Annotated in this window: 40 protein-coding genes and 1 tRNA gene (2 of these 41 cut by a window edge); 22 read left to right on the top strand and 19 right to left on the bottom strand. The window is 56.3% G+C overall.

Annotated elements, in window-relative coordinates:
* The 5 genes in view from rfbA to rfbB are tightly spaced (at most 6 nt apart) and all read left to right on the top strand, a layout consistent with a single transcriptional unit that may run on beyond the window.
* Window positions 1–352 carry the final stretch of a glucose-1-phosphate thymidylyltransferase RfbA gene (gene rfbA / locus KG007_RS07340; protein ID WP_213347901.1) on the top strand. Its footprint begins 533 nt before the window's first position, so the window shows 352 of its 885 coding nt (coding positions 534–885); the start codon falls outside the window, past its left edge; the stop codon is at window positions 350–352.
* Entirely contained in the window at window positions 349–912 is a 564-nt protein-coding gene (gene rfbC / locus KG007_RS07345) for a dTDP-4-dehydrorhamnose 3,5-epimerase (protein WP_213347902.1), read from the top strand. The genes rfbA and rfbC overlap by 4 nt, the downstream gene beginning before the upstream one ends.
* Window positions 909–1769 carry a dTDP-4-dehydrorhamnose reductase gene (gene rfbD, locus KG007_RS07350; RefSeq protein ID WP_213347903.1) on the top strand — a complete coding sequence of 287 codons (861 nt, stop codon included), beginning with the start codon at window positions 909–911 and terminating at the stop codon, window positions 1767–1769. The genes rfbC and rfbD overlap by 4 nt, the downstream gene beginning before the upstream one ends.
* Window positions 1766–2623, top strand: coding sequence for a glycosyltransferase family 32 protein (locus KG007_RS07355; protein ID WP_213347904.1), 858 nt, complete (start codon window positions 1766–1768; stop codon window positions 2621–2623). The genes rfbD and KG007_RS07355 overlap by 4 nt, the downstream gene beginning before the upstream one ends.
* A 6-nt stretch (window positions 2624–2629) precedes the next feature.
* Entirely contained in the window at window positions 2630–3688 is a 1059-nt protein-coding gene (gene rfbB, locus KG007_RS07360) for a dTDP-glucose 4,6-dehydratase (RefSeq protein ID WP_213347905.1), read from the top strand.
* A 75-nt stretch (window positions 3689–3763) separates the two neighbouring features.
* On the opposite strand, the gene ybaK is transcribed toward rfbB, so the two are convergent.
* Window positions 3764–4255 carry a Cys-tRNA(Pro) deacylase gene (gene ybaK / locus KG007_RS07365; protein ID WP_213347906.1) on the bottom strand — a complete coding sequence of 164 codons (492 nt, stop codon included), beginning with the start codon at window positions 4253–4255 and terminating at the stop codon, window positions 3764–3766.
* A gap of 82 nt (window positions 4256–4337) precedes the next feature.
* Here ybaK and KG007_RS07370 point away from each other — a divergent pair, with 82 nt between their 5' ends.
* The 3 genes from KG007_RS07370 (at window position 4338) to KG007_RS07380 (ending at window position 8020) form a co-directional block, all read left to right on the top strand.
* Window positions 4338–6827 (top strand): DUF5686 and carboxypeptidase-like regulatory domain-containing protein, encoded by a 2490-nt coding sequence (locus tag KG007_RS07370; protein WP_213347907.1) that lies wholly within the window; start codon window positions 4338–4340, stop codon window positions 6825–6827.
* Between the two features lie 62 nt (window positions 6828–6889).
* The gene (locus KG007_RS07375; protein ID WP_213347908.1) at window positions 6890–7549 is read left to right on the top strand and encodes an HAD family hydrolase; all 660 of its coding nucleotides are present in this window, start codon (window positions 6890–6892) and stop codon (window positions 7547–7549) included.
* Between the two features lie 105 nt (window positions 7550–7654).
* Window positions 7655–8020 carry a DMT family protein gene (locus KG007_RS07380; protein ID WP_195460612.1) on the top strand — a complete coding sequence of 122 codons (366 nt, stop codon included), beginning with the start codon at window positions 7655–7657 and terminating at the stop codon, window positions 8018–8020.
* Here KG007_RS07380 and KG007_RS07385 read toward each other — a convergent pair.
* From KG007_RS07385 to KG007_RS07430, 10 genes are all read right to left on the bottom strand, one after another.
* The gene (locus KG007_RS07385) at window positions 7928–8647 is read right to left on the bottom strand and encodes a CatB-related O-acetyltransferase (protein WP_213347909.1); all 720 of its coding nucleotides are present in this window, start codon (window positions 8645–8647) and stop codon (window positions 7928–7930) included. The genes KG007_RS07380 and KG007_RS07385 overlap by 93 nt on opposite strands.
* A 257-nt stretch (window positions 8648–8904) precedes the next feature.
* Entirely contained in the window at window positions 8905–9423 is a 519-nt protein-coding gene (locus tag KG007_RS07390) for a hypothetical protein (protein WP_213347910.1), read from the bottom strand.
* A 6-nt stretch (window positions 9424–9429) separates the two neighbouring features.
* Complete coding sequence (locus tag KG007_RS07395; RefSeq protein WP_213347911.1) at window positions 9430–13965, bottom strand: DUF6443 domain-containing protein; 4536 nt, start codon at window positions 13963–13965, stop codon at window positions 9430–9432.
* Window positions 13919–16885 (bottom strand): hypothetical protein, encoded by a 2967-nt coding sequence (locus KG007_RS07400; protein WP_213347912.1) that lies wholly within the window; start codon window positions 16883–16885, stop codon window positions 13919–13921. The genes KG007_RS07395 and KG007_RS07400 overlap by 47 nt, the downstream gene beginning before the upstream one ends.
* Before the next feature lie 480 nt (window positions 16886–17365).
* A complete protein-coding gene (locus tag KG007_RS07405; protein WP_249413277.1) occupies window positions 17366–19663 on the bottom strand; it encodes an ATP-binding protein in 2298 nt (765 codons plus the stop codon).
* A gap of 179 nt (window positions 19664–19842) precedes the next feature.
* On the bottom strand, window positions 19843–20760 hold the full coding sequence (locus KG007_RS07410; protein WP_213347914.1) for a transporter: 918 nt from the start codon (window positions 20758–20760) through the stop codon (window positions 19843–19845).
* Window positions 20761–21210: a GatB/YqeY domain-containing protein gene (locus KG007_RS07415; protein WP_213347915.1), complete on the bottom strand. Its 450-nt coding sequence runs from the start codon at window positions 21208–21210 to the stop codon at window positions 20761–20763.
* Window positions 21211–21244: 34 nt separating this feature from the next.
* Window positions 21245–21892, bottom strand: a complete 648-nt coding sequence (locus KG007_RS07420) for a GNAT family N-acetyltransferase (protein WP_213347916.1) — start codon at window positions 21890–21892, stop codon at window positions 21245–21247.
* Window positions 21893–21897: 5 nt separating this feature from the next.
* A complete protein-coding gene (locus KG007_RS07425; protein WP_213347917.1) occupies window positions 21898–24885 on the bottom strand; it encodes a golvesin C-terminal-like domain-containing protein in 2988 nt (995 codons plus the stop codon).
* A complete protein-coding gene (locus KG007_RS07430) occupies window positions 24875–26326 on the bottom strand; it encodes a sodium:solute symporter (protein ID WP_213347919.1) in 1452 nt (483 codons plus the stop codon). Before KG007_RS07430 ends, KG007_RS07425 begins: the two co-directional genes overlap by 11 nt.
* A 170-nt stretch (window positions 26327–26496) precedes the next feature.
* On the opposite strand from KG007_RS07430, the gene mscL reads away from it, so the two are divergent.
* Complete coding sequence (mscL, locus tag KG007_RS07435; protein WP_213347921.1) at window positions 26497–26979, top strand: large-conductance mechanosensitive channel protein MscL; 483 nt, start codon at window positions 26497–26499, stop codon at window positions 26977–26979.
* A gap of 55 nt (window positions 26980–27034) precedes the next feature.
* Here mscL and KG007_RS07440 read toward each other — a convergent pair whose 3' ends face one another.
* Complete coding sequence (locus KG007_RS07440; protein ID WP_213347923.1) at window positions 27035–27709, bottom strand: potassium channel family protein; 675 nt, start codon at window positions 27707–27709, stop codon at window positions 27035–27037.
* A 132-nt stretch (window positions 27710–27841) separates the two neighbouring features.
* On the opposite strand from KG007_RS07440, the gene KG007_RS07445 reads away from it, so the two are divergent.
* From KG007_RS07445 to def, 4 genes are all read left to right on the top strand, one after another.
* A tRNA-Met gene (locus tag KG007_RS07445) sits at window positions 27842–27918 on the top strand.
* Between the two features lie 434 nt (window positions 27919–28352).
* Entirely contained in the window at window positions 28353–28853 is a 501-nt protein-coding gene (locus KG007_RS07450) for a hypothetical protein (RefSeq protein ID WP_213347925.1), read from the top strand.
* Between the two features lie 231 nt (window positions 28854–29084).
* The gene (locus KG007_RS07455; protein WP_213347927.1) at window positions 29085–29372 is read left to right on the top strand and encodes a hypothetical protein; all 288 of its coding nucleotides are present in this window, start codon (window positions 29085–29087) and stop codon (window positions 29370–29372) included.
* A gap of 269 nt (window positions 29373–29641) precedes the next feature.
* On the top strand, window positions 29642–30211 hold the full coding sequence (def, locus tag KG007_RS07460; RefSeq protein WP_213347929.1) for a peptide deformylase: 570 nt from the start codon (window positions 29642–29644) through the stop codon (window positions 30209–30211).
* Window positions 30212–30305: 94 nt separating this feature from the next.
* On the opposite strand, the gene KG007_RS07465 is transcribed toward def, so the two are convergent.
* From KG007_RS07465 to KG007_RS07475, 3 genes are all read right to left on the bottom strand, one after another.
* Window positions 30306–32042, bottom strand: coding sequence for a thiamine pyrophosphate-dependent enzyme (locus KG007_RS07465; protein WP_213347931.1), 1737 nt, complete (start codon window positions 32040–32042; stop codon window positions 30306–30308).
* Window positions 32043–32180: 138 nt separating this feature from the next.
* Window positions 32181–34037, bottom strand: coding sequence for a biotin/lipoyl-containing protein (locus KG007_RS07470; RefSeq protein ID WP_213347933.1), 1857 nt, complete (start codon window positions 34035–34037; stop codon window positions 32181–32183).
* Between the two features lie 159 nt (window positions 34038–34196).
* Window positions 34197–35249 carry an AI-2E family transporter gene (locus tag KG007_RS07475; protein ID WP_195460656.1) on the bottom strand — a complete coding sequence of 351 codons (1053 nt, stop codon included), beginning with the start codon at window positions 35247–35249 and terminating at the stop codon, window positions 34197–34199.
* A 370-nt stretch (window positions 35250–35619) separates the two neighbouring features.
* Here KG007_RS07475 and KG007_RS07480 point away from each other — a divergent pair, with 370 nt between their 5' ends.
* Window positions 35620–38787: a TonB-dependent receptor gene (locus KG007_RS07480; protein WP_213347935.1), complete on the top strand. Its 3168-nt coding sequence runs from the start codon at window positions 35620–35622 to the stop codon at window positions 38785–38787.
* 74 nt (window positions 38788–38861) lie between these two features.
* Here the strand turns inward: KG007_RS07480 and KG007_RS07485 are convergent, their stop codons facing one another.
* Window positions 38862–39449 carry an HAD family hydrolase gene (locus tag KG007_RS07485; RefSeq protein ID WP_213347937.1) on the bottom strand — a complete coding sequence of 196 codons (588 nt, stop codon included), beginning with the start codon at window positions 39447–39449 and terminating at the stop codon, window positions 38862–38864.
* Window positions 39450–39635: 186 nt separating this feature from the next.
* Between KG007_RS07485 and KG007_RS07490 the strand changes: the two genes are divergently transcribed.
* A complete protein-coding gene (locus tag KG007_RS07490; protein ID WP_195460662.1) occupies window positions 39636–40679 on the top strand; it encodes a DUF2776 family protein in 1044 nt (347 codons plus the stop codon).
* 224 nt (window positions 40680–40903) lie between these two features.
* Here the strand turns inward: KG007_RS07490 and KG007_RS07495 are convergent, their stop codons facing one another.
* The 3 genes from KG007_RS07495 to KG007_RS07505 all read right to left on the bottom strand — a co-directional run bounded on the left by KG007_RS07495 (window position 40904) and on the right by KG007_RS07505 (window position 45867).
* Window positions 40904–43120 (bottom strand): sodium-translocating pyrophosphatase, encoded by a 2217-nt coding sequence (locus KG007_RS07495; RefSeq protein WP_213347939.1) that lies wholly within the window; start codon window positions 43118–43120, stop codon window positions 40904–40906.
* A 141-nt stretch (window positions 43121–43261) separates the two neighbouring features.
* Window positions 43262–44176: an endonuclease/exonuclease/phosphatase family protein gene (locus tag KG007_RS07500; protein ID WP_195460665.1), complete on the bottom strand. Its 915-nt coding sequence runs from the start codon at window positions 44174–44176 to the stop codon at window positions 43262–43264.
* Window positions 44173–45867: a DUF6377 domain-containing protein gene (locus tag KG007_RS07505; RefSeq protein WP_213347941.1), complete on the bottom strand. Its 1695-nt coding sequence runs from the start codon at window positions 45865–45867 to the stop codon at window positions 44173–44175. Before KG007_RS07505 ends, KG007_RS07500 begins: the two co-directional genes overlap by 4 nt.
* 310 nt (window positions 45868–46177) lie before the next feature.
* Here KG007_RS07505 and KG007_RS07510 point away from each other — a divergent pair, with 310 nt between their 5' ends.
* The 7 genes in view from KG007_RS07510 to KG007_RS07540 are tightly spaced (at most 60 nt apart) and all read left to right on the top strand, a layout consistent with a single transcriptional unit that may run on beyond the window.
* A complete protein-coding gene (locus tag KG007_RS07510) occupies window positions 46178–47272 on the top strand; it encodes a hypothetical protein (RefSeq protein ID WP_213347943.1) in 1095 nt (364 codons plus the stop codon).
* A 34-nt stretch (window positions 47273–47306) separates the two neighbouring features.
* A complete protein-coding gene (locus tag KG007_RS07515) occupies window positions 47307–49415 on the top strand; it encodes a DUF5689 domain-containing protein (RefSeq protein WP_213347945.1) in 2109 nt (702 codons plus the stop codon).
* A 13-nt stretch (window positions 49416–49428) separates the two neighbouring features.
* Window positions 49429–50361 carry an endonuclease/exonuclease/phosphatase family protein gene (locus tag KG007_RS07520; protein ID WP_213347947.1) on the top strand — a complete coding sequence of 311 codons (933 nt, stop codon included), beginning with the start codon at window positions 49429–49431 and terminating at the stop codon, window positions 50359–50361.
* Between the two features lie 32 nt (window positions 50362–50393).
* Window positions 50394–53498 carry a SusC/RagA family TonB-linked outer membrane protein gene (locus tag KG007_RS07525; RefSeq protein ID WP_195460675.1) on the top strand — a complete coding sequence of 1035 codons (3105 nt, stop codon included), beginning with the start codon at window positions 50394–50396 and terminating at the stop codon, window positions 53496–53498.
* Window positions 53499–53511: 13 nt separating this feature from the next.
* On the top strand, window positions 53512–55029 hold the full coding sequence (locus tag KG007_RS07530) for a RagB/SusD family nutrient uptake outer membrane protein (RefSeq protein ID WP_195460677.1): 1518 nt from the start codon (window positions 53512–53514) through the stop codon (window positions 55027–55029).
* Window positions 55030–55058: 29 nt separating this feature from the next.
* Window positions 55059–57482 (top strand): BACON domain-containing protein, encoded by a 2424-nt coding sequence (locus KG007_RS07535; RefSeq protein ID WP_213347949.1) that lies wholly within the window; start codon window positions 55059–55061, stop codon window positions 57480–57482.
* Window positions 57483–57542: 60 nt separating this feature from the next.
* Window positions 57543–57671 carry the 5' portion of a BACON domain-containing protein gene (locus KG007_RS07540; RefSeq protein ID WP_213347951.1) on the top strand. It continues 2091 nt past the right edge of the window, so 129 of the gene's 2220 nt are visible here — the first part of the coding sequence; it begins with the start codon at window positions 57543–57545; the stop codon falls past the right edge of the window.

Consider the following 57671-nt stretch of genomic DNA (forward strand, 5'->3'; position numbering starts at 1 on the left):
CTATCCGAACAAGGTCGTGGGGATCGCCAGGTCGATCGAACCGTCGGCAAGGGGCGAACTGGAGATAACCACGGTAAACCAGGAGTTTCTCCGGGCCGGGGAGTTGAAGGTGCAGACCCTCCAGCGGGGTTTCGCGTGGCTCGACACAGGCACGCACGACTCGCTGGCCGAGGCCTCGATCTTCGTGGAAGTGATCGAAAAACGGCAGGGGCTGAAAATCGCCTGCCTCGAAGGCATCGCCTACCGCAACGGCTGGATCACGGAGGAGAAGATGCGTACGCTGGCCGAGCCGATGCTCAAAAACCAGTACGGCCGGTATCTGTTGAAAGTAATCGAAGAATCGAAACGATGAGAGTGACGAAAACGGCGATCCCCGGCGTGGTGATCTTCGAACCGCAGGTGTTCGGGGATGCGCGGGGTTATTTTTTCGAACGCTTTTCGCAGCGGCAGTTCGACGAGGCGGCAGGTCCGGTGCGGTTCGTGCAGGACAACGAATCGAAATCGCACTACGGCGTACTCCGGGGACTGCATTTCCAGAAGGGGGACTTTGCACAGGCCAAACTGGTATGCGTCGTACAAGGCCGTGTACTCGACGTAGCGGTGGACATCCGGCGCGGGTCGCCGACCTTCGGCAGGCATGTCGCCGCAGAACTCAGCGGCGAAAACAAACGGCTGCTCTTCATCCCCCGGGGATTCGCTCACGGATTCGCCGTGCTGAGCGAGGAGGCCATATTCCAATATAAGTGCGACAACTACTACGCTCCCGGCAACGAGGGCGGCATCGCGTGGGACGATCCTGCGCTCGCGATCGACTGGCAGCTTCCGGCCGGCGACATCCTCCTTTCGGAGAAAGACCGCCGCAACCCGCTGCTCGAGGACGCCCCGGAACTATTCGAATACTCCCAATTATGAATATACTCGTAACGGGCGCCAACGGCCAGTTGGGCCGTGAAATGCAGCGGCTCAGCGCCGTATCGCCCAACAACTACCTGTTTACCGACGTAGCGGAACTGGACATCACCGACGCCGGGGCCGTGCGGCAGGCCGTCGGACAAAACGCCGTCGAAGTGATCGTCAACTGTGCGGCCTACACCAATGTGGAGCGGGCCGAAGAGGACGAAGAGGCTGCCGAACGGCTGAACTGCGAAGCCGTGAAAAACCTTGCGAAAGCCGCGGCTGCGGCCGGGGCGACGCTGATCCACGTCTCGACGGACTACGTCTTCGACGGCACGGCCCACCGCCCCTACGCCGAAGAGGCGGTGACCTCGCCGCTCGGAGCCTACGGGCGTACGAAACTCGCGGGGGAGAAGGCCGTCGAGGAGTCGGGGTGCAAATACCTGATCTTCCGCACGGCGTGGCTCTACTCCGAGTACGGGAACAATTTCCTGAAAACGATGCTGCGCCTGACGGGCGAAAAAGAGCACATGAACGTAGTCTTCGACCAGGTGGGAACCCCGACCTATGCCGGTGACCTGGCCATGACGATCTTCTCGATCATCGAGGGCGGTTATTTTGCCGGAAACGAAGGACTTTACCACTTTACGAACGAGGGCGTATGCTCGTGGTACGACTTCGCCGTGGAGATTGCGGCCGCCGTCGGGCACGACAAATGCCGCATCATGCCCTGCCACACGTCGGAATTCCCGACCAAAGCCGCCCGCCCGGCCTACTCGGTGCTGGACAAAACCAAGGTCAAAACCACGTTCGGCGTCGAAATCCCCCACTGGCGGGAGTCGATGCTCTACTGCCTGAAAAACATGCTGCGATGAAACGCGAAAACCGAATACCCAAGATCATCCACTGGTGCTGGCTGAGCGGCGAACCCGTTCCGGCATTTTTACAGGAGTGCATGGCGAGCTGGAAACGCCGCCTGCCGGACTACACGCTCAAATGCTGGACGCAGGAGAACTTCGACATCCACGCCGTCAAATGGGTCGAGGAGGCCGTAGAGGGGCGCAAATGGGCCTTTGCTGCGGATTACATCCGGCTCTACGCCCTCTACACCGAGGGCGGCATCTACCTCGATTCGGATGTCGAAGTGCTCAAGTCGTTCGACAAACTGCTGGGCTACGACTTCTTCACCGCAGGCGAATACAGCCCGATCCACTATAAGCGCGCCGAGGTCCCGGTCGACGCACAGGGCGTCCCCTTCGACCGCGACGCTTTCGTCCCGGCATACGGGTTGCAGGCTGCCATCATGGGCGCGGCGCAAGGAAGCCGGTTCATCCGCGAGTGTATGGACTATTACGAAGGACACCATTTCCGCGAGCCGGACGGCACGCTGCGCGTGGACCTCACCATGCCGCTGGTTACGGCCAAGATCGCCGAACGGCACGGATTCCGCTATCTGGACAAAACCCAGATACTCGACACGGACGCCGGGGAGAAACTATACATCGGCCGGAACAGCCTGCTGCCGAGCTGCATCCACCTGCTGCGCCTGCGCACGATGGCTTTCCACCACTGCGCGGGAAGCTGGCTCGACCCGAAAGACCGCCTGAAAAGACAGGCGATCGGAAACCAGCGTCTTTTCCTTATTTTGAAATACGCGGCAAAGATGCGATGGTGGCGTTGGCGCCGCTGGCGGGAAAAACGCGCAGAAAACAAGAAAACAACCAAATAACCGGCTATGAAACGCAGTATCCTGATCACCGGCGGCGCCGGATTCATCGGGTCGCACGTCGTGCGGCTGTTCGTCGAAAAATACCCCGATTACCGCATCGTCAACCTCGACAAGCTGACCTATGCGGGAAACCTCGCAAACCTCCGGGACATCGAGGACCGCCCCAACTACACCTTCGTCAAGGCCGACATCTGCGATTACGACGCAATGTACAGCCTGTTTGCAAAATACGATTTCGACGGGGTGATCCACCTTGCGGCCGAAAGCCACGTCGACCGCTCGATCCGCGACCCGTTCACCTTCGCACGGACCAACGTGATGGGAACGCTGGCGCTCCTGCAAGCCGCCAAAGAGCATTGGAACGGCGCATGGGAAGGCAGACGTTTCTACCATATCTCGACCGACGAGGTCTACGGAGCCCTGCAATTCGACGGGACGCTCTTCACCGAACAGACCCGTTATGACCCGCACTCGCCCTATTCAGCGTCGAAAGCCTCGTCGGACCACTTCGTGCGGGCGTTTCACGACACGTACGGACTTCCGGCCGTGGTGACGAACTGTTCGAACAACTACGGACCGTACCAGTTCCCCGAGAAACTCATCCCGCTGTTCATCAACAACATCCGGCACGAAAAGCCGCTGCCGGTCTACGGCAAAGGCGAGAACGTCCGCGACTGGCTCTACGTCGAGGACCACGCGCGGGCCATCGACCTGATTTTCCACAAAGGGCGCAACGGCGAAACGTACAACATCGGCGGGTTCAACGAATGGCGGAACATCGACCTGATCCGGGTAATCATCCGGACGGTGGACCGTCTGCTGGGACGGCCCGAGGGCACTTCGGAGAAGCTGATCACCTACGTCACCGACCGTGCGGGACACGACCTGCGCTACGCGATCGACTCGCGCAAACTCAAGGAGGAATTGGGCTGGGAACCTTCGCTGCAATTCGAGGAAGGCATCGAAAAGACCGTGCGGTGGTATCTCGCCAACCAGGAGTGGATGGATAAAATCACCTCCGGGGAGTACGAACGGTATTACGAAGAAATGTATACCGGGAGGTAGTCCCGAAAACATCCGTATGGCACTTTCGCGGGAACGTCGCCCGAAAAAATGCAGGAAACTCCGGATTTCTGAAAACTATCCCTCGCGGCTGATGTCGGCCAGCGTCGCCCGTACATAGGCCGCCAGGTCGGAAGGGGCGATTTTGAATTGCAGCCCGCGCACGCCCGCACTGATGTAGATAAAGGGATGTCCGGCGGCCGTGCTGTGAATGTAGGTCGGAAACGGCTTTTTCATGCCGACGGGCGAGCATCCGCCGCGGATATACCCCGTCACCGGCAGCAGGTCCTTCATCGGGATCAAATCCACTTTTTTATTCCCCGAAACCTTTGCGGCGGCTTTCAGGTCGACTTCGTGGTGGCCAGGCACGACACAGACGAAATAGCCCGTGCGGTCGCCCCTGAGCACGAGAGTCTTGAAAACCGACTCAATGTCTTCGCCCAACTGCCGGGCGACGTGCGTTGCGGCCAGGTGTTCCTCGTCAACCTCGTAGGGAACCAGTTCATAAGCGACCTTTGCACGGTCGAGCAACCGTGCGGCATTCGTCTTTTCAACTTTCGTATGTGCCATATTGTTCCTTTTATCTTCTTATCTGCCGCAAAGGTAGTTTAAATTACCCGAATATGCGCTTTTTTGCTACATTTGCCGGGTCATGCAGCTACGGATAATCATATTACTGGCCGGACTTTTCTGGGCCGTCGGCGCTTCGGCGCAAACGACGCGTGTGCGCGGACAGGTGACCGATGCCGCGGACGGAAAACCCCTGCAATTCGTCAGCGTCGTATTTCCGGGAACCACAATAGGAATCACGACCGACGAACAGGGCATCTACGCCCTCGAAACGCGCGATACCGTGAGCCGCGTGCAGGCCTCGATGGTCGGCTACGCCACGCAGACCCTGCCGCTGACACCGGGAAGTTTCAACCACGTGGATTTCGCCCTCGAAGCCGTGGAATTCGGCATCGGGCAGGTGGTCATCACCCCGGGAGCGAACCCCGCCTACCCCATTCTCGACGGCGTTATACGCAACAAACCCCGGAACGATCCCGATCAGTACGACACGTACAGCTGCCGCACCTACACCAAGATGGAACTGGACCTTGCGAACATCAAACCGCAGTTCCGGAGCAAACGGCTCCAGCGCAACTTCGGGTTCGTCTTCGACTACGTGGACACCTCGGCGCTCACGGGACAGGCCTACCTCCCGGCGATGATCTCCGAAGCCACGGCCGACCTCTACCGCAGCAGCCGTCCGGCATTCAAACGCGAGGTGATCCGCGCCAGCCGCATCTCGGGCGTCGAGGACAACTTCGCCATGGCGCAGTTCACGGGCGGCATGCACGGCGACGTGAATTTCTACAACAATTTCATCGACATCTTCAACGTGCGCTTCGCCAGCCCGCTGGCCGACGGCGGACGGGCGTTCTACAACTATTTCCTGGTGGACAGCGTGGTGACCGAAGGACGTAAGGTCTACAAAATCCGGTTCCATCCCAAACGCCTTACCACCCCGGTGCTCGACGGCGAAGTCAACATCGATTCGGCGACCTATGCCCTCCAGTCGGCTTCGGCACGCATGCCCAAAGGCGTTAACGTCAACTGGGTCAAACACCTGATGCTCGACAACGAGAACCGCCCTACCGCAGAAGGCCGCTGGTTCCGTGTCCGCGACCGCGTGGCGGCGGAGTTCTCTATCGCGACGGCCGATTCGTCGAAACTCACCTCGTTTATCGGCACGCGCGAGGTAGCTTATTCCGACGTACGTATCGGCCAGCCGCTTCCCGACGAGATTCTGCGCATGGACAACAACGTCGTGGTACGGGACGAACAGCCCGAACACAACAAAGAGGAGTTCTGGGCACAGATACGTCCCTACGAACTGAGCGAAAAGGAGAAAGGAATCTACGCCATGGTCGACTCGGTACAGCACGTACCGCTCTACCGGAATATCTACACGTTCATCAACACGGTGATCGTCGGCTACTGGAATACGAAATACATCGGTATCGGCCCTTACTACAAACTGGCCAGTTTCAACAAGCTCGAAGGCTTCCGCATGCAACTGGGAGGCCGCACGACGACAAACGTGAGCCGCACGGTGCGCGTCGGGGGCTATGTGGCCTACGGCACGCGCGACGAGGACGTGAAGGGCGGAGGCAGCGTCGAACTGGCCTTCAACCGCCACCTGACCCGCAAGCTGACCTTCACGGCCAGGCACGACGTGATGCAGTTGGGCGCCGGGCAAAACGCCCTGACCGAGAGTAATATACTTTCGTCGATCCTCTCGCGCGGCGACCAGCGGCTTTCGATGGTCAACCGCGGAGAAGCGGTCTACGAACACGAATGGTGTCACGGCGTAAGCACCTTTGCCGGAGCACGCATGCAGCGTATCTTCGCCAACCGCTACGTGCCGATGCTGCGGCCCGACGGCACACTCGTCAACTCGGTGTCCGACGCCGCGGTGCACGTCGGCATCCGCCTCTCGAAAAATGAAACCGTCTACCGCATGCCCTTCGACAAGCAGCACATGGGTTCCGTCTATCCGATCCTGACACTCGGATTCTCGGCCGGGATTCCCGACGTGCTGCGCGGCAGCTACGAATACTACCGCCTCGAAGGAGCCCTCCGCTACCGCCCCGAACTGCCGCCGATCGGCTATTCGGACATCACGGTGCAGGGCGGACGCATCTTCGGCAAAGTTCCCTACCAACTGCTCAAACTCCACGAAGGCAACGGAACCTATTTCTACGACCCTTATGCCTTCTCGTGCATGAATTTCTACGAGTTCGCCTCGGATACGTGGGTGTCGTGGTTCTGGGAGCACCATTTCAACGGCATCCTGCTGGGACGCCTGCCGCTGATCAAGAAGCTGAAATGGCGCGAAGTACTGGTATGCAAAGGGGTCTGGGGCACGCTATCGCGCGAAAACAACGGGTCGCTGGCCGGGACCGGGGCCGACCTGCTCTTCCCCGTGGGCATGACTTCGGTGTCGGACCCGTATGTCGAAGCGGGGTTCGGCGTGGAGAATATATTCAAACTCTTCCGCGTGGACTGCATCTGGCGAATCACCCACCGCGATCCGAAACCCGGGCAGGACATCCAGAACTTCGCCGTCAACCTGAGCCTGCGACTCAAATTCTGACAGGCCGCAGCCGGCGTGTCGGGGATTTTGCCTATCTTTACGGCTCAAAACTCTGAACCACGATGAAGAAAGCAGCTATATTCGATATGGACGGCACACTGGTCGACAACTCCCCGGTACACGTCCGGGCGTTCGAAATCTTTTGCGCCCGCTACGGGGTAACCGGCTGGAAAGAGAAACTCGACAACGGCTTCGGCATGGGCAACGACGACATCATGCGCCTGGTAATGCCCGAGGAGGTGATCCGCGAAAAAGGACTCGCGGCACTGGCCGACGAGAAGGAGGCCATCTACCGCGAAATATACGCCCCGGATATCCGCCCCGTCGACGGGTTGGTCGAATTGCTCGAAAAACTCCACGCCGCGGGGATTCCGTGCGCCGTGGGTTCGTCGGGCTGCAAAGCCAACGTCGATTTCGTGCTCGATAAGTGCGGCCTGAATCCCTGGTTCGGGGTGAAGATTTCGGGCGACATGGTAGCGCACTGCAAGCCCGATCCGGAGATTTACCTGACGGCAGCCGCAGCGCTGGGCGTATCGCCCGCCGACTGTGTGATCTTCGAAGACGCCAGGGCCGGATTCGAGGCGGCCCGGCGCGCAGGCGCAGGCCGGACCGTAGCCCTTACGACAACCCTTCCGCGCAAGGTACTGGAGGGCGAATCGCTGGCCGACATCGTCGTCGACACCTTTGCCGACATCACCGACATCGACGCGCTGCTAGCCTGAAAGGGCGCCCATCCGGAGCCTGAAAACGGGTCGCAATAATTTTCGCGGCAGAAAGAACGCCGTATGCAAAATTTTGCTACTTTTGCGCGGTCAAAAACGCGTGTCATGTTCAAGGGAATTACCACCATTCTGCTGCTCGTCGTCTCCAACGCCTTCATGACGCTGGCATGGTACGGCCATATCGCCTTCAAATCCAGGCTCGAACGGTTCGGAATCCTCGCCATCGTCCTGCTGAGCTGGGGCATCGCGCTGTTTGAATACTGCTTCCAGGTCCCGGCCAACCGCATCGGAAGCGCCGAATTCGGCGGTCCGTTCTCGCTGTGGGAGCTTAAAGTAATACAGGAGGTGGTATCGCTTACGGTATTCGCTCTCTTCGCGTTACTCTTTATGAAGTCCGATACCTTCCGGTGGAACCATGTCGCAGGGTTCGTCTGCCTGATCCTGGCCGTCTATTTCATTTTCCGCAAATAGCGACAGTTCGCCGACGGCCCCGCTGCGGATAAACGGCAGGGCCTTACGGATTTTTCCGGCCGGCCACTCCCACCACCGGATTTCGAGCAGGCGCCGGATCGTGTCGTCGTCGAACCGGTATTTGATCATCTTGGCGGGCACACCGCCCACAATGGCATAGGGAGGTACGTCGCGTGTCACGACAGCCCGCGAAGCGACGATCGCCCCGTCGCCGATCGTAACCCCCGCCATCACGACGGCCTCGTAACCGATCCACACGTCGTTACCGACGACGATGTCGCCCCGGTTATCCCACGCCGAAGCCACTTCCGACTTGTCGACCCCCCCCCACTCCTCGCCCCAGAAAATCGGGAACGGATAGGTCGACAACGACCCCAGCGTATGGTTGGCGCTGTTGAACAGGAACCGCACGCCGCAGGCCAGCGAGCAAAAGCGGCCGATAGCCAGCCTGTCGCCGTTGACGGGATAATGGTAAAGGACGTTGTTGCGCTCGAACTTCTTGGGGTCGTTCACAAAATCGTTGTAAATCGTATATTCCCCGACCTCGATATTCGGATTGCGGACCACCTCTTTCAGATAGACGGTTTGCAGGTCCCCTTCACGGGGATAAATTCTGTTTTTTACCATTGTTCCCAATAAATTTAGCGCAACGATAACAAAGGTAGCAAAAGCGCATTTAAAAACACCTGCCGATCCCGGAGATTTTTTCGGTCAGATGCAGCCGGTTGTAAGTAAGATCGAAAATACTATACAAAAAGAAATCCCATCATGTGAAAGATTGATGGGATTTCTTTTTGATCTTAGTCTTTTGAATGCCTGTCAAAATATTTTTGACCAAGCATTTTCTACATTTTTTCGAATATAGAAGGGGCAAAGCAAGCGTATTAGTCAAATATAGATCGGGGAAGAGAATTATACGTTTCATTGTAATAATAGTCCTCCGCGTCATTATCCCACAACGAGTCATGTTCCCGAATAATATCGATAAAATAATATATCAGCATACTATCTGTAAAAGTCATATCATTATATTGAATGGGAGACCGTGGAAAAGCATCAGTTGCAAGAGTATCGATCCGGTCTTTAAAATGTAACAAGACGGCTATCGATGTGTCGACATAATCATTTACTTTAAGACGAGAAAATTCGGAACTATTTATGATTTCAGAAATATGCCGCAATGAATCCTTATCTGTCAACACTAATTTACGCAGATTGAGACTATCTTGAAGAAAATCGCCGACTGAAACATCAATAACTTTCATTAGCCCCCACGGAACCGTATTAGAATTGTAATAAATAATTACTTTCTCGAAATTTTTATCACCGACATTCTTCTCGCGGCAACTTACAGCAAGCAAAAAACAGATCACCGGGATTATATAAGCTATTAGTTTCATCATGCGAACTTAGTTAATTATGTATTGATTATTTGATTCATATATTTTTTTTGAGATTTCGCCCGGTTTCATATTAGAAACATTCAAATTAGCTTGTGTTCCCTTATGATTTTTTCGCGTTGTTTGTTTTGCATTTATATCGCCATGTTTACGGGCTGCACTTTGTTCTGCCCCTTGAATAACACGTCTTTCTTCTTTAGTTGAATATTGGTTGTCGGAATTAGGTTTTATCGAATCATTATATTCTTTTTTAGCAGAATCATCATTCTCCCGCACAACCTTATCATATCTCTGAGCATGATCAGCTTCATGTGCCAATGCTGTAGCAGGAGACATTAGAATACCTTCGTCTGTTAATACCAAATGATTAGGATCCCAATTTATAGTTTTAGTCTTAGTATTAAAATTTGTTTTATATACAGATTTAGCTTCGTTTATGTAATATACATTCTCCGAAGCTTCTAATTTTGCCATATTCCCCGAAGTTCCTTTACTATTCATGTATCTGATTGTAGCAGTAAATTTATCTTTAAATTCTTGAGATACCCCATCTGCAAAATAAACTTTTCTACCATCCGGATCAATAAGACGAATTGAATTATTCAAACAAAAAACATACGGACCAACCGGATAATATTTTTCCGCCAACGGATCTACGCTTCCCCAACCGAGCCGGTATTTCGGATCGTACATCCGTGCGCCGTAATCGGTATAGGGAACATTTACAAATGCCTGCTCTTCTTTGCCGTTGTAGCGGTAACGGTTGTCGGAGATCGGAGATGCGGAATTGTCCCAGCGAAGACCGAAGGCGTAGTAGTCGTTGCGCTCGAGGATTTCGCCGTCGGCATCAAACACGACACGAACGCTGCCCAGATGGTCGGTCAGATGGTAAACAGGCGACAGCCCCGAAGCCGTCGCGACAAACCGGCCCCCGCCGAAAGATCCGCTTTCAAGCGAAAGTTTACCGCCCTGCTTCCTATATACCAAAGAACCCAGATAAAACAACCCATTGCCGGAGGCATCCGTCGCCGAGAGTTTTGTGCCATCCGAAAGATACGAATAGTTTGCTTCAATTCCATCCGATCCGCTAACTTTTTCGGTCAGATTCAGCAGGTTGTACGTAAGATCGAGGTTATTCGCTCCGTCGTACGTCATATTTCCGTTGGCGTCGTAAGTGTAGTCGAAGGGAGAGATCGTGCCGGACAACGCAGTCAACTGATTGCCCGAGTAACTATAGACAAGGCTGTCGGCAATCACACCGCCGGAGGTCCGCTTTAGCGTCAGTATATTGCCGTTACGATCGTAGGACAGACCTTTTTCAACAAACCGGTCGTCCGGAACGCCCGCAATATACTGCCGGGTATCCGTCAGTCGCGACAGAGCGTCGTAAGCGAAGCAATAGGTGTTTGGCTGGGAGTCGGCAATGTCGGGTCCCCGGTGCTGCCAATCCCACTCGGTGATATTACCCGTATAGCTCGGCTTCGTATCCGAATGCTGCGGATCATAGTAACGGAGCCGCATTCCGAACCTGTCGCCGCGCTGCTCCGAGAGCCAACCCTGAAGCGTGTACCCGAACTCTTCGGTCAGACCCGCGCCGGTGCTTTCCCGATACACGTCCACTTCCGAGAGCCCGACGCCTGCGCCCGGGAACGGAATCGTAACGACTTCGAGCCTGGGCGATTTGTCCCATGTAAAGTCGCAGTACATCGCAATGGCCCAGGAGACGATCTCCGAATTGAGTTTCTCCATCTGCGGAAGATAGTAATATTCGATCCGGCTATTGGAGGCGTCCGTACAGATAAAGTATTCGGGATTGATTACGTCGCTGTCGTCTTCGATTACAAAATCGTAAATATCGTAATCGGAAAAATGGGAGGAAGAGCCGTAAACCATAATGTCCGAAACCGACCAGTTCGTTTTCAGGGGTTTGGACGTATCGACCTTCAGCCAACGGGTACTGTCTACCCGGACTTTGGCGCTGACGCTCGTTTCGCCACACGTCTTGGTAACGAGACGCCCCTGATCATCATAACCGTAACGCACAACAGCCGGAGCGCTGCCATCGAGAATCGAAACCTCGGACAACAACCGTCCCCGAAGATCATAGCCGAACCGGGTGGTCTTCGTATCCGGCGGCGTATCACCGGCTTCCGTTTGATGCGATTCGCACTGCGCAAGGATATTTCCCACGAAATCGTACTTGACGCTCGTCCGGCTGATGCCGCCCAGGTGGTTTCGTTCGACCGTCTGAACAATCCGGCCTTTGCTGTCGTAATAATAAGCCCGCTCGACATACGCCTGCGAAATCCCATCGTTTGCAGGGTTCAGCATTAATTGTCTGTCATAGACCTTCAGGCCTGTCGTACGGTTGTCGACATCTGAATCGATAACTACGTCATCCACAGGAGAAAACGCCAGATAAGAGGGAATTTCGAACGCCGAAATACCGGACTGGAACGGACGGACGGATGCCCCGCTCCAAACGGGCAGATACTCATAGCCCCCGTATCTGTCGTCGGACAGAATGTCGATCAATACGAATTCGTTTGTCGGAAACGGTTTGTAGGGATTATCCGATCCACCCAAAACCGGATAGGAATTATCGAAGTCCGCGGCATCGTAACGGGCTTGCAGGACCGCCCTCGACAATGAACCGCCATTCCGGACCAGACTTCGGGAAACGACGCGGCCCAGTTTGTCATAAACACAATAAGTCCACTCGTTCCGGAGCCGCTGCTCCCCGTCTTGAGTCAATACAAGACGGTCGGCGTTATCGTAAACCTGATAAATCCATCCGGCTCCCGGAAGTTTGCGTTCCACGACACGATTATAGGGGTCATACCTGTACGCATAACCGTATTGCGCGAACTTCGGATCGTCGACACTCATATCAATCCGACTCCTGAGCAAAGAATCCAGCGCCGGAGGAAAGACCATGGCGAGATTGCCCAATTCGTCATACACATAATAGGTATCGAAATACGCGCCGCCATCCCCGATCCTTCTCGAAAGAACATCTCTCCCCAGTTGATCCCTGAAAAGGAAACTCTTCCGGCCGTCTTCATCCGCCGATCTGCTCGCAACAAGCTCGCCCGACCCATAATATCCGTCGATCCGGACGCCGTCGGCAGCTTCATTCAGCGCCAGTTTCACGCAATTCCAACCGCCGTCGTTAAGTCCTTCGCTGAATTCCGCAGAATGCCCGGGATGTGCCGGCAATTTTTCGGACGGTATTCCCGACAAATCTTCGGGATCGGGATGCTCATAACCCGTATTTATCGCCACATCGCCGTCATACGGCCCTACGTACGAGAATTCATTTTTGGTGAACAGGTTCCACAGATCGGGCTTCTCGGAGGCTGTGGAAGCGTAAAACCGATCTCTGATTTCATACATCATATTGAGCGAAGTAGAGACCTCGCTCTTCCCGGACACTTTACCGGAGTTGTCATAGGTAAAATAAATCAAATTACCGTCAGACGGACAGCCGTCTGCAGAATACAGGACGACCTGGCCGGCTTTGTTATAAATAATCACGGTCCATACATCCGTTCCGGGTACTTTTTTCTCCGTTATCCGATTATACCGATCATAGACATAGGCATAACCGGATGATGCCCGTTCCATATCAGAAGGATCCATATAAGTATATTTTTTAAGAAGCGGGATCAGTTCCGGTGTAATGACCAGACTCGGACCGGATTCATTATAAACATAATAAGTATCCAGAGATTCTCCATTCTCTCCAAACACTCTCGACATCACTATTTTCGACGACAGGTCTTTGTATACAAAAATTTCTTTTCTGTTTTCACCTTCCAGTTTACTCACGGTTAACTCTCCGGGAGAAAAGCAATCTTCGAAATAAGCATAATAGCCGTTTTCGGCTGATTGAATCCTCAAAATATCCGCCTCCGTATTACCCCCGATCGGCTGCCAGACAGATAACTCTCCGGGCTGTGGAATCATATGCTCTTCGTCGGTAAACGTATCGTACCCGGGCTTGTACTGCGCCACGGGATTATTTCCCGGAGAGGCTTCGTAATAGGTCGTCGCAAACGGCGCCGAATCGCCGTGATAGTCACAGATACTCTCCTTTAACGGGGAGGTCAGCGTATTGAACGCGCCGTTTCCTTGCATGATCCACGGCAGCCATTGCGTATCTTTCGCCAGGGATTGCGTGCGCAGATACTCGTTGAAACAGACTGCGTCCCGACCCTCGGGAGTGAACTCCATCTCGATCGTCTGGGAAAGCCGGCCGAAAGCGTCGTAATAACTGATCGTATTTATGGGATTTCCGGCCTGCTTTGCGGTGTATCTCTTTTGAAGCACATAGTTACGATCGCCGGAAAGGGATAAAGACGGCGAAGCGGCATAGACTGCACTCCTGCCGAGGGAATCGGTCGCCGGTGACGGGCAAACGACTGCTGCCGAGACTTCCACACTCGCCCCTATCGGCAGGCTGAGCATGAAAAATGCAATATATCTTTTCATGGTATTATTGGCAATAGTTGTATTGGTACTCTTCCAGAATGTTGTTTTCATGATCCAGGACTTTACTCAATCGTCCCGCATGATCGTACTCGTAGTTTGTGCATTTCCCCCGGGGATCGGTTATACGGCTGATACCCACGGAAGGTTTGTATTCAAGGGTCGTTACCAACGCACCGGGAAGCCGGGTCCTCAAATTATTGAGGCTGAGCAGATCGCTGACGCCCGGGAAGAGTCCGGTAAGCATGCGGTTTATCACAGACTGGCCCAACGAGGCGCTTACCTCTGCATAGGTGGCATTCCGTATCTCGGCGATCAACCGGCGGCCGCCGTATCCCCACAGGTAAACGGACGTTTTTTCATTGTCGGTGATCTGCACGGGATTCCCCATCACGTCGAACTTGTCGACACGCTGCGTCATGCGCAGTCGATTCAATCCGGGACCCTCCGAAATGCTCACGGCACGGGGTATCGGATTGCTGTCCGTATTCAGGTATTTCGTTTTGGTAAACCACGTTTTACCGGAAACGGATTTTTCAGCCAGCAACACGGTTGAAAGTATATTATTGTTTATCAACCCGGTACGCCCCGCCTCTTCCCGGGAATCGGCGAACGTCAGATCCTGGGGATACTTGTAGTCCGTCACCACGGGATAGGGATCGGCCTGCACCGTTTCTCTCGTAGGATACATGTGATCCGGATTGCCGTATACATAGACAACACTTTTGGTCGAAGTCTTGTTCTCGTCGAACGTCCGGATCGTCTGTTTAGTCAGCCTGTTGCAGCCCGTCGAAATCGAATAAGACGCATGATAGGACAAGCCGTACTCTCCGGGAAGGACATAGCCTTCGCTTTTGAGCACATTGTCGGGGAAATCCGGGTATCTCGACCTCGCCGCAGCATAACACATTCCGAACGGAATGGATTTGTTTTTGTAGAACGCGTATTCGTTCGTCTCCATTCTGATAGGACAGTAGTCGCTCGTTTTAGGATTGTACTTATATTCGGTTTTTTGCAGCAATTTGCCACGCATCCATCCCGACTCGATATCTGCGACCAGCGTAGTGCCGGGAATCCGGGACGAGGAGGAACCTCCTCCGACATCATAAACGTACTCCGTTTTCCCTTTTCCGTCCACGTATTCCGTAACATAGTCGTAACAAACGACCGCCCCGTTCTGAAAAAACAGGTTGTTCAAAGGCGTAGGGGTATAAATCCTGATCCGGGTAATATCCGCCAGCGTATAACTTTCCATATCGCTCGGATATCCGTAATTAAGGTATTCATACATATAATCGTCCAGCGTTACTTCACGGCTAAGATACCCTCCTCCGTCCTCGTTCAGGCCGTACTTGAAGGTTCGCGTCACGGTAGCGCCGCTCACCGGATCGAACTCCTCGATCTTCCCGATACGGTTCCCTCCTGTTAACTCCACAGCACCGTCATAATCCTTTCGCCGGTTCTGCTCGTAATGGAAAGTCGATTTTCGTCCGGTCGGAAAGGTCACCGACTTCAAAAGACCGTATTGGGAGCAGTCATTCGGAGATTTGCCGGCGCTCCCTATTTGCAAATGACGCGTATCGGACCCCGCCCAACCGCCGTCCTCGTGGTAATACAGGCAGTCGATCTCCTGTAAGGGTACTGCCGTGGATGGATTGATGCCGGTGTAATACCCCCAATGGTCGACGCCCCTGCAATTGGCCGCCGGAACACCTTGGGGATTATAGTAATCGAAACTGTACGTTTGATCCAACCGGTGATTTTCGCCGTAAATACGTATTTCGTCCAATTTCTTTTTCGAATACGGGTTCTCTGCGGGCGGATTGAAGGCGGAGTGGGTAAACTCAATCGTTTTAATAACTTTATTGGTCGCCTTGTCGGTAACGGTTATCTTTTCAATGTGATTGGTAACCGAGCCCGCAGCCTTAAAAATATCTACTCGCACGGTTCTGGATTCGACAGAGGTAAGATACCTTTCATGCGACAAGGTATTGGCCGAAGGGGTGGCATATTCGGGCGGTGAATAACAGCTAACCTCATTTTTTTCGTCTTCCAGGATATTGGACACCCGTACCCTTGAAGCCCCGGTCCGCTCGGTCATGAAAGGAAACTTCAGATACTGAATACCGTAATATTTAACAGCCCTGTCCATATCTATATACCCCGGGGTCGCCTTATAAATATCTTCCACGGTAACATAGTCGTCGATCGACGGCAGGTAGATGTTGTAATCCTCCTTGGTGTATCCGAACGAAACGGTGTCAGCCTTGTCCGGAGAGACCACCTCCATGATTTTCCAGGAAGTGCAGAGGGACGAAGCATTCCGGTCGTAGGCATAAATACCCGAACCTTTCAACGACACTCCGAACCGGTAAAAATAGCCTTTGTCATCCCAGATATTGAAAGCCGAAAGATCGGTATTGTTATTGGCGGTAGTTACTTTCACCGGCTCGAAGGGAATAGTCTCGATGACCGGATCCTTATAGTCCGAGGAAGATCCCCGGTTGAAGACGAATTTTCCCGAGTTGGACAACAGTTTGTAATAATATACGTCCGGATACTCGTCTTCCACCCCTTCGGCAAGGTATCTTAGATAGGTAAGGCGATCGCGGTACTTCTTCCAGCCGCCATTACGCATATAACAATAATCATCGGGCATACTGTTTATCTTACGGCCCAAGGACGGTCCGAAATCAAGGCTCCAGCCCGAGCCTATCCGGTTGTTCAGTTCATTCACCTTAAGTCCCGCTCCGTGGTATTTTATCGAGAGGGGAATTTCGATATCGCCCTGCTTGATGACGTACAGGGGTATCTCGACGCTTGCAAGACCATAGGCGAGATCGACCGGATGGTCAATAAACTTGATGATCTCCGCCGTCGCGGGCGGAATTACGGTGGGCGAGAAAGCCTCCGATTGAGAATAAGCCTCCTTGCCTGACAGGCAGAGACAGATAAAAACGGCGATTTTTCTCATGGGTCAAGAATGAATTTTATGGATACGACATATCGGCAGAGCGGGAAGATACCCCATCTGTCTACCATACCAAAAATAATTTATTATTCCGTTCGCCCGACGAAAACAGCCGCTAACAAACAACACGACAAATACTTGACAATCAGCAATATTAGCGCACAAAAATCCTAACAAACACTTTCAAGGGTTAAATGAGGGATTTCGAGGTTGCAAAACCTCAAAAAACATAATTATTCAGCGATTGCCTCTTTGTATCCGTCCCGTTATCCGCAGAGAAGGTCAAGTAAAAAAACTGGCATCAGGATGTGAAATAGTAAAAAAGCGCAGACCGTGCGTTTCTTGGACGCACGGTCAAATGATGTTGCAGGCAAAACTTGTTAGCGGATAAGCCCTATACCGTTCACTGATTTATCGTGACGCCGCCGGTCACGAAATTTAATAAATGCCCTGTTCAGCGGGTTGGCAACCGCAAAATTACCGTTACAGCGGGAGTTCCGCCCAGAATGTAGAACCTTTGCCGACCTCGGAATCCACCCCGATGTTCCCGCCCTGCGCATCGACAATCGCTTTGCAGATAGAGAGTCCCAATCCGGTTCCCTGGGCGAAGCCGTTCAGCTTCTCGAAGCGGTTGAATATTTTTTCCCGGCTCTCTTCCGGAATGCCGATCCCGGTATCGGTACAATAAACCCTCAATCGACCACCGTCAACGGTATATCCGATTCGGATGGAACCGTTCTTCGTGAATTTAATCGCATTGTTGACAAAGTTGGTCACAATCTGACTCAGGCGCCCTTTATCCAGGCAGACATTGTAATTCCCGTTCGGAATCTCGCAGGCAAAAGAAACCCCGGGATTCATCTTCTGGCTGTAAACAGCACCCAAATCCCCAAACAGACCGGCCAAATCGAACTCATCCTTTACCAGGTCGACATAACCGGCTTCGATCTTGGAAAGATCGAGGATATCGTTGATGAGCGTAAGCAGCAGGTCGTTATTGGTAGAGATGATTTTCCAGAACTCGTCTTTTTCCTCCTCGCTTTCCGCCGTATGGAGCAACTCGGAAAAGCCGACGATGGCATTGAGCGGAGTCCGTATTTCATGGCTCATATTGGCTACGAAAACCGATTTGAGTTTATCCGACTGTTCCGCTTTTTCCTTGGCCGCAAGCGCTTCGTTACGGGTCATTTCCAACTCATTCTGAATCTGCTTGCGATGGGTAATATTGTCGATACGGAGAATGACACCTTCCACGTCGCCCTGTTCATTCAGCACCGGATTGGCATAGATTTCGAAAACGCCGCCCGGAATAGTATATTCGGCATGCTCGACATGCTTGGACGCCATTGCCCGCATCATCGCACACCCCTGACACGGAGCATCCGAGTCGTGGCTGCTTCGGTAGCACAATTTTCCGGCCTCGTAGTATCGCTTGCCGTCCGCCTGGACCGGGAAGATGGAAGAGACATTTTCCCAGATGACCTTATAATCAGGTGAAATATACACCAACCCAGAATTGATATTATTGAGGATCAGCGCATTCTGCTTATTTATTTTTTTAAGCTCCTGGGTCATGCCATACCATTCGGTCACATCCTTCTGCGTACCGGTGAGGCATATTATCTTACCGTTCTTCTTCCTTGGAATAATCTGGCTTTCGTAATAACGGTATTCTCCGTTCTCCGACAAATAGCGGAATACGGCGATCCCTTTTTCCTTTTCGCCCCGAATCACAGCTTCCAACAATTCAATCTGCATCCGGTGATCGTCGGGATGGAGCCTGTTCAGGTTTTCTTCAAAAGTGAGTCCTTCCCCGGCAAGGGCATTGCCCAGAACGGTGTAGAAAATCCGCTTGTCTATATCGTACATCCAGGCAGCCATATCCCCGGCATCCAAAGCCAAAGTCAGGTTCTGGTGGGCTTCCTGCAACTCCTGGTTTTTCTTTTCATAATTGGTCGCATCGGAGACGAGCAGCATGATAGCCTGCACGCCGCCGTTGCTGTCTTTTATTTTCCGGACTTTGCAGTTCAGGAAAATCGATTCGGACAACCCGGTTTCGAAATAGCGTTCCCGGGCCGCGGTTTGCAGGTTGTATTCGAGACTTGCCTCCGTAAGGTCGTTGGTGCGAATCTCAGTCTTGAGGTGGTCGGGAATAATCGGGTCTTCGAACAGATTGATGTGTTTGGCCAAATGGGCCCCGATATCGTCTACGCCGAAAATAGAGGCCAGCGCAGGGTTGATGAATTGCTGATAGCCGTCTTTATCGTATATGGCCAGTCCGACGGGAAGCGTTTCGGCAATGGTTTCCCGCTCCCTGTGCAACTGTTCGTAACGGGAACTCAGGTTGGACTCCTCCGTGATGTCCCGGGTGGAAATAATCGTCCCTTCGATTTCGCCCCGTTCGTTCAATATCGGCTTTATGTTGTTCTGGATCCGGATCTTGCCCGAACGAGTACTGTTCGAATAATAATTCTCCTTTTTAAGCAGGTCGAAATCGTAATAGAAATCACAGACACAGGGGCGATACCTGTCGGACTCGTCCTTTATCTGCGATTTGTAGTTCGGGTTGTCATAAAGACATATCCGGCTTTTCAATAAATGCTCCTTGTCCCCACAGCCATAAATCTGCAGCGCGCTTTCATTTATATCGACCAAAATGCCGTCTTTGTCATAATATTCCAAACCGACAGGGCTTGCATCGAAAACCGCATTGTAATCCAATGCGGTTTTCGCAGTTTCCCGATCGTCGTCTCTTCTGTAGTCTGCTTTCCGTGTCGCCATAATTCATTCAAGACCGCCATATGGCATATACGACGCCCTCTTCGTTTGGATATTAGCAAATATACGATAAAATAATCGACTTTTCTATCGTACGGCCTAAAAACAACTTGCCGAAGGAAACAAGAAAACTGCGAGAATAAGAGAAAGGCGGATAAATAACTATAAAACGCTATTTATAGTTAATTCATTCGCCCTTCCCTGTCTTTTTTCCACAACTGATAGGAGTTCACGAAATTCTGCCACACGATGTAAGCCGTGGGCGCGATCGAGGCGATCGGGTCGAGGAACGACTGGGCCATCCACACCGCGAGGACCGTGTTTTTCTGGCCCAGCGACTGGCCGCCCGCCGGAGCGTCGCCGTAACGGCGTCCCAGCATGCGGCCCACCTTGAACTGCGCAAGACAGATCACAAGCGCCGCGAAGGCCAGCCACAGTTCGGTCGAAAGCGAAGCGTCGTGCAGGTCGATGATGAAAGCCGTCGTGCGGCCGATGATGACCAGCAGCGAAGCCAGCCACATGTAAAACGAAATCTGACTGTGGTCGCCGACCCATTTCGCAGCCTTCGGAATAACCATACGGCAGAACTGCGCCGCAGCGAACGGCATCACCAGCAGCGGCGCGATACGGGCCAGAATTTGCGCAAAGGTACATGCACCCGTTCCCGTAAAGGTCAGGATCACGGGCGCCAGCAGGGCGACGGCCATGTTGCAGAGAAGGCTGTAAGTCGCCATCGTAGCGACATTGGCCCCCAGCATGCCGCCGATAACCACCGCGGCCATCGCTACGGGAGCCAGCACGCAAACCATCGCCCCCTGCGCCAGGATACCGTTCAGGGGCCGCAGGAGCAGGAAAATCCCGACACAGGCCACGACCTGAACCAGCAACAGCCAAAAATGAAGCATCGAAGGCTTCATCTGGCTGGGTTTCACGCGGCAGAAGGTGACGAACAGCATCAGGAAGATCAACGTCGGGGTGATCATCTGCCCCGTCCACACCTCCAGCGCCGCGATCGGGCGGCACAACAGCGCACCGACGATCATGGCCGAAGGCATGGCAATGGTCTTCACATTGCGGTGCAGGTGTTCCAGCAGGTGCATTTAGGACAGCAACTCCTTGACCTTGGCCGAAATGTCCTTGCCGTCGGCACGGCCTGCGAGGCGTTTCGAAGCGACGCCCATCACCTTGCCCATCTCCTTCATCGACGATGCGCCGACCTCGGCGATAATGGCCTTCACTTCGGCAGCGAGTTCCTCGGCGCTCAGTTGTTTGGGCAGAAACTCCTGGAAAACGGCTACCTGGGCCAGCTCCTCCGACGCCAGGTCGGAACGGTTCTGCTCGGTGAAGATCGCCGCCGAATCGGTTCCCTGCTTGGCGAGTTTGGAGATGATTTTCAGCACGTCGGCATCGGGCAGTTCGGCGATTTCCGGACCCGCGGTCTTGGCCTCGATGATGTATTTCTTCGCATTGCGCAGGGCGCTCAGGCGCACCGTATCCTTGGCCTTCATGGCCTCCATGATTCCTTTCGAAATCTGTTGTTCCAACGACATAATCAATTTATTTGGTTAAGATTAAACTCAATTTTCAATCTGCGGGCCTGCGCACGACGACAATTTCGTCGAAACGCGCCTGCGACGCCGTGCCGCGAACTTTCTCCTTCGCGGGAAACTCCCGGTCGAAAACCTCGGCGGCAGTTTCGTCGACCTCGTAAGCCGAATCCTCGACGTAGCGGCCCCGGACACCGGAAAGGGCCCCTTCGTACAGTTCGCAGACATGGAGCGCCATGGCATACATGTCATCGGCAGTCCGGATGCCGAGCAGTTCGGCCGGGACGAAACCCTGATACAGGTAGTAGTCCGGATCGCCGCAGAGCAGCACGGCCCGGAATCCCATCTCCCGGGCCAGTTCGCGGGTGCGCCCGATCAGCCTGCCGCCGATTCCCTTGCGCTGGTACTCCGGCAGGACCGAGATCGGCCCGAGGCTCAGGACCTCGTATTTCACGCCGTCGTCACCCTGGATAACTCCTTTCATGCAGACGACATTGCCGACGATCCGCCCGTCGTGCTCCGCCACAAGATCCAGTTCGGGCACGAAGGCCGGGCTGTCGCGCATGACATGCAACAGGTAGTGCTCGTTGCATCCGGGTGAAAAGTGGTTCCAGAATGCCTCCCGCGTAACGTTCTCCGTTTCCCGGTAATCGGCGGGCTGTTCGGTTCTCAGTTTTATCTCCATATTTTTTATTTTCCAGCCGACAAAAATCGCAGCACGTCACGCATCAGCCGGTCGCGCTGCACCTCGTCGGAGATCGACTCGAACGGGAAACCCGTCACGAAAGTACGCCCCCCGGCGTCGCACGCTACGCCTGCCGTACGGCCGTTGTCGTCGTAACGCATCACGGCAAAAGCCCCAGTGCCCACGGGTTTCAGGGCATCGGCCTGTTCGACGATGTAATGGTGGCGGCCATACCCGGTATTGAACCGATATTCGCCGCGCGAAAAGTCCGGATGCGAAGTCATGACCCGTACCCTTCCGCGGCCGGAGGCATATCCACCGTCGGAATCGAGGTGGAGCACCTCGCGGGCAAAGGTGCGGTCCCGGTCCGAAGCCCCTTCGGCCAACAGGTCGGACGCAACATAGCTGCCCGACGCAAAGAGCGTTCCGCCGTCAGCGAGATAATGCCTCAGAACAGCCTGGAGTTCGGGCGAGAAGGTCGCGAACGCGGGTTCCTGCACGCCGCGGCCGATCGTCGTCGTGCGCTGTTTGCCGAGGATCAGATCGACCGCCGGATATTGTTCGAGTGCCGCCTCGCCACGCTCTACGGCTTTCAGCGACGCTGAGCAGAAGGAGTACCCCGCCGCTGCCACGGAACGCCCGTGCAGGGCCGGATAGTCGAAGGTGTTGCCGCCGATCACATCGGTCTCGAAATCGCACCCGCAGGCCCCGAGGGCGAGGCTGTCGACATTGCAGCGGGCCTGCGCCAGGTCGAAGACGTGCTGCGCCCCGACAAAAGCGATGTCCTGCCGGTCGGGAACCCCGCCGTCGAGGTCGGTACGGAATCCAGCGAGCGAATCGTTCCGCTCGCTCAGCGGAGCGCTCACGCGGTCGAATCCGTTAACGATCAGCACCCTTCCCTTTTCATCGGGCATCCGGCACACGGCAAGGGTCTCGCTCGGGAAACTCTCGCCGCCCTCATTCACCGCCGTCACCCGGTAGCTGTATATACGACCCGGCTGCTGTTCGACGATCAGGTAGGGCTTATCGACCGGACGGCCGTTGTCGAAACCGCCGTCGTCCACGCGCGTATAAACTACATAACCCGTCGGCGCGGCGCTCTTTTCCAACGGGTCCATCACCGGACTCCACGACAGCGCCACATGATCTGCGGCGGTAAATTCCGCGGCGAACGCCTCGACGGGCAGCGGCTGCACTACATAAGGTAAATCGTATTGCGAGCTGATATAGCGCAAGATACCCTTATAGATCGCACGGCTCACCACAAACTTGAACCGCGGGTCGCTGCCCAGCCGCATGTCGGCGAAATTCTGGTGCGAGAGCAGCTCCAGCAGCATCGTCGGGACACCCGGGACGCGCGCTTCGTAATAGGCCCTGTTCCACAGTCCGCGGCGCTGCCAGCCGGGCTCGAACGTACGGCGGATATCCTCGACGACCTGCGCCTGCACGAGGTCCGTCAAATCACGCGAACGGTAGCGGTCGGCCCCGCCCTGGAATTTACCCTTGTTCTCGCGGGTGTAGTAGATACCCAGCGTGCCGACAATGCCGTCGCCGTCGCGGACGCCCGCATCCGAGTGGAACGCCAGCGCCATATCGACCGGAATATGCAGTCCCGCGGAATCGGGCAGGCGTTCCGAACCGCCCATCAGGGCGTTGACCCAGTGGGCGCGCGACATATAGTCGTCCTTATAGTCGTCGGTATTGTTCTTCGGCGTGTAAACCCCTTCCGGGAATCCGGCCCACTGGAGCCAGTAGCGGGCCCCCTCGCAGAAACGGGGATAACCGCTCGTCTCCTCGATATACTCCGTATCGGGCAAGCGCAGCGAGTCGCAGGGCGTGCGGGCGACGTTGCCGTAACCGCCGCCGATCTTCACGGCATCAGCCGAAACGATGCGCCCGGCCTGCCGCGAGCGGTTCGAGAGGGTCACGACCTCCCGATGCCCCGGAGCGAAAGAGAAACGCCCCAGATAGATCCACGTGCCGCCGCCCATCGTCTGATTGACGGCGAACGAAGTCTCCCCGCCGAGGTGATGCACCGTATAGTGCGCGTCGTCGGCGCTTCCGGGCGTCGATTCGTAGCTCACATAGACCGCATACTCACCCCGTTCGGGGATGTCGGCAAACCATGCGGCGCGGCTCGTGTCGCCGTCGGCAACGGTATGCGCACGGCGCGTCGTGCCCTCGCGAAAAGGATTTTCACCCGTATGGTAGACCTGCCGCAGGTGCGCGAACCCAGGACCTCCCGGTTCCCAGGCCCCCTGTTCCGCATATTGCCCTTCGGAATCGTTGTCGGCCAGCACTTCGTGCTTCTGCACGTCGCGCTCGCGCGGCAACAGGACGTTCGCCCCGGCGTTTTCAAGCATCGGGACCAGATACGGCAGCACGTAGCTCTGCGTATAGAGGTCCTCGCAGGTCTGCCAGAGCATCGAACGCTGCCATTTCCAGCGGTTCTCAGTCTGGTCGAAATAGCGTCCGTGGCTCTGCCACAAGGCGATATGCCGCTCCGAAAGGCCATGCGCGGGAGTTGCGGCGGCAGAAAGTCGCGTCACAAGCGGCCGCTCGGAGCGGTTGGTAAAGAGGACGATTTTTTTCTTGCCGACGAGTTTACGCAACTGCGTGGCATTGCGGCAGGCCAGCGGGATGAGCTCGGAGGCCTCGCGGTTGTCGGTATAGAGTTCGATGTCGGCTTTGCGGAATTCAGACGGCAGCAGGGCCCGCACCGAGTCGCGCATGGCCCGCAGATTATCCTCGCGAAAAGGATAGTAGGACAACCCTACCGAGGTGTAAATCCGCACCCGGCCGCGCGAGGCCTTGACGGCCTGAATCCGTACGTTGGTCGGCTCCGCCTTCTGATAACCGCCCGTAACCTCACGGGAGACGATGCGCGAAAGGGTCCGTCCGATCTCCGCACGCGTTGCGGGAGTGATTTCGGCAGCGGAAACCGCACTTACAGTAAAGAGTAAGGTAATAAGGTATAACAGTCTATTTTTCATGTCGTTTAACGAGCAATAGCATGCCGGCCACGGTAAAGGCGGCGTTGTAAATCAAGAGTTCGAATCCGATCTGGTAATCCCACGCTTTCAGCGCCCACCACTGCACCAGCGCACTCAGCACCGGGGCTGCGAGAGCCACCAGCGGGACCCAGCGGTCGCGAACCTTCAGGCGCGTGAACATCCCGAAGGCAAACATGCCCAGAATCGGGCCGTAGGTATAGCTGGCGACCTTGTAGACCAGGTTGATAACGCTGTCGTCGGCCCAATATTCGAAGGCCAGGATCACACAGGCCATGAGGAGGGCCATCGCAATATGAACCCCTTTGCGGAGGCGTGTAAGGCGCACGTCGCCGTAGCGTTTCGTGCCTTCGAGAATATCCACCGTAAAGGAGGTCGTCAGGGCCGTGAGGGCCGATCCGGCTGCTGAATAAGTACTTGAAATAAGTCCCACAACAAACAGGATACCAACAATAAGCGGCAGCCCTCCTTCAACGGCGACCAGCGAAAAAACCTGGTCGCTCTTGGCGGGCAGGGCCATGCCGCTGCGCTCCATATACAAATAGAGCAGCACGCCCAGGACGAGGAACAGGAAGATCACGAAAATCTGGCTGACAGCGGTCAGCACGATGTTCTTCTGCGAATCGCGCGGCGTGGCGCAGCTCAGATTACGCTGCATCATATCCTGGTCGAGTCCGGTCATGGAGATCAGCAGGACGATACCCGCAGCGAACATCTTCCAGAAATAGCGGTCCGAAGCGGGGTCGTCGAAGAAGAAAATTTTCGACATCGGCGAAGCCGAAACTTCACGCGCCGTCTCCGCAAGCGAAAGATCCAGCCCCTGCATGATGAAAACGATCGACAGAATCAAGCTCGCCACAAGGCAGAAAGTCTTGAGCGTATCGGTCCAGATGAGCGATTTGACGCCGCCCTGCTGCGTATAGAGCCAGACGAAAAGCATCGTTATCAAGGCGTTGGCCCAGAACGGGAACCCATAGTGCGAAAAGACCAGCAACTGCATCACGGCACAGACGACGTAGATGCGCAGCGCGGCTCCCAGCATCTTCGAAATAAAGAAGAACCACGCTCCGGTACGGTGGGACTTTACGCCGAAGCGGTCGTCGAGGTATTCGTAAAGCGACACCACCTTCAGGCGATAGAACATAGGAATCAGCACGAAAGCCACGACCATCTGCCCTACCGTGAAGCCTGCGACCATCTGCATGTAGGAAAACGAGTCGGCGGCAACCGAGCCGGGAACCGAAATGAAGGTCACGCCCGATATAGCAGCGCCGATCATGGCGAAGGCCGCCATATACCACGGAGTGCGGCGGTTGCCGGTGAAGAAGCCGGCGTTGTCGGCACGGCGGCCCGAGGCCCACGCGACGGCGAAAAGGACGGCTATGTAGCCCAGGACGGTGGCAATAACGGCAGCAGGAGTCATGAATGCGTATTTGGGTTCGATTTACAAAGATACAAAAAAGATGGACACTGCGGCGATCCGGGCCGCATTTTATAAATCCGAAATGGGGATACGGAAGATCGTATGTTTTATTGGACTTTTGGAAAAAATGTTTATTTTTGTTCTCAATTAAAACATTAAACCCTAACGATATGGCATTTTTCAAAGAATTCAAGGAGTTTGCCCTCAAAGGCAACGTGATGGACATGGCCGTCGGTGTGATTATCGGCGGTGCGTTCGGCAAGATTGTATCGTCGCTCGTGAACGACATCCTGATGCCGCCGATCGGCGCACTGATCGGAAATACCGACTTCTCGCAGTTGAAACTCGACATTTCGAAGGTTCGCGACGTTACCTCGAGCGCCATGCAATCGGTGGAAGGCATCGTAGCCGGCGGCAGCCAGGCTCCGGCCGCAGCAGCGGAGCCGATTTACTGGAACTACGGCGCATTTATCCAGCAGTGTGTGGATTTCACGATCCTAGCCCTCTGCGTATTCCTGATGGTCAAGCTGATGAACCGGCTGATGCAGAAAAAGGAAGAGGCTCCGGCCCCGGCTCCCGAACCGCCTGCACCGACGAAGGAAGAGCTGCTGCTCACGGAGATCCGCGACCTGCTGAAAGAGCAGAAAAAATAAGCGGAAGTAATTCCCGAAACGAAAAGTCCGGCCTTACGAAGCCGGACTTTTTCGGTTATTCCTTTTTATGGGTATATTCCTGCAGGACGTAGGTGGTGAAGATCGGAAAGAACATCATACCCAGCGAGGGAAGCATCACGCAAAAAACCTTGCCGACGGCCGTGACGGGGAAAATCTCGGCCCCGACAGTCGTGACGTTCATCCACGCCCACCAGAGTGCATTGCCAAAGCCGTGGAGTTTAGGATTGACAAGCACCTCGTAGTCGTAGAAAACGAGTCCGGAAATATAGGTGAAGACCACGACGGTGAAGATATAGGCGACGAAGAGCCTCCGCATTTTGTTTTTGGAGACCAGCCACCGCACGATGATCACCATGGCCAGGAAGGCCCGCAGCAAGGGCATCAGGCCGACAAGTATGCCCCAGTCGTGGGTCATGTCGGCTCCGCTCCACGCCAGAATGTTCAGGTAGGGAATGGAAATCAGCAGGAAGAGCAGGTTGTGCCAGAAAAAGCGGTTCCGGCGCTCGGCAGCGGCCCAGCGGACGAAAAAATCGCACAGGAAAATCAGACAGACGATGAACTGGATCGTGAGGTAGGCAGAGGAGATGTGAATGTGATCGCCCGCGATAATCTCCCACGAAACCGCCGTGAGGAGCACCAGTCCGGCAATGAGTTTGACGACGCCGAGCGTGTTACGGATATCGGTGCGCGCCGATTCGGAAAGAGACATAGATTTCTGTTTTTCCGTAGCACGTTCAAAATCAATGCCACAGCCCCGGGCGGCAAATTTTGCGATGTTTTTTTGCCGAAAGATTTTGCACGATTAAAATTTTCTATTACCTTTGCACTCGCTTTTAGCAATGGCGGGTTAGCTCAGCTGGTTAGAGCGCATGATTCATAATCATGAGGTCCCGAGTTCAAGTCTCGGACCCGCTACCAATTAAAAACCAAGCACTTACAACATAGTAGGTGCTTTTTTTGTGTCATTATTTTATTCTTTCTATATTATTTCAACACCTTTGTAGTGCGCTGTGGGCCATCTTCACCACAAAGCTCTTTTCCTTACTTGTCAACAACCTCTCGTTTATCTCCCGGATGATGCCTCTGCAAGTATTATGTTGCCCAATGGTGTAAGCACATTTCACAGTCATCCCAGCGGCAATGTAGTAGTCGGATCGGGAGCAAATACGCTGGGAGGTACAACTACAACATACGGGTTCACCCAATCACCTTCCCCGCAGGATATAAGCGTAGCTGGGGCACAAACCCATTATGTATTTGGCAGAGGAAATAATATTGTGTATATTTACAATTCACAGGGGGTGCAGGCAACACTTCCGATGACTAGGTTTGTTTCCCCTAAAAAATAGCGTATGAAACAGTATGCAATATTTCTCTTGCTGTTATTCTTCTCAATCGATGCTTTCGCTCAAAGCAACAATCAACTATTTGAGATGATTAATGCCTCGTTTATTAAATACGTCGGAGTTGAAAAAGAGCATTATGCGAATAGGATGACGGTTAATGGTAATTCGGAGTTTTATCCTCTTCGATTCACTGATATTTATATCGCATTAGAAAACTACCCCTTGGGATTTGAATTTTCAAGTCAGATAAAAGAATTAGGATTTCAATTTATTTACTTACAAAGCAATGCCGCAAAAAAAATACTGAATAAACCCAAAACAGTTGTTTTTATGATTGGCCCCACAATCGAAGATAATACCTTGACAATCATGTTCTCTCCAAGAATAGTTACTCGTAAAGGCGATAATATTAATATTATCGTTTCTGATTGGGTAAAATGCACCTGGCAATATATGTGTGATTCAAGGAAGTGGGAGTTAATAGATGTAAACTCGGGAGGTATTTAACCAAGGGACTTTCCCGTATGGGATGAACGATCGAAGGCGCATTTTAAGTGCGCCTTCGATTTTTGCTATTAGCCTTCCAAATCGTTACGACACTACAACGCACCCCTATAACTATGGGTAAGTTTTTGGACGTTGTATTAGACCGGTATTTGGAAAGCACCGGAAACTCTATGGATAGGATCAGACGTAGATGATCTCTCTACCTTATTCGACAGGGATCGTCTCAATAGTATGAATACAACTCATTTTGATCTCAAAGTTGAAATTGGCGAAAAAATTGTCTACCAGACAGATAGTGTCGATTTCAACCGTTATGTGTACACGCGCAGAGATATTCCATTGAGAGCAGGATTCCACAAGATAAAAATTACTTCGGAAAGCATGGACCTGGATGTTGAGAAAATACGGTATACGCTGTTCGACCACTATATCGTGATAGAACTCTTTCCGCCTTCCCCGGAGAAAGGCAGCAGAAGGGCACGAGTTATGACAGGTTTCATGCCGTTCCATTTTATGTAGTTCAAAATCAGCGACACGGAAAACATGCCCCCTTGTTAGAAATCACCAGTACTTTTTTTGCCGGTGATTTTTATTTTCCTGTTTGCCGTTACGAGGCTGTGATCAAAGCAGGACGCCGGCAAATATTGGAATAAAAGAAGTATCTTTGACACTCGAAGACGATTTATTGATTCGATAAAAGCAATCAGATTTTGAAAACTGCTGCGAAAGAAAAAAAGAGACGACGCCCGATAGTGTTTTCGTCGGCATTGTGCGCCGGAGTGGCCGCAATGGTAACACTCAGCGGCTGCTCACGGGGATTCAAGACGGATGAAAAAGTCATAATAAATGCCGGCGACGGGGAAATCATGCGCGTGCTGACCATCGGCGACCGAGTCGATTCGCTGGTCCTGCGCAGCAAAGCCGTTCCGATGACGGCCAAGATGCTCCGGACGGACGACTATGCAACCCTGCGACGCAGGATGCTCGCGACGGTAAAGGACCCGCAGAATACAGGCGTGGGGATTGCCGCGCCGCAGGTGGGGATTCTCCGACGGATAATCGCCGTACAGCGGTTTGATAAGCCCGGCAAGCCGTTCGAGTTCTACATCAACCCGGAGATTGTCGAATACTCGTCCGAGACCGCCCCGGGACGGGAGGGATGCCTCTCCATTCCGGGACTGTCCGGCACGGTAACCCGGGCACGGCAGATCGGCCTGCGTTACCGCGACGAGCAGTTTGCCGAAAAGACGGAGACGATCAGCGGATTCACCGCTGTTATCTTCCAGCACGAGGCGGACCACCTGGACGGGATTCTCTACACCGACCGGACGGAAGAAGAGCCTATGCGGGACGTATAGCGCACCCGGAGTAAGCCCGGACGGCAGCCTCCCCCAGAAAAGCAAGGCCGCACAGGGAAAGCGCCGAAAGCCGTTCCGCCGCCCGGTCCGGCAGTCAGACCAGTTCGCGAAGGTGCTTCAGGTTGCTTTTTGCCGTAGCAATAACCTCGTCGGTGCGGCCGGAGAGAATCAGTTTGGTCATCGCCAGCGCAAAGCCTTTCATCTGCGCAAACTCCACCTTCGGGGGCATGGCCAGCGCATTGGGGTCGGTCTGGACACTCACCAGGACAGGTCCCGGCGTGTCGAAGGCCTCGGTCAGCACCTCCTCCGTACGATCGGGATCGTCGACCGTAAATCCCTTGATGCCCATCGCCCGGGCGATCATCTCGAAATCGGGATTGCACATATCGGTCTGCCAGTCGGGAAGCCCCGCAACCTCCATTTCCAGTTTCACCATACCCAGCGAACGATTGTTGAAGACGACGATCTTCACCGGGAGTTTCTGCTCGACGATCGTCGCCAGGTCGCCCAGCAGCATCGTGAATCCTCCGTCGCCGCACAACGCCACGACCTCCTGGCCGGGACGCGCGAGGGCTGCGCCGATGGCCATCGGGAGGGCGTTGGCCATCGAACCGTGGTTGAACGAACCGAGCATCCGGCGGCGGCCCGTGGCACGCAGGTAGCGCGCTCCCCAGACACAGCACATGCCGGTATCGACCGTGAAAATCGCGCTGTCGGAGGCCAGCGAGTCGATCAGCGTCGCCACGTATTCGGGGGCGATATTGCCTGCACTACCCCGCTTCGAAGCCACGACGGCCATCGTGTCGCACAATTCACGGTAGATTTTCAGTTGACGGTCGAGGAACGAACTCCCGGAACGCTCCTGCAACATGGGAATCAGGGCTTGCAGGGTATCTTTCACGTCGCCGGCCAACCCCAGCTCGACGCGGGCGCGGCGGCCGATGCGCTCGGGGCGGAGGTCCACCTGCGCGATGCGGCACTCCTGCGGCAGAAAACAATCGTAGGGAAAATCCGTGCCCAGCAACAGCAGTAAATCCGACTCGTGCATGGCGGTATAGGCCGAAGGAAGGCCCAGCAGGCCCGTCATGCCGACTTCGTAGGGATTGTCGTACTGCACCTCCATTTTCGCTTTGAAAGTATATGCCACGGGAGCTTTGAGCAGTGCGGCGAGCCGCACGACCTCGTCGTGGGCCTCGCGGGCTCCGATGCCGCAGAAGATCGTAATGCGTTCGGCCGAGCCGATCATCGCGGCCAGTTGCCGCAATTCACCGTCCAGCGGGCGGTAGAGGCTGTGCGACGGCAGCGGTCCGGATGCCCCGGGACTTTCGGCACAAGGGCCGGCGGCCACGTCGCCCGGCAGTCCGATCACGGCCACTTCGCGTTTGTGGACGGCATGCTGCAACGCTGCGGGCAGCATCCGCGCAAACTGCGCGGAGGTGACGGCCATCTGGTTGTAGCCGCTGCAATCGTCGAAGAGGCGGATCGGATTGGTCTCCTGAAAATAGCCCGTGCCGAACTGGTCGGAGGGACAGGTCGAGGCGATGGCCAGCACGGAGCAGTTGCTCCGGTGGGCGTCGTAGAGTCCGTTGATCAGGTGGACGTGCCCCGGGCCGCTGCTGCCCGCACAGCAGGCGATTCCGTTGAGTTCGGCTTCGGCGGCGGCGGCGAAGGCTCCGCTCTCCTCGTGGCGCATATGAATCCACCGGACGGTTCCGGCACGCCGCACGGCGTCGTTGACCTCGTTCAGGCTGTCGCCCGTAACGGCATAGATATGGCGAATGCCTGCCCGGTAAATCGTTTCGACCAGTTGATCAGCTACTTTCTTTCCCATAGTGTTTGGATTTTTCGAAGGTTTGGATTTTTCGGACGGGGAGGTTCAAGATCGATGCCACACCTCCGAATAAAAAGTTCCGTCCGCAACACATTCAGGCGCTGCGGACGGAATCGGATTCGGAAGCGATGTATCGAGCTATTCGATCTCCATCAGGACAGCGTCGGTAGCGACGGTCTGTCCCGGACGAACCAGTATCTGTTTTACCGTACCGGCAAAATCGGTCGTAATGGCATTCTCCATCTTCATCGCTTCGAGGATGGCAACTTCATCGCCGGCCTTGACCGGATCGCCGACGTTCACCTTGAGCTCGATGACACGGCCCGGCAGCGGAGCCGTCACGGTATTGCCCGTAATCACGGCCTTCGCCTCTTCGACCGGCTTCTCCTCGGCTTTGACCGCGGGTTCGGCAGGTTTCGAAGCCTCGTATGCCTTCACCTTCATATCGGTGAGGAACGTTTTGGCAACCGCCGGGAAGAGTTCCAGCAGCAGCACCTCCTTTTCGTTGGCGGCAAGCTTCACGCCTCCGGCCTCGGGCAGTTCGGGATTGGGCTGCATCTGGTATTTCGAAGTGTCGTAGGGAGTCTCCTCGCGCACGCCGCAAATCTTGAAACGGAATTCGGGGTCGATCTGCACCGGGGTCTTGCCGTATTCGCCCTTCACCAGGCCGACGAACTGCGACGACTTGTTGGTGTACATCGGGCGTCCGGCCTTCTCGTCGAGGGCGCAGTTGACGGCCTGGGCTCCCACGATCTGCGAGGTGGGCGTCACCAGCGGCGGCAGGCCTGCGGCCAGGCGCACCGAAGGAATCAACTCCATGGCGCGGGGCAGGATTTCCTCGGCCTTGAGCTGCTTGAGCTGGGCGACCATGTTCGAATACATACCGCCCGGGATTTCAGCCTTCTGGACCAGTTCGTTCGGGGCCGGGAAGCCGAAGTAGGCCTCGATCCTGCGGCAGGCGTCGATCGTAGCGGCCTCGTCGTCGCGCTGTGCGGAGGCGATCGCCTTGTCGAACAAGGCGTCGATCTCGGCGGGCAGCGTATCGGTCAACGGGTTGAACGCCTTCGGTTCGGGTTTGTCGGCGCCGAAGACCGACAGGTTCAGTTCCCTGCGGATGTCGCGCAACTGGGTATTGATCTTGGCGACAGCCTCCATGTTCACGCCCGTATCGATACCCAGTTTCTTGCAGAAAACATGGATCAGCTCGATGGCTGGGGCTCCCGTGCCCTCGGCGAAGTACCAGCAGTTGGTGTCCACGATGTCGGCGCCGGCGATAATGGCCGAAAGCACCGACGCCAGTCCGTAGCCCGGGGTGCAATGGGTGTGGAAATCGACGGGAATCGAAATGTTCTTTTTCAGCAGGCGCACGAGCGTAGCCACGCGGCGCGGCGGGATGAGGCCCGACATGTCCTTGATGGTGATCATATCGGCGCCCAGCGCAGCCATCTGCTTGGCCTTGTCGAGGAAATAAGCGTCGGTGAAGACCGGCTTGGGATTCGACTTGCCCGTCAGGCGGGCCCAGAAGCCCAGTTCGGGATATTTCGGGTCCACGGTATAGCAGACCGCACAATCGGCGATGCCGCCGTACTGCTTGACGTATTTGATGGTCGACTTCACGTTGTTCACGTCGTTCAGGGCGTCGAAGATACGCATGATGCCCAGACCGCTCTGGATCGAGTTGCGGCAGAAGCCGTCGATGATTTCATCCGTGTAAGGCGCATAGCCGAACAGGTTGCGGCCGCGTGAAAGGGCCGTCAGTTTCGAGACATTGCCGACTGCTTTGTAGATCGTTTCGAGGCGCGTCCACGGATTCTCGTTCAGGTAACGCATCACCGAGTCGGGCACTGCGCCGCCCCACACCTCCATCGCATAGAAATTGGCATCTTTGTAGAACGGCAGGCAGCGGTCGATCTGCTCCTGGTTCATACGCGTTGCAAAGGACGACTGCTGGCCGTCACGCAACGTAAGGTCTCTGATTTTGAGATTTCTCGCCATTTTGTAATATCAATTTAAGGGTTCTTTGGCATGAATCTATTGTTATTCCAATAACAAAGGTAATAAACCCTCACAAATATACAACTATTTTGCAGGGAATTTTCAGGAAAAGCACCGCATCCGGTTACTTTCTGTAAAAAGAGTCGAAATATCGAACAATCAACCGCCGGATTTACGGCCGGGCACGAACAACTCCTGGTCGGGAAGCCCGTCGAGGTACTTGCGTTTAAAGACATTGACACAGAAAACGAACATCGCCAGCATCAGCGGACCGAAGATTACGCCCATGAATCCGAACAGCGAAAGGCCGATGAAGACCCCGAAGATCGTGATGAGCGGATGCGTGTCGGCCATCTTCTTTTGCATGACCATGCGCACGAGGTTATCGACCTGCGTGATCACCAGCGTGCCGTACATCACCAGCCCCACGGCCTGCCCCCAGTTGCCGTCGAGGGCCATATAGGCTGCGAGCGGCAGCCACACGAGGGCTGTGCCGATGATGGGCAGGATCGTCGCGAAGCAGGTCAGCACGCCCCAAAACAACGGCGCGGGAACCCCGAAAGCCAGGTAACCGATATAGGCCACGACACCCTGCGACACGGCCAGCAGCGGAATGACGATAGCGTTCGAACGGACGATCATGTGGATTTCACGCATCACACTGCGTGCTACGCGGCGGTCGAACGGCAGGATTTCGCGGCAATAGGCCTCCATGCGCAGCCCCCCGATAAGCATGAAATAGAGCACGAACAACAGCACGACGAGGTTGACGGCGAAATCCATAATGCCGCCTACGAGCCACTGCCCGGCCTGGGGGATATAGCTCAGCAGCGCACGCTGGTTGCTCTCGGACCAGAGGTCGTAACCGATTTTATGCTGGATAAGGTCGGCAACATGCCTGACGGGCGTAAGGATCGACTGGGGCTCGAGCGCTGCGCCCTGGATTTTGTCGACGATCATCCAGGCGATCAAACTGATCGGAATGAGAAAAAAGAAAATCGCTTCGCCGAGCAGCATCGAGGCTGCAAGGCTCCGCCGCCACCGCCGCCGCTCGCACAGGAACCACATCTGGCGCCGCAGCAGCACGTAGATCGTAACAGCCCCGAGCAGGCCGCCCAGAAACGGGGTCATCTCGATGAAAATCGTGACGCCCAACCCTGCAATGAGTATGAAAAGCGAATATCGCCAATATTTTTCCCGTACAGAAAGCATACCGCAGCCCCGCGCAAGGAACGTGCCGCAAGCCCCGGGACGGATTCTCCAAAATGTTGAAACATTGTCAACTAAAAAATTTCAGTGTTCTATTGCGGCGCACAAATATTTGATATATATTTGCCCCATGGAAATTATGGTCGAAATCGTTTATACGAAAACTACAAAAATGAATACCTTCCATTGGCGAAAGCCGCATATAGGGCATATATCATGAATAACGAGGGATGTTCCTGCCGAAGGAGCGTCCCTCGCGGTTTTTGACAATACGGTTAAATTCGAGGTCCGGCACTCCTAAATACAAAGATTGACAATATATTTACACCGAAAAAACTCAAAAATTTTCTTTTATTAACCAAATTCAAAGTCTATGAAGAAACTTTTCCTTCTCATGCTCACGGTCTTCGCCTTCTGCGCAGCCAACGCCCAGGTGACGACTTCGGGAATGAACGGTACGGTAACCGACCAGAACGGAGCACCGCTCGCCGGCGCCACGGTCATTGCCGTACATACCCCTTCGGGAACGCAGTACGGCGCCGTAACGAACAAAGACGGACGCTACAACCTCCAGGGTATGCGTACCGGAGGCCCGTACACCGTGACTTTTTCGTTCGTCGGCTACCAGACCGTCGAGTTTACGGGCATCAGCCTCCAGCTCGGTGAGTATCTGACGCGCGATGCCAAACTGAAGGACAGCCAGGAACTCGAAGCAGTCGTTGTAAGCGGCGTAGCCAACCAGTTCAACTCGAACAAAACGGGCGCAGCGCAGAACTTCAACAGCGCCGTGATCGCTACCGTGCCGACCATCAGCCGCAGCATTTACGACGTAGCCAAACTCACCCCGCAGGCTTCGTCGCCCAAAGGCGGCGGCGTTTCGCTCGGAGGAGGCAGCAACCGTTACAACTCGTTCCAGATCGACGGTATCGTCAGCAACGACGTATTCGGCCTGACCTCGACGGGAACCAACGGCGGACAGACCGGCGCAAACCCCATTTCGCTCGACGCCATCGAGGAGATTCAGGTCGTAGTGGCTCCGTTCGACGTACGCCAGAGCGGTTTCACGGGCGGCGGTATCAACGCCGTGACCAAGTCGGGAACCAACCAGTTCAAAGGATCGGCCTACACCTATTATAACAACGAAGGGTTCTACGGCACGACCCCGGGCAAGGACGTTAAGAAACGCGAGAGCCTCTCGGAGCAGTCGACCCAGATTTACGGCGCCACGATCGGCGGTCCGATCATCAAGGACAAGCTCTTCTTCTTCGTCAGCGGCGAATACTCGAAAGAGACCTACCCTTCGTCCTATTACGTCGGTTATTCGGGCGCCCACGTCAGCAAAGACCTCGCCGAGCAACTGGCAAACAAGTACAAGGAGTACACCGGCATGGACGCCGGAGGTTACGGACAGCGCGACATCGACACCAAGTCGGGTTCGGTGCTGGCCCGCGTGGACTGGAACATCAACGCCAACAACAACCTCTCGGTGCGTTACAACTTCCTCGACGCCAGCAAGGACAAATTCGCCAACTACTCGAACACCTTCAACTTCGGAAGTGCAGGTTACAAGCAGGTCAACCGCACCCACTCGCTGGTCGCCGAGTTGAACTCGCGCCTGTCGGAGAACATCTCCAACGAGCTGCGTTTCGGCTGGACGATGGTTCGCGACTACCGTGACCCGTCGGCCGTCGGCGCTCCGCTGGCCATCATCAAGAACGCCGGCGACGACAACAACACGACGATCAATATCGGTACGGAGGCCTACTCGGGCGCCAACCGCCTGAACCAGGATATCTACACCTTCACCGACAACCTGACCTTCTACAGCGGCAAGCACGCCATCACGGTAGGTACGCACAACGAGATTTACAACATGTATAATCTCTTCATGCGTAACTCGACGGGTACGTGGACCTTCAACTCGGTGGACGATTTCATGAACGACAAGGCTTCGCAGTACACCTACAACTACTCCGACGAGAAGCTGACCGGAACCCCGGTATGGGGCCCGAGCTTCAAGGCCGGACAGTTCGGCCTCTACGCCCAGGACGAGTGGCGCGCATCGAAGAACTTCACGCTGACCTACGGCCTGCGTATCGACCTGCCGGTGTTCTTCACCCAGCCCACTACCAACGTCGAATTCAACCGCAGCGAGTTCTCGCAGAAGCACGACGTGCGCACGGGCGAAACTCCGGCAACTAAGGTGCTCTGGTCGCCCCGTCTGGGCTTCCGCTGGTTCCTCGACGAGAACCACAACACGCTTCTGCGTGGTGGCGTCGGCATCTTCACGGGCCGCGTGCCGTTCGTCTGGATTTCGAACAGCTTCACCAACACGGGCGTCGAGATGCTCAGTTCGACGATCAAAAACACCGGAATCCCGGGATTCGGTTCGGGTCCCAACACATCGGGAGCCGGATCGAACCCCGAGGTGAACGTGACCTCGAAGGATTTCAAATACCCGCAGGTGTTCCGCGCCAACCTCGCCCTGGAGCACAACTTCGGCGCAGGCTGGAGGGGAAGTTTCGAGGCCCTCATCTCCAAAACGTTCAACAACATCTACTACCAGAACCTCGTAGCCGAGGACAACGGCAAGAAGGTTTACGCAGTCAACGAGGCCAATTCCAACGCAGCCAACACGACGACCTACTACGACTCCCCGGGCTATCAGGATTATTACGGCATCTATTCGCTGACCAACAGCAACAAGGGCTACTCCTACTCGCTGAGCGTAAGCATGCAGAAGCATTTCGACTTCGGTTTGGACCTGATGGCGTTTTACACCTACGGCCGCACGAAGGCTATCAACGACGGTATGTCGTCGCAGGCCGCCAGCAACTGGGGCAAGAACTTCGCACTGCGCACCAACTCGCCCGAACTGGCCTGGTCGTTCTTCGACATTCCCCACCGCGTGACGGCACAGGTAAGCTACACGAAGCGTTACGCACGGTTCTTCGGCTCGACGATCTCGCTGATCTACCAGGGCTACTCGGGACAGCGTTACTCGCTCGCCTACAACGACAATACGGACTTCAACGGCGACACCTACCGCGGCAACTCGCTGATGTATATCCCGACAACGGCCGAACTGGAGGCCATGAAGTTCACGGACATCATGGACGAAAAGGACAAAACGAAGGTCAAAGTCGACGTAGCTACCCAGAAGAAGAATATGGAAGCATGGATCGAGGGCGATAAGGACCTGCGCGACACCCGCGGCAAGTTCACCAAGCGCAACCAGTTCCAGTCGCCGTTCGAGCACCACCTCGACCTGCACTTCGCTCAGGACTTCTACTTCGGAGCCATGAGCGGCCGCAAACTCCAGGTTACGCTCGACATCATCAACTTCGGCAACATGCTCTGCCGCTCGTGGGGTGCTTCCTACACCGACGCGTGGAACCTCTCCCCGGTTACCGTCGCCAAGATCGACAAGGACGCCAACGGCAACGCTACCCCGACCTATCAGTACAAGGGTCAGGAGAACATTCCGAGCGACATCTTCTCGCGCTGGCACATGCAGCTGGGCGTACGCGTGGTGTTCTAACCGGCAACACGCAGACCAAATAAAAAAGAGACCGATTTACATCGGTCTCTTTTTTATTTACAGAGTAGTCGCAGTTAGAGCAGGCGGCGGCGAAGTTCGTCGCACGCTGCGGCAGGATCGTGGTGGTCGAAGACGAAACCGCGGATGCCCTGAGCGGCGGCGGCTTCGATGTTCATCTCCCGGTCGTCGATGAAAAGCGTCTCGGAAGGCGTGAGGCCGTAACGTTCGAGCAGAATCTCGTAAATGCGCGGCTCGGGTTTTACGGTGTGTTCCTCGCAGGAGACTACTTCGCCGTCGAAAAGTCCGTAGACCGGGAAGCGGCGCAGGAAATCGATAAATTCGCGCGACATGTTCGAAAGCACATAGAGCTTATACCCCGCTGCTTTCAGGTCACGAACCAGGCTCTCGGTCGGCTTCACGGGTTCCTGCAGGTCGACGGCCAGTTGCAGGACGGCGGCGCAGGATTCATAGGACCGGCCGGTCATCCCGCTGATGGTCCGGGTCACCTCGCTGAGCGTCGACGTGCCGCGGTCGTATTCCTCCCAGAAAAGAGGCATGCGCGGAGCGCGGAGGAAGCTAAAAAATTCGAGCAGTTCAGGGGTGCATTTGCTTTTATCGCGGGCAAAAAGAACCCCGCCGAGGTCAAAAACGATATTTTTCATAGTTGCAAAGATAGTGTAAGGCAAGAGGAATGCCAAATTTATTTGAGCCTTCCCGAACCACAGCCGGTCCGGGGCAATGCCGCAGACAGCACACGACGAGGATAATACCGGCTGCCGGGAAGCTCCGCCTAAACCGGAATTTCGGGTTGGTGCGGGATTTGCAGGAGTCGGAATAAACATAAACCTATGAATCACGGAATAAGTATCCTCTTCCGCGCCATTCCCCTCGCAATGGCCGCTTTCTGCTTCGCTTACGGAGCCTATATTTTCTCCGCCGGGACCGATGCGGCACGCCTGACGGCAGGCCCCGTGGTCTTCTACCTCGGGTCGATCTGCATCGCGCTCTACTGCACCGCCGCAACGATCATCCGCCAGATCATCGGCACGTATTCGGCGGCGGCGAAGTATCTCTTTCCGGCGATCGGTTACACCTTCGCCGTACTGACGCTCGTCAGCGGGGCATTCATCATCTCCTCGCAGTGGTCCGGGGCGCTGGTTACCGGGCACGTCGTCTGCGGACTGGGACTGATCACGGCCTGCGTGGCTACGGCGGCAACCTCGTCGACGCGTTTCAGCCTGATTCCGAAAAACTCCGCCGACAATACCTTCTCGGTCAACCCGGCAGGATTCACGCGGGCGCAATCGTCGCTGCTGATTTTCATTGTTTCGGCGGTAGCCGCCATAGCCTGGATCTGGTGTATCCTGCTCTACGTGCGGGGAACGCTGCCGGCCCATATCGTTGCGGGCAGCGTGATGTTCGGCATCGCCTGCGTCTGCACATCGCTCATAGCACTCGTCGCCAGCATTGCCCGGCAGGCCCGCGGGAGTTACTCGATGGAAGAGAAACGCAAGTGGATGGGTCTCGTGCTGACGATGGGTAGCCTGGCATTCGTACTCGGACTGCTGCTGATCTTCCTGTACTGGGGCGAAACGATCAATTTCGTGGGGTTCGTGCTGATCGGACTGGCGCTGATCTGCTGGAGTATTTCGAGCAAGGTGATCCTGCTGGCGAAGATCTGGCACGCCGATTTCCCGCTGGCCAACCGCATTCCGATCATCCCCGTGCTGACGGCGCTCACCTGCCTGTTCCTCGCCGCATTCCTCTACGAAGGGGCGCTGTTCGAAGCCAAGTATTTCGTTCCGGCGCGCGTATTGTCGGGATTCGGAGCCATCTGTTTCACGCTCTACTCCATCGTCTCGATCCTCGAAAGCGGAGCCAGCAAGAAATAATTAAAAATGAAAAATTAAGAATTAAAAATTCATTTTAAGGAAGAGCAGATTTTGCACCACTATTTTTGATCAGTGCGACGCAGATGTAAAAGCACCTATCGTGATTTTTGATTATCGCGGAGCAGATTTCGGCTTAACGCAGTTCGGCCCGGACGGGACATACAGAGGTATTTCCCGTTCGGGCCGGACAAGGCAGGGCGAAAGGTGCCCGTGAGAATCGAAAATCAGAACAGATGGAAGGCGACGGTCAGGCCCGCCATCACGATCGCAACCATCGACATCAGCTTGATGAGGATGTTGAGCGACGGACCCGAAGTGTCCTTGAAGGGATCGCCGACGGTGTCGCCGACGACCGTAGCCCGATGACAATCGGAACCCTTGCCGCCGAAATGGCCCTCTTCGACCATCTTTTTGGCATTGTCCCAGGCGCCTCCGGCATTGGCCATGAAGACCGCCAGCACGAAGCCCGAACTGAGGCCGCCGACCAGAAGACCCATTACGCCCGCCACGCCGAAAACCAGTCCGACGACAATCGGGGCGGCAATGGCCAGCAGGCTCGGGAACAGCATTTCACGCTGTGCGCCGCGGGTCGAAATCTCGACGCAGCGGGCATAGTCGGGCGTACCTTCGCCCGTGAGGATGCCTTTGATCTCGCGGAACTGGCGGCGTACCTCCTCGACCATACTCTGGGCGGCGCGGCCTACGGCGTTCATCGTCAGACCGCAAAAGAGGAACGACATCATCGCGCCGATGAAAACACCGATCAGCACCGTGGGATTCATCAGCGACACCCGGTAATACTCCATGAAATCGAGGATCGAAGCGTCCTGAACGAAACGCATGGACCCGTCGGACATTTCGAGCATCGTCGTACCGTTGTGGATCAGCCCGATGCGGATTTCTTCGATATAGGAAGCCAGCAGTGCAAGGGCTGTCAGCGCCGCGGAACCGATGGCGAAGCCCTTGCCCGTGGCGGCCGTGGTATTGCCCAGCGCGTCGAGCGCGTCGGTGCGCTGGCGTACTTCCTTGCCCAGGCCGCTCATCTCGGCATTACCGCCCGCATTGTCGGCGATCGGTCCGTAGGCGTCGGTAGCGAGGGTGATGCCCAGCGTCGAGAGCATGCCGACAGCGGCGATACCGATGCCATAAAGGCCCATCGACATATTCTGCGGGGCCATCATGTTCTGCACATCGAAACCAATGGCGCAGAGGTAGGCAAGGATGATCGCCACGCCGATCGTCAAGACGGGAATGGCCGTGGAGATCATACCCGAACCGATACCCGCGATGATAACCGTAGCGGGGCCCGTCTGGGCACTTCCGGCGATCTTCTGCGTCGGTTTATAGGAGTGCGACGTAAAGTATTCCGTGGCCTGGCCGATAACGATACCCGCCACGAGGCCCGTGATGACCGAGAACGACAGCCCGACCCAGTTTTCGACACCCAGCAGGTAGAGGATACCGAAGGTAGCGGCGGCAATCAGCAGCGAGCTGAAATTGACGCCCACACCCAGCGAGCGGAGCAGTTCGCGCATCGTGGCTCCCTCCTTGGCGCGCACGAGGAAAATGCCGATGATCGAGAGCAGGATGCCCACGGCGGCGATCAGCATCGGGGCCAGCACGGCCTTGATCTGCAAAGCCTCGGAACCGGTCGATGAAAAGGCCGCAGCGCCCAGCGCCGCAGTAGCGAGAATCGAGCCGCAATAGCTCTCGTAGAGGTCGGCGCCCATGCCGGCCACGTCGCCCACGTTGTCGCCCACGTTGTCGGCGATGGTCGCCGGGTTGCGCGGGTCGTCCTCGGGAATACCGGCCTCAACCTTACCGACGAGGTCCGCACCGACATCGGCGGCTTTGGTGTAGATGCCGCCGCCGACACGCGCGAAGAGCGCCTGCGTCGAAGCTCCCATACCGAAGGTGAGCATCGTCGTCGTGATGACCACGAGTTTCTGCGGCCCGGCGACTTCGACGAAATGGTTCAGAATAAGATACCAGAACGAAATGTCGAGCAGGCCGAGGCCCACGACCACCAGTCCCATCACCGCGCCGCTGCGAAAAGCGACCTTCAGGCCGCGGTCGAGCGACTGCCGTGCGGCGTTGGCCGTACGGGCCGAAGCGTAAGTAGCGGTCTTCATGCCGAAGTAGCCCGCCAGACCCGAAAAGAAACCGCCCGTGATGAAAGCGAAGGGAACCCAGCCGTTCTGCACGCCGGCGCCATAGGCCAGGTAGGCAAAAAACAACGCCAGCACCACGAAGACGATACCGACGACTTTGTACTGTTGCCGCAGGTAGGCCATAGCGCCCTTACGGACGTGCGCGGCAATTTCGCGCATGCGCTCCGTACCCTCGTCCTCGCGCTTCATCAGGCGGTAAAACGCCCAGGCGAAAGCCAGGGCGACGATGGACGCGGCAGGTACGATCCAAAAAATCGAAGGAATGTTCATATCATGAATAAAGTTAGTTGGTTGGTCTTTTTTTGCCAGCGACGGCTTCCCGGCCGGCCTTAGCGCCCGGGCTAAGAACAAATATACAAAAATATCCCGGTCGTTGTTACGGCCGGGATGCTAAAATTGTCGGGATCAACGCTATTTTGCGCTTTTCGGTACACGAAACTCCACGACGACCGGGCGGTGGTCCGAAGCCTTGTCGGTAAAGGGATCGCAGACCGTCACGACATGTTTCACGCCCTCCCAGATTTCATCCGTACAATAGATAAAGTCGATGCGCGCTTTGCCGCCCGTGGTCGAAGGCACGAATTCGCCGGAGAACCAGTCGCCCACGACATCGTGGGGATAGGCAAGGCGCACGAGGTTATGTACGTCGTAGTTGCGCACTCCGTGAAAGGGTTTGTCGAGGGGCGAATGGGAATTGAAATCGCCCATCATCATCCAGTGTTTCTCACCGGCAAATTCGGGATTGAGGATCGTGGCTTCGAGAATCCGCCGCATCTCCCCGACGCGGAACGCTTCACCCCCGTTGTCCTTGCGGGTTTTGTCGCCCATCGAGTAGCGCTGGGGCCAGAGATGCAGCACCACATAGTTGATACCGTTGATCTTCACATGCAGCGCGCCGTGGGAAAGCCCTTCGCCGATGCGCTGCACCACTTCGATCGGATATTTCGAGGTGAAGGCCACCGGATAATTGTCCTGGTAGGGACCGATTGCAGTATAGGGATGTCCCCAGCGCTGCGCCAGCAGGTGCAGGCTGTCGGGCAGGTAACGCGGCATCTGCTCCTTGCTGACGGTCTTCTTCTGCTCGTTCCAGTGGGTAGCCCCCTCGCAGATGGCGAAAACGTCGGGGTCCTGCGTCCGGACCCATTTGGCAAAGCGGTCGTAGTTGTTATACTGGTCGTACCACATGCCGTCGGCAATGTTGTAATCCATCAGGCGCACCGTCTGCGCCTTTTTCTTTGCAGGCCGTTTGGCCTCAGCCGCAGGAGCCGCGGCAAAAACGCCGGCCAGCAACAGCAGCGCGGCGATTTTCAGTTTGGGATTGATCATATCGTAAGGTTTTGAGTCGTATTGTCCGTCGTTCCGTTCAGGCCGATCAGTTGCACGCGCTGCTCGAAATCGCCGATGCCGGGACGCGCATGGCGCTGGGTGACCGAGCGGTAGTTGTAGACGGTGCGGATCGAACAGTGCAGCAATGCGGCGATAGTGGCCGTGTCGGTGATACCCAGCCGGATCAGCGCATAGATGCGCAGCACAGTGGTGAGTTCGCCGTCGTGGCGCCCTTCGGTGCGGGCCTCTTCGATCAGCAGGCCGTTCATCTCGTCGATAAACGAAGGAAAAAGCCCCAGGAAGGTTTCGTCGAAAAGCGTATAAAACTCCTTCAGTTCGTCGTTGCGGACGTTGCTGCGGGCATATTCGCGGCGGAGTTCCGCGATCCGGTCGTCGCGCAGCATCTTGTTGACATACTGATAGGTGGCCGACAGTTTATTGATATACTCCGAGATGGTTTGCAGGAAGCCCCCGATATAAACCTCCTTGATTCGGTTGGCATCGGCGATACGGATGTTCTGGCTGCTCAGGCGGCCGTTCGTCTCGCGCAGGCTCCGGGCCAGCTCGTTCAGTTTGTCGTTCGACATGCGGAGGGTCTGCTGCACGGCATAAAGCCGCCGGTTCTGCGACAACACGTAAAACACCGCGGCGGCCGCGGAAATAAAGAAAAGCAGCACGACGACGATCAGCACGATGTACATCGTGTGCAGCCGGGCGTTGCGCTCGCTGTAAGCCGCTTCGATCTGCGGCAGGATGGCCATATCGCGCCACGAACGGCTCGGGGAGTTGAAAAAACGGGTATCGCTGATCGCCACGCGGATATAGTTCATCGCCCGGTCGACATCGCCGCGGTTGAAGAGTTCCTCGGAGACGGCGCACAGCGACCCGTGGTCACGCACGGCAGACTGGATGTCGGCCAGCGCCGAACGCACGAACCAGGCGAGTTCCCGGTCGGCGTGCCCCGCCTTTCCTTCGAGCAGGGCCTTGTGGTTGGCGGCTTTGGCGTAGGCGTGGGAATCGGAAGGGACGGAGGCCAGCAGGCTGTCGCAGAGGATCGAGGCTTCGGTCCAGTCCTCGCGGAGGATCGCATCCATATACCCATAATAAAGGCCCGTATAGACATCGTCGCTGACTTTTGCCGCATTCACCGCATAGTAATGCTCGCGCCGGCGGAAAACGTCGCGACGGTCACCCGGTTCGGTCAGGTAGCAGAGTTCGCGGTTCTTGCGGTGCTGGGCGACGTAGTAAGCCAGCAACGTCCGGCGGCTGACATGCACTGTATCGCGGATACCGCCCAGTATCTCCTCGGCCTCGTAAAAACGGCCGCTGAGGCTGTAACACAGCGCAATCGCGGAGCGGGTCCGCATGATCAGGTCGTTGTCGCCGATCTCCTCGGCCAGCGCGAGGCTCCGCCGCAGGTAGAGCAGCGCGAAATCGCTCTGGTAAGAACCGTAATTTTCGGCGAGCTGCTCGGTCAGGTCGAAGCGCGTGCGCAGCGAAAGCCCGTCACGGGCCAGTGCGCGCTTGAGCGAGTCGATGCGCGCTTCGCGCCGCGCCGTGAACTCGCCGCTGCGGGCGATCACATGGTCGAGCTGACGGAACAGGGCTTGCAATTCGGCCTTTTCATTGCCCGAAACCGGGGCCGTCCACAAGGCGGAAAACAAGACGATGAAGGTTGGAAGGATTTTCATTTCAGGTTTCGGTTTAATGCAAACATAGCACTTTAATAGCGCAAAAACAAATTATCGGAAACCACCTGCACATTACAAATGTATTAAAAAGCAAAATTCGAATACATCGGCATTTACATAACGCATAGGGGTAAAAAAATACAAAAGACTGATAATAAAGCAACTAAGATTTACAAGTATTTACATTTTCAAGCAACGTCCTTTTCCGAAATTTATTAAGGACTATCTTTGTAATGAAAATATTTTCAATATCCGTCCGAAATTTAACAAAAATTCTTCAAATCTTTTCAGACCAATTAACCTAAATGCTATGAGAACAACTCTATCTCAGAAAATCCCGAAAAGGAGCGTCGCCTCGCTGATCGCGGTACTGCTGCTGGCAGGCACGGTATCGCTGGGCACAGCCTGTGACGACGACAAGGACTTCTCCCGCAGGGAACACATCGAATGGTCGACCACGCCGGACTTCGACTTGCCGGCCGGGACGCTCCACGTGCCCGTCCGAGCGTCCGAGACGGACCCGACGGCGGGATATGTGACACAGATTTACATCAAGGCCAACGTGGAATACGAAGCGATTTTCGAGACCGACGAGGAAGAGACCGAACCCGACTGGATCCGCATCGCCGGAATCAACCGCAATGTCCGCCCGGGAATCGACGAACTGAAACTCGAAATCAAAGCCCACCCGGGTGCGTACGAAGAGCGCAAAGGCTGCATTTCGCTGATCACCGGAGCCGAATACCTGAACGACTTCATCTCGATCGTGCAGGGATTTCCGGCCCGCGTCGAAGGGGATTTCGACTGGCTGAAATACGGTTCAACCAGCCCGCTGGAGACCAAGGGAGAGGCGCTGATCAGCAACTGGACCGCGGAACAAAAGGACAAAGGCTGGGAATCGAATCCCGCCGAAGAGGAGGGCACGGCCTACTGCTACGGCAAAAACGGATACGTCAAACTCGGTGACGGCGACGGACACGGCGCCAGCCTGATGACGCCCTACAAGCCGGACATCCGCGTGGACACGGCGGTCCTGGTACGCTTCAACGCCGTAGCCTACGCTGCGGCCGACGGCACGAAGGACAACAACAAACTGACGGTCAAAGTCGTCGGAGGCGGTGAATTCTTCGACGGTACGACCTCGAAAGACATTACGCTGAACTACATCAACCCCGCGGCCGAAGAGCTTGAAACGGCCATGTGGGAGAACTCCCAGCAGGAGTTCATCCTCGTCTCGCACCCCAAGAACAAGTTTTCGAGCGAAACGCGCGTGGAGGTCATGGCGGGCGACTACGTCATGGAATCGGGCAACACACGCATATTCATCGACAATTTTTACATTTTCCGGCTCCGGTGGTACGACTACCAATACTTTTTCGATGCTTTTCCCTGGGCGGAAAGATAAAGTGACCCATTAAATCCTAACTGCAATACATACAATGAAAAACTTCGGTACAAAGCGCTTCAGTCTGATCTGCGCCTTCGCCGCCTCGGCCTTATTGCTCGGGGGGGGGTGCGGCGACGATGATACTGAGCCGGTTATAGGTTCAAAGGGCGTCAGCAGTGCGGTCTACGTCGCCAGCGACGCAGGTTCCCGCACCATCAAAGTAGAGGCCAACGGCCCATGGCAGGTACGGCTCACCCCCGACACCAAACTCTGGGCCTCGGTCGACGGCGCGGACAACGGCGAAACGGGCGGATCGTTCACCGTCAATTACAGAACCAACAACACGCTTCCCCGCAAGGGAACCATCCTCGTCTCCTCGGGACGCCAGCAGGTCATCGACACGGTTTACCTGATGCAGTACGGCACGGCGCCGCTCCTGGAGTTCAGGAAGATCTCGGCACAATATTCGGCCGTTAGCACGATCGACTCCGTTGCGATCGACACCAATATCCCGCTGTCCAAGAAAATCTACTGGTCGGTTGCTTACAGCGAAAATTCGGCCGACGAGCCGTGGGCCGACAGCGTCAGCTACGCACAGGATTTCAAATATTTCCGGTTCCGGATCGCCGACAACAAAAACTTCGAGCCACGCGCGGTACGGTTTCGTCTGCGGTTCCGGGATGACTGGGGCGAAAATCACACAACCGATTTCACAGCCTACCAGGGTATCCCCGGTGGTACGGCGGAGACCCGCGAGGTGACCTTCGAGGAACTGCGCGGCCTGATCGCCGATGCGGAAGGCGAGATCGAGATCGGGCAGGACATCGCCGTAAGCGGCGTAATCGTCAGCGACCGGAACTCGCCCAACATGGCCGGCAGTCCCATGCTCAAGGCCGCGACGCGGCCCGACCTGGGCATCAACGACCGTACGGCCTACATGCAGAATGCCGACGGCTCGCTGGGGCTCGCGCTCCTAACCACCGACGCGCAGCAGAACAACCTGCAACGTTACGACAAACTTAAACTCTGGTGCAAGGGACTCACGCTGACCAAGCAGAGCAATCCCGAGCGCTACACGCTCAGCGGCGTTACACAGGACCACATCGTCACCAAAGAGGCCGGAACGGCCGAAGAACTGCCCGCCAAGCGCCGCTTCATCGACCAACTGACCGACGCAGACCTCTACACCCAGGTGACGCTCAAACGCTGCCAGATGGCCGTACGAACCGGACGTTTCATTCCCGTGCATATCAACTACACCAACAGCTTCAACAGCTACTACCCTGCGGCCGTAGTCGACCGCCACGGCGACATGATCTACCTGATGACCAACCACGGCTGCGACTGGCGGTTCAAGGAGATGCCCGACGGCGAAGGCACGATCACGGGCGTCATCGTACACGAACCCTACACCTTCTTCGACCGGGGCGGCGACATCGGCCGTTACCAGATCCGCAACGTAACGCGCGAGGACATCGCACTGGACGAATCGGCCGACAACGTCTTCTCGGCCGTGGCCGTAGAGTGGAGCCCCGACGGCAGCAAGGACCCCCGCGCCTATGCGTTCCCGCAGTACCCGCATCCGGGCGTATCGTCGGGACAAGCCCACTGCGTGGCCGCAACGACGGGTTCGGGTCTCTCGTTCATGAGCACCTACGCCTGGCTGGCCGTCGGCAGCGCCTACCGCGCCAAGGAGGACGGACTGACCATCAACAACGCCTCGTGGGGCCACAAACAGTTGTGGGACCCGGCCAACAATACGGGACACTCCCTGCTATTCGAATTCTCGACGCAGGGCGTCAGCTCCACGCAGTGCTCCTTCGTCTTCACCTGCCGCTACCACTCGGCACAGGGCGGACTGCGCTACTGGACAGCGGAATATTCGCTCGACGGCGACAACTGGAAGAAACTCACGGATTTCACGGTTCCCGATGCAGGCAACTGGAACAACATGCAGCTCGAACAGCTTTCGGGCGACAAAAGCGTCTGGATGCAGGTTCCTACGGAGATCCTGGGACAGAGCGTGGCCTGGATCCGCCTGCGCCCCGTGAGCAACAAGATCGGCACGGCAACGACCTACGACACGGCGACGATCGCGGCCAACGGACAGGTCGCCAACGCGTTCACCGTCTCCTACGCAGCACTGCGTTACAACAAATAAACCAGCTAACGACATGAAAACATACGACATGATACAGATTCTGCGCCGGCTGGCCTTCGGAGCGACGCTGCTGGCCGCAGCGGCCCTGCTGCCCGCCTGCGACGACGACCCCGCTGCACCGGACGAGGAGCTCAAGACCGACCCCGGGACGAGCGTCCAGCCCGAAACCCTGCGTTTCATCAACTACAACATCCTGGAGGGCATGAAGCTCGACAAAGCCCAGAACTTCGACAATTTCGTGGCCTGGGTCAAGGAGAAGGACCCCGATTTCATGGCGCTCTGCGAGTGCAACAAATTCACCGAAGAGTCGCTCACGGCCCTCGCCAACCGCTACGGACACCCTTACGCCATCCTGTGCAAAGAGACCGGCTACCCGGTGGGGCTGACATCGAAGTACCCCATCGAACTGCGTAACCGTCTGCTCGAAGACGTGCCCCTCTGGCACGGGGCGCTTCACCTGCGTATCAAGGATATCAACGTCGTGGTGCTGCACCTCTACCCGTTCGGGACCTACCCCAACGGTCAGGGCGCGGCAGGCACGGGCGACGCCTACCGCGATACGGAGATCAACTGCATCCTCGACAGCACCATCCGCCGCTACCCGGTGGAACCGCTGTGGCTGATGTCGGGCGACTTTAACTCCTACTCGCCCAAGGATGCCGACGTGATGCCCGCGAACACCTACTACCAGACCCACACGACAGTGCTCCGAAGCGGTTATTCCGACGCCCTGCGCGACCGCCACAGCCAGTTCTACCGTTCGGTTCCGACCGTGTACGGCGGGTGGCCGGAAGGTTCGGGCCGCCGCATCGACTACATCTACGCTTCGCAGGCCGTGATGCGCGAAATAACCTACTCAGGCATTATTTACGACGACTTTACCGACATGCATTCGGACCACTATCCGGTCATGATCGAATTCCGCCACTATCCTTCGGGGAAATAAGCACAGGAAGTCGCACCTAAAAAATTATTCGCATGAAACAATATATCATAATCCTGATTCTGCTGGTTTCGGGAGCGCTGACGGCAGCGCCTGCCTTCGCGCAGAAAAGCGGAACCAAACACACCGTAACGGGCAAGGTTACGGACCAGAGCGGCGAACCGCTGATCGGCGCGACCGTACTGGTGACGGGCACGCTGACCGGCGCCAGCACCAACGCCACGGGTGAATATTCGATCCAGGTTACCGAAGGCGCTTCGCTGACGTTCCAGTATATCGGCTATGAATCCAAGACCGAAAAGGTCGGTACACGCACGAAAATCGACGTGAAACTCGAACAGAGCAAGCAGACCATCGACGAAATCGTCGTGATCGGCTACGGCGCGGTAAAGAAAACCGACCTGACGGGTTCGGTGGCCAACGTCAAGATGAGCGACATCAAGGACATTCCGGTGGTATCGGTGGACCAGGCCCTGCAAGGCCGTATCGCCGGAGCCGACATCATGGCCACGACCGGAGAGCCGGGCGCCACGACCTCGATCCGTATCCGCGGCACGCGCTCGATCTCGGCTTCGAACGAACCGCTGATCATCGTCGACGGCATCATCGACGGCATCCACGACCTGAACGACATCAACTCGGCGGACATCGAGTCGATCTCGGTGCTGAAGGACGCCTCGTCGACGGCGATTTACGGTGCACGCGGCTCGAACGGCGTCATCGTGATCACGACCAAGAAAGGACGCGGCGTCGACGGACGGCCCAGCATCACCTTCAAGACCGACCTGGGATTCTCGCAGCTTCCGCGCCAGCTCGACATCATGAACGCCACGGAGTTCGCCCGCTACCGCAACGACTACGCCTATTTCTTCGCAAGCGCCGACGGCAACGATAAAATCGAACCCGACTCGCCGATGTCGAAATACCCCTACCCCAATCCCGAAGCCAAAGGCAAAGGCACGAACTGGGTCGATGCCATCACGCGCACGGCACTCTACCAGAACTACGACCTGTCGATTTCGGGAGCCACCGCCAAAAGTTCCTACTACGCCTCGGCCGGATATAACGAAACACAGGGCATCATCGACAACAGCGGTCTGAAACGCTACTCGGTACGACTCAAAGTCGACCACGAGTTCGCCAAATGGATCAAAGGAGGCCTGAACCTGAGCTACTCCTACCGCGACCAGGACGAGAATCTGGCTACGATCGGCGGAACCAACTGGTGGAACGCCGCCGTCTTCCTCAGCCCGTTCCTCACCCCCACGTCCAGCATGAACGACCTGTGGTACTCGGGACAGAAATTCAACAACCCGCGCATCATGCTCGACCACTGTCTCAAAAACGCACGGCGCATTTCGCTCAACAACAGCGCCTACGCCGAAGTTACGCCCGTCAAGGGGCTGAAAGTACGGAGCCAGTTCACCTACTACTCCTACCAGCGCCACGGACGTTACTACGAACCCGGTTACCTGCCCGCCAAGAAGGAGAACGAAGGCGGCTACGCCTCGCGTGACGAGTACGACGAAACGAGTTTCCTGAACGAAAACACCGTCTACTACGAACTCCGGCCCCAGAGCGGCCACAATTTCGACGTGCTGGCCGGCTACACCGCGCAGATCAAGTACGACAACAACCTGAGTGTCACGGGCCGCGGATACACCCTCGACGAACTCACCTGGAACAACATGGCTGCGGTTCCCGACAAGCAGAACACCTCGATCAGCTCCAACCACACCGATTGGACCAAGATGTCGGTACTGGGACGACTGAACTACAACTACAAGGAGCGTTATTACATCACGTTCACGGCCCGTTACGACGGCGCCTCGAACTTCGCGGCCAACAAGAAATGGGGTTTCTTCCCCTCGGCGGCCATCCGGTGGAATATCGCCAACGAGAAGTTCCTGCAAAAAGCCAAATGGATCGACGAACTGGCCCTGCGCGCCAGCCTCGGACGCACCGGAAACGACGCCATCTCGGCTTACCGTTCGCTGGCGGCCGTCGGCAACTCGACGAGCGGCTACCTGCTGGGCGGCACGCAGCAGTTGGCGGTCTATCCCTCGCGCCTCGCATCGCCCGACCTGACGTGGGAGACCTCCGACCAGTATACGGTGGGAACCGACATCTCGTTGTTCGGCGGACGGTTCAACGTCACGGCCGACGCCTACCTGATCAAGACCCGCGACCTGCTGCTGACCGTACAGGTCGCCTCGCAGACGGGTTACACCAACTACTTCGCCAATGCGGGACGCACGACCAACAAAGGCTGGGAGCTCACGTTCGAGAGCCGCAACATCGTCCGTCCGAAGTTCCAGTGGTCGACGAGCCTCACCCTTTCGCGCAACAAACAGATGGTAGACGATATCGCCTCGGAGGATTTCGTGACCGCCTACTCGTCGCCTTCGTCGTCGGGAACCACCTACATGATGTACGGCTACAAGAAAGGCTATACGCTCAATGCACTCTGGGGATTCCGCTACGGCGGCGTATGGCACAACGAGCAGGAGGTCAACCGCAACAAGATAACCAAGGCCTACGCCTCAGCCAGCGGCAACACCTTCAAGCCCGGATACGCCCGCTACCAGGACATCAACCACGACGGGGCACTGAACAGCGACGACCTGGTGTACCTCGGATCGGCCGACCCGGACGTTTACGGCGGTATTCAGAACACGTTCAACATCCACAACTTTACGCTGGGCATCTACTTCAACTACTCGATCGGCGGCAAGATTTACAATGTCGCGGAACTTTGGATGGGTAACGGTTCGCCCTACACCAACCAGTACCGTTACATGCAAAACGCCTGGCATCCGGTCCGCAATCCGGATTCGAACCTGCCGATGGCCGGCAGCTACGACGCACTGCCCAGCGACCGCATGGTGCACGACGCCTCGTACCTGCGACTGAAGAACATCTCGGCGAGCTACACCTTCGACCTGCGCAAGGCGACTAAGAACCGCCTGAAGGACATCCGGATAAGCGTCAGCGGCGAGAACCTCTACCTGTGGAAGAAATACAACGGATTCGATCCCGACGTTTCGACTTCGAGTTCCAATTCGGCCCTGAGGCGTGTCGACATCGGTGCATACCCCAAGCCCCGGACCATCATTTTCAGCCTTCAGTTAAGATACTAACACTGCCAAAACCATGAAAACATTCTGTTTCCTGAAAAAATACCTGCTGATGCTGGCGGCAACGGCCGCCCTGCTGCTCAGCGCGTGCGACCTGGACGAACACCCCACGTCGTTCGTAGGGCCCAAGGATTACTACAAGACCCGGGCGCAGTGCCTGGCGGGCCTGAACGCCTGCTACATCCCGATCAACAGCATCTACGACTACTGCTTCCTGATCATGACCGAAGGCGTGACCGACCTGATGTACATCGCCTCGGGAACCAAGGACGCCCAGCTCGACATATCCCCCGCAAAACCGCTCAACGGCGCGAAGATATGGACCCAGTGCTACAAAGGCGTGATGTACTGCAACTCGACCATCGCCGCCATCGAACGTTCGCCCCTGAGCGACATCGAAGAGGCGTCGGAGGCGGATAAAAAACCGCTGCTGGCGGAAGGCATGGTGCTCCGGGCCTACTACTACTGGCTGCTGACCTGCGTCTTCGGCGACGTGCCCTTCTACACCAAGGAGGTCTCGGACAACAAGGTGATGATGGAGATCGCCCACATGGGCCGCATGCCGGCGAAGGACACCCGCGATTACCTGATCGACGAATTACAGCGCTACGTGCCCTCCATGGACCAGGTGCGTTCGTCGGAGATCAGCGACAACCGTATGGGCGCCGCGATGGGCTGGATGATGATCGCCAAACTCGCGCAGTGGAACCATCGTTGGGAAGACGCCCTCGAAGCGCTCGGCGAACTGGAGAAAATCTACGGCGACCTGCAACAGTATCCGCTCGAAGACATCATGTTCCGCAACAAGAACACCCCGGAGTCGATCTTCGAAGTGCAGCGCACCTACACCCCCGGCGGACTGGCCGTCACGACCAACGTAGCGGCCATCACCACCCCGAGCCACAACGGCAAAGGCGTATACGACGGCGTGGAGATTCCCGAAATGGGCACGGCCATGACCACCTGGACCTCCATGCGCCCCAACAGCTACTTCTGCGACGGTCTCCAGACCAAAAAGGGCAACGACAAACGCAAAACGCTGAACATGGCGTGGGAATACGACGGCAAGCCCTTCAGCAACGTGGGAACCCGTCCGTGGCTCGGCCCCAAATTCTGGTGTCCGGGCATGCAGAACACCGCCGACTTCACCAACCAGAAGATATTCCGCTATGCCGACGCCATCCTGATGATGTCGGAGTGTTATGCCGAGCAGGAGAACGTCGACGAGTCGATCCGCTACCTGAACATGGTCAAGGAGCGCGCCGGAATCACGGCTTACACCTACAAGAACATGGAGTCGCTCAAGGAAGAAATCCAGAAGGAACGCGGCCGCGAACTGCTGGGCGAGTTCCAGCGCAAATTCGACCTGGTGCGCTGGGGAATCTGGTATCAGATAACTTACGACTACACCAACTACGCCACGCTCAAGGACAACATCCTTCCCTGCCACGAATACTACCCGATCCCCGACAAGGAGGTCGTCTATTCGGGCGGTGCGCTCGACAACAAGGCCTACAACCAATACGGCATGTAAGCCCCCGGAACGAATAAAAAAGCACAACGATGAAAAATAGACTTACAGACAGCATCTACAAAGCGTGGCGCACGGGCATCCTGCCCCTTGTCACGACGCTGCTCCTGCTGACCGGATGCGAGATGGATTCGGCCATGGACCTTCCGCTGAATGTGGATTCCAACAAATACACGCTGACCGCGGACGCCGGTTCCACCCAGGTGCGGATCTACTCCACGGGCGAATGGTCGGCCCGCCTGTCGGAAGACGTGGACTGGGCGACGATCGACCGCCTGGGCGGCGAAGGCAACGGATGGATCACCTTCAAATACGCCGCCAACTACGGCGTACCCCGCACTGTGGACATCCTCTTCAACCGCGGCGGCGGCGAACAGGTAATCCGCATGACGCAGGAGGGCAAAGACCCCATCCTGTCGCTCAAGGAGAGCCGCATCGAGATTTTCAGCAACCCGTGGGACCTCAGCGTCGGCATGGAGAACAACCTCAAGGAGGATTACAGGCAGATCAAGGATACGATCGTCTATTCGGTGATCCCCGACGAGGACGACGACGAAACTCCCGAGCCCGACCAGGAGTGGATCGAAAACCTCGAAATCGGCACCGACGCCGTCACGTTCAGCACGCTGGAGAACACCTCGCCGCGCAAGCGACAGGCTGAGATCACGCTGACCTACATCGACGCCAAAGAGAAGAAACACGCCGTTACGCTGACCGTCACGCAGGCGACCGAGCAGGCCTTCATGACCTTCACACCCGACCGCGCCAAAACCACGCGCAAGGCCACGACCATCAAGGCGGAACTGAAGCACAACCTGGGCAGCCTGCTCGCCAGCGTCGTTTGCACGCCGACCTACAACGAGGCGTCGACAGGCTGGATCGAGAACATCACGCTCGAAGACAAAACACTGTCGTTCGACGTAAAGGAGAACGACTCGGAGGCTCCGCGCAGCGCGTCGATCGCCTTCACGCTCCCGAACGGGACCGGAACGCTCACGCCCGTCGCGCCGTTCATCGTCGAGCAGACCTACGAGGCCGACTACCGCACGCTGATCAAGGGCGAAAGCGGCCAGGTGGTAATCAACAACCCCGAGGCCTTCTTCGAGGGCATCGTGATCAGCGACAAGGACAACGCCAACGTGGAGTCGACGCCCAACTCGGCGCCCAACGCCACCGACTATACGGTAAACGCCAAGACGGCCTACGTGCAGATGCTCGACGGCAGCTACGGCTACCGGTTGCAGCTCAATGCGGCGTCGGACAACACGCTGGAACGCTACTCGCAGGTAAAGATCGCACTCAACGGCGTGACCCTCACCAAGGAGGCCAACCCCGAGCGGTATACGCTCAGCGGACTTACGGCGGCCAACATCGTCAGCCAAACGCCCGGCACGGCCAGCGATCTCATCCGCAAGGAAAAGTCGATCGGCCAGCTCACCGACGAGGACATCTACACCTACGTTTCGCTCAAGGAGGTCGAATTCGCCCTGCCCGACGGCAGCTACACCAACGTCAACGAAGGCTACTTCGGCACGGCGAACTTCGTCAGCTGCGTACCCCGCGCGCTCTGCGACAAGAACGGCGGCACGATCTCGATGCTCGTCAACAACAAGACTCCCTGGCGCCGCGACGGAAGCGGCATGCCCAAGGGCAAAGGCACGCTCAGCGGCATCATCGTCCACGACCTCCAGCCCCGCTACGGCTACACCAACGAGGGGTACATCGGCCGCTATTCGGTCCGCGTACTGGAAAAGGAGGAGATCGAACTCGCCGCCTCGGAATCCTCGTCCAACCGCAAGACACTCGTGGAGTGGAACTGGAACGACGCCGCGATCAAGACCAATACCGACGGCACGATCGCCCCGGACCTGGGCAGCGGATCGCTCTGGTGCACCGACCCTGCGGCTACCAATGCGCTGGACAACGAGTATAACGGACTCACGACAGGCGCCGGACTGAACAGCAAAAACGCCCTGAAATTCGAAAACACCTACTGGTGGAATTTCAACGAAAACACGGGCTATGCCGTGGCCCTGAAATTCTCGACCGAGGGCGCCGGCGAGAACCTCTCGCTCAACTTCACCAACTCGCAGGGCAACGCCGGCGGCACGAGCATCTACGGCCCCGTTCACTGGCAGGTGGAATACTCGACCGACGGGGTGAATTTCACCGTAGCGCCCGAATCGGGCTTCTGCGCCCGTCCGTTCGTCTTCTGGGCGTCAACGATGACCTACTGCGCGACGCCGGGTTATGCCGACCGCGTGTTCATCCTGCCGGACGCCCTGCGCAACCAGCCGGAAGTCACGCTGCTGATCAAGGCCCGAAGTACGCAGTGCATCGCCTCGAACACCGCCACGGTAGACCAGGGCGACACAGGCACGATCACCTCCGGCATGGCGACCAACAAGCGTTCGCCCATGCGTTTCGGAACCATAGCCGTAAAGAGTAACAAATAAATCGCCCCGGCGGGGAGGGCGTTCCCTCCCCCGCCGAAGCGGTAAAACCTAATTTCGAACATGATGAAACAGATAAAATCACGCTGCCGGAAACTGCTGCTCCCGCTGCTGGGCGGACTGATGCTCACGGCCTGCGAAAAGGACAACGGCGAGGAGACCCGCGTCTCCGAATTCGGACCCGTCAAGAAA

This window comes from Alistipes montrealensis (assembly GCF_018362775.1).
GTDB lineage: Bacteria > Bacteroidota > Bacteroidia > Bacteroidales > Rikenellaceae > Alistipes > Alistipes montrealensis.

Coding starts and splice junctions, on each gene's coding strand:
- rfbC (WP_213347902.1), top strand. CDS start 349: ATGAGAGTGACGAAAACGGCGATCCCCGGCGTGGTGATCTTCGAACCG.
- rfbD (WP_213347903.1), top strand. CDS start 909: ATGAATATACTCGTAACGGGCGCCAACGGCCAGTTGGGCCGTGAAATG.
- KG007_RS07355 (WP_213347904.1), top strand. CDS start 1,766: ATGAAACGCGAAAACCGAATACCCAAGATCATCCACTGGTGCTGGCTG.
- rfbB (WP_213347905.1), top strand. CDS start 2,630: ATGAAACGCAGTATCCTGATCACCGGCGGCGCCGGATTCATCGGGTCG.
- ybaK (WP_213347906.1), bottom strand. CDS start 4,255: ATGGCACATACGAAAGTTGAAAAGACGAATGCCGCACGGTTGCTCGAC.
- KG007_RS07370 (WP_213347907.1), top strand. CDS start 4,338: ATGCAGCTACGGATAATCATATTACTGGCCGGACTTTTCTGGGCCGTC.
- KG007_RS07375 (WP_213347908.1), top strand. CDS start 6,890: ATGAAGAAAGCAGCTATATTCGATATGGACGGCACACTGGTCGACAAC.
- KG007_RS07380 (WP_195460612.1), top strand. CDS start 7,655: ATGTTCAAGGGAATTACCACCATTCTGCTGCTCGTCGTCTCCAACGCC.
- KG007_RS07385 (WP_213347909.1), bottom strand. CDS start 8,647: ATGGTAAAAAACAGAATTTATCCCCGTGAAGGGGACCTGCAAACCGTC.
- KG007_RS07390 (WP_213347910.1), bottom strand. CDS start 9,423: ATGATGAAACTAATAGCTTATATAATCCCGGTGATCTGTTTTTTGCTT.
- KG007_RS07395 (WP_213347911.1), bottom strand. CDS start 13,965: ATGAAAACAACATTCTGGAAGAGTACCAATACAACTATTGCCAATAAT.
- KG007_RS07400 (WP_213347912.1), bottom strand. CDS start 16,885: ATGAGAAAAATCGCCGTTTTTATCTGTCTCTGCCTGTCAGGCAAGGAG.
- KG007_RS07405 (WP_249413277.1), bottom strand. CDS start 19,663: ATGGCGACACGGAAAGCAGACTACAGAAGAGACGACGATCGGGAAACT.
- KG007_RS07410 (WP_213347914.1), bottom strand. CDS start 20,760: ATGCACCTGCTGGAACACCTGCACCGCAATGTGAAGACCATTGCCATG.
- KG007_RS07415 (WP_213347915.1), bottom strand. CDS start 21,210: ATGTCGTTGGAACAACAGATTTCGAAAGGAATCATGGAGGCCATGAAG.
- KG007_RS07420 (WP_213347916.1), bottom strand. CDS start 21,892: ATGGAGATAAAACTGAGAACCGAACAGCCCGCCGATTACCGGGAAACG.
- KG007_RS07425 (WP_213347917.1), bottom strand. CDS start 24,885: ATGAAAAATAGACTGTTATACCTTATTACCTTACTCTTTACTGTAAGT.
- KG007_RS07430 (WP_213347919.1), bottom strand. CDS start 26,326: ATGACTCCTGCTGCCGTTATTGCCACCGTCCTGGGCTACATAGCCGTC.
- mscL (WP_213347921.1), top strand. CDS start 26,497: ATGGCATTTTTCAAAGAATTCAAGGAGTTTGCCCTCAAAGGCAACGTG.
- KG007_RS07440 (WP_213347923.1), bottom strand. CDS start 27,709: ATGTCTCTTTCCGAATCGGCGCGCACCGATATCCGTAACACGCTCGGC.
- KG007_RS07450 (WP_213347925.1), top strand. CDS start 28,353: ATGAAACAGTATGCAATATTTCTCTTGCTGTTATTCTTCTCAATCGAT.
- KG007_RS07455 (WP_213347927.1), top strand. CDS start 29,085: ATGAATACAACTCATTTTGATCTCAAAGTTGAAATTGGCGAAAAAATT.
- def (WP_213347929.1), top strand. CDS start 29,642: ATGGTAACACTCAGCGGCTGCTCACGGGGATTCAAGACGGATGAAAAA.
- KG007_RS07465 (WP_213347931.1), bottom strand. CDS start 32,042: ATGGGAAAGAAAGTAGCTGATCAACTGGTCGAAACGATTTACCGGGCA.
- KG007_RS07470 (WP_213347933.1), bottom strand. CDS start 34,037: ATGGCGAGAAATCTCAAAATCAGAGACCTTACGTTGCGTGACGGCCAG.
- KG007_RS07475 (WP_195460656.1), bottom strand. CDS start 35,249: ATGCTTTCTGTACGGGAAAAATATTGGCGATATTCGCTTTTCATACTC.
- KG007_RS07480 (WP_213347935.1), top strand. CDS start 35,620: ATGAAGAAACTTTTCCTTCTCATGCTCACGGTCTTCGCCTTCTGCGCA.
- KG007_RS07485 (WP_213347937.1), bottom strand. CDS start 39,449: ATGAAAAATATCGTTTTTGACCTCGGCGGGGTTCTTTTTGCCCGCGAT.
- KG007_RS07490 (WP_195460662.1), top strand. CDS start 39,636: ATGAATCACGGAATAAGTATCCTCTTCCGCGCCATTCCCCTCGCAATG.
- KG007_RS07495 (WP_213347939.1), bottom strand. CDS start 43,120: ATGAACATTCCTTCGATTTTTTGGATCGTACCTGCCGCGTCCATCGTC.
- KG007_RS07500 (WP_195460665.1), bottom strand. CDS start 44,176: ATGATCAATCCCAAACTGAAAATCGCCGCGCTGCTGTTGCTGGCCGGC.
- KG007_RS07505 (WP_213347941.1), bottom strand. CDS start 45,867: ATGAAAATCCTTCCAACCTTCATCGTCTTGTTTTCCGCCTTGTGGACG.
- KG007_RS07510 (WP_213347943.1), top strand. CDS start 46,178: ATGAGAACAACTCTATCTCAGAAAATCCCGAAAAGGAGCGTCGCCTCG.
- KG007_RS07515 (WP_213347945.1), top strand. CDS start 47,307: ATGAAAAACTTCGGTACAAAGCGCTTCAGTCTGATCTGCGCCTTCGCC.
- KG007_RS07520 (WP_213347947.1), top strand. CDS start 49,429: ATGAAAACATACGACATGATACAGATTCTGCGCCGGCTGGCCTTCGGA.
- KG007_RS07525 (WP_195460675.1), top strand. CDS start 50,394: ATGAAACAATATATCATAATCCTGATTCTGCTGGTTTCGGGAGCGCTG.
- KG007_RS07530 (WP_195460677.1), top strand. CDS start 53,512: ATGAAAACATTCTGTTTCCTGAAAAAATACCTGCTGATGCTGGCGGCA.
- KG007_RS07535 (WP_213347949.1), top strand. CDS start 55,059: ATGAAAAATAGACTTACAGACAGCATCTACAAAGCGTGGCGCACGGGC.